Annotated in this window: 50 protein-coding genes and 2 pseudogenes (2 of these 52 cut by a window edge); 38 read left to right on the forward strand and 14 right to left on the reverse strand. The window is 72.4% G+C overall.

The window, feature by feature from the left end; translation table 11 throughout:
• From ligA to gatB, 6 genes are all read left to right on the forward strand, one after another.
• On the forward strand, window positions 1-555 hold the end of the coding sequence (gene ligA / locus K7G60_RS03350; RefSeq protein ID WP_225799253.1) for an NAD-dependent DNA ligase LigA. It extends 1,626 nt beyond the left edge of the window; the window shows 555 of its 2,181 coding nt (coding positions 1,627-2,181); its start codon lies beyond the left edge, outside the window; it ends in the stop codon at window positions 553-555.
• A 317-nt stretch (window positions 556-872) separates the two neighbouring features.
• A complete protein-coding gene (locus tag K7G60_RS03355; RefSeq protein ID WP_225799254.1) occupies window positions 873-2,987 on the forward strand; it encodes a bifunctional diguanylate cyclase/phosphodiesterase in 2,115 nt (704 codons plus the stop codon).
• A gap of 94 nt (window positions 2,988-3,081) precedes the next feature.
• Entirely contained in the window at window positions 3,082-3,378 is a 297-nt protein-coding gene (gene gatC, locus K7G60_RS03360; protein ID WP_015036350.1) for an Asp-tRNA(Asn)/Glu-tRNA(Gln) amidotransferase subunit GatC, read from the forward strand.
• 6 nt (window positions 3,379-3,384) lie between these two features.
• Complete coding sequence (gatA, locus tag K7G60_RS03365; RefSeq protein ID WP_225799255.1) at window positions 3,385-4,884, forward strand: Asp-tRNA(Asn)/Glu-tRNA(Gln) amidotransferase subunit GatA; 1,500 nt, start codon at window positions 3,385-3,387, stop codon at window positions 4,882-4,884.
• A 5-nt stretch (window positions 4,885-4,889) separates the two neighbouring features.
• Window positions 4,890-5,123 carry a hypothetical protein gene (locus K7G60_RS03370; protein ID WP_030492500.1) on the forward strand — a complete coding sequence of 78 codons (234 nt, stop codon included), beginning with the start codon at window positions 4,890-4,892 and terminating at the stop codon, window positions 5,121-5,123.
• A gap of 16 nt (window positions 5,124-5,139) precedes the next feature.
• Window positions 5,140-6,651: an Asp-tRNA(Asn)/Glu-tRNA(Gln) amidotransferase subunit GatB gene (gene gatB, locus K7G60_RS03375; protein ID WP_225799256.1), complete on the forward strand. Its 1,512-nt coding sequence runs from the start codon at window positions 5,140-5,142 to the stop codon at window positions 6,649-6,651.
• A gap of 96 nt (window positions 6,652-6,747) precedes the next feature.
• On the opposite strand, the gene K7G60_RS03380 is transcribed toward gatB, so the two are convergent.
• Window positions 6,748-7,203, reverse strand: a complete 456-nt coding sequence (locus K7G60_RS03380) for a peptidase inhibitor family I36 protein (protein WP_225799257.1) — start codon at window positions 7,201-7,203, stop codon at window positions 6,748-6,750.
• A gap of 77 nt (window positions 7,204-7,280) precedes the next feature.
• The gene (locus K7G60_RS03385; RefSeq protein ID WP_225799258.1) at window positions 7,281-8,222 is read right to left on the reverse strand and encodes a hypothetical protein; all 942 of its coding nucleotides are present in this window, start codon (window positions 8,220-8,222) and stop codon (window positions 7,281-7,283) included.
• Window positions 8,223-8,349: 127 nt separating this feature from the next.
• Here K7G60_RS03385 and K7G60_RS03390 point away from each other — a divergent pair, with 127 nt between their 5' ends.
• Window positions 8,350-9,345 carry a helix-turn-helix transcriptional regulator gene (locus tag K7G60_RS03390; RefSeq protein ID WP_225799259.1) on the forward strand — a complete coding sequence of 332 codons (996 nt, stop codon included), beginning with the start codon at window positions 8,350-8,352 and terminating at the stop codon, window positions 9,343-9,345.
• On the opposite strand, the gene K7G60_RS03395 is transcribed toward K7G60_RS03390, so the two are convergent.
• Window positions 9,342-9,722 carry a hypothetical protein gene (locus K7G60_RS03395; RefSeq protein WP_225799260.1) on the reverse strand — a complete coding sequence of 127 codons (381 nt, stop codon included), beginning with the start codon at window positions 9,720-9,722 and terminating at the stop codon, window positions 9,342-9,344. The two genes, K7G60_RS03390 and K7G60_RS03395, sit on opposite strands and share 4 nt — an antisense overlap.
• A 311-nt stretch (window positions 9,723-10,033) precedes the next feature.
• Here K7G60_RS03395 and K7G60_RS03400 point away from each other — a divergent pair, with 311 nt between their 5' ends.
• The 5 genes from K7G60_RS03400 (at window position 10,034) to K7G60_RS03420 (ending at window position 16,821) form a co-directional block, all read left to right on the forward strand.
• A complete protein-coding gene (locus K7G60_RS03400; RefSeq protein WP_225799261.1) occupies window positions 10,034-12,280 on the forward strand; it encodes an MMPL family transporter in 2,247 nt (748 codons plus the stop codon).
• Entirely contained in the window at window positions 12,258-12,815 is a 558-nt protein-coding gene (locus K7G60_RS03405; RefSeq protein ID WP_225799262.1) for a GNAT family N-acetyltransferase, read from the forward strand. Before K7G60_RS03400 ends, K7G60_RS03405 begins: the two co-directional genes overlap by 23 nt.
• 35 nt (window positions 12,816-12,850) lie before the next feature.
• Window positions 12,851-13,414, forward strand: a complete 564-nt coding sequence (locus K7G60_RS03410) for a hypothetical protein (RefSeq protein ID WP_225799263.1) — start codon at window positions 12,851-12,853, stop codon at window positions 13,412-13,414.
• Window positions 13,415-13,574: 160 nt separating this feature from the next.
• Window positions 13,575-13,763 carry a hypothetical protein gene (locus K7G60_RS03415; RefSeq protein WP_225799264.1) on the forward strand — a complete coding sequence of 63 codons (189 nt, stop codon included), beginning with the start codon at window positions 13,575-13,577 and terminating at the stop codon, window positions 13,761-13,763.
• Between the two features lie 7 nt (window positions 13,764-13,770).
• Window positions 13,771-16,821: a helix-turn-helix transcriptional regulator gene (locus K7G60_RS03420; protein ID WP_225799265.1), complete on the forward strand. Its 3,051-nt coding sequence runs from the start codon at window positions 13,771-13,773 to the stop codon at window positions 16,819-16,821.
• Here the strand turns inward: K7G60_RS03420 and K7G60_RS03425 are convergent.
• The 3 genes from K7G60_RS03425 to K7G60_RS03435 form a co-directional block, all read right to left on the reverse strand.
• The gene (locus K7G60_RS03425; RefSeq protein ID WP_308080082.1) at window positions 16,705-17,034 is read right to left on the reverse strand and encodes a DUF6191 domain-containing protein; all 330 of its coding nucleotides are present in this window, start codon (window positions 17,032-17,034) and stop codon (window positions 16,705-16,707) included. The genes K7G60_RS03420 and K7G60_RS03425 overlap by 117 nt on opposite strands.
• 7 nt (window positions 17,035-17,041) lie before the next feature.
• A complete protein-coding gene (locus K7G60_RS03430; RefSeq protein ID WP_225799267.1) occupies window positions 17,042-18,184 on the reverse strand; it encodes a sorbosone dehydrogenase family protein in 1,143 nt (380 codons plus the stop codon).
• Between the two features lie 72 nt (window positions 18,185-18,256).
• On the reverse strand, window positions 18,257-19,267 hold the full coding sequence (locus K7G60_RS03435; protein ID WP_225799268.1) for an aldo/keto reductase: 1,011 nt from the start codon (window positions 19,265-19,267) through the stop codon (window positions 18,257-18,259).
• A gap of 75 nt (window positions 19,268-19,342) precedes the next feature.
• Between K7G60_RS03435 and K7G60_RS03440 the strand changes: the two genes are divergently transcribed.
• The 7 genes from K7G60_RS03440 to K7G60_RS03470 all read left to right on the forward strand — a co-directional run bounded on the left by K7G60_RS03440 (window position 19,343) and on the right by K7G60_RS03470 (window position 29,877).
• Window positions 19,343-20,308, forward strand: coding sequence for a 2-hydroxyacid dehydrogenase (locus K7G60_RS03440; protein ID WP_225799269.1), 966 nt, complete (start codon window positions 19,343-19,345; stop codon window positions 20,306-20,308).
• Window positions 20,309-20,796: 488 nt separating this feature from the next.
• Window positions 20,797-23,628: a putative bifunctional diguanylate cyclase/phosphodiesterase gene (locus tag K7G60_RS03445; RefSeq protein ID WP_374115579.1), complete on the forward strand. Its 2,832-nt coding sequence runs from the start codon at window positions 20,797-20,799 to the stop codon at window positions 23,626-23,628.
• Between the two features lie 228 nt (window positions 23,629-23,856).
• Entirely contained in the window at window positions 23,857-25,707 is a 1,851-nt protein-coding gene (locus K7G60_RS03450; protein WP_225799270.1) for an acetolactate synthase large subunit, read from the forward strand.
• A 31-nt stretch (window positions 25,708-25,738) separates the two neighbouring features.
• Window positions 25,739-26,266, forward strand: coding sequence for an acetolactate synthase small subunit (ilvN, locus tag K7G60_RS03455; protein WP_030222540.1), 528 nt, complete (start codon window positions 25,739-25,741; stop codon window positions 26,264-26,266).
• A gap of 117 nt (window positions 26,267-26,383) precedes the next feature.
• Window positions 26,384-27,385: a ketol-acid reductoisomerase gene (ilvC, locus tag K7G60_RS03460; protein WP_225799271.1), complete on the forward strand. Its 1,002-nt coding sequence runs from the start codon at window positions 26,384-26,386 to the stop codon at window positions 27,383-27,385.
• Window positions 27,386-27,622: 237 nt separating this feature from the next.
• On the forward strand, window positions 27,623-29,212 hold the full coding sequence (gene serA, locus K7G60_RS03465) for a phosphoglycerate dehydrogenase (RefSeq protein ID WP_225799272.1): 1,590 nt from the start codon (window positions 27,623-27,625) through the stop codon (window positions 29,210-29,212).
• 83 nt (window positions 29,213-29,295) lie between these two features.
• On the forward strand, window positions 29,296-29,877 hold the full coding sequence (locus tag K7G60_RS03470) for a TetR/AcrR family transcriptional regulator (RefSeq protein WP_225799273.1): 582 nt from the start codon (window positions 29,296-29,298) through the stop codon (window positions 29,875-29,877).
• Here K7G60_RS03470 and K7G60_RS03475 read toward each other — a convergent pair.
• Both K7G60_RS03475 and K7G60_RS03480 read right to left on the reverse strand, forming a co-directional pair.
• Entirely contained in the window at window positions 29,849-30,841 is a 993-nt protein-coding gene (locus K7G60_RS03475; protein WP_225799313.1) for an NAD(P)-dependent alcohol dehydrogenase, read from the reverse strand. The two genes, K7G60_RS03470 and K7G60_RS03475, sit on opposite strands and share 29 nt — an antisense overlap.
• A gap of 113 nt (window positions 30,842-30,954) precedes the next feature.
• On the reverse strand, window positions 30,955-32,196 hold the full coding sequence (locus K7G60_RS03480; protein WP_225799274.1) for a CdaR family transcriptional regulator: 1,242 nt from the start codon (window positions 32,194-32,196) through the stop codon (window positions 30,955-30,957).
• A 193-nt stretch (window positions 32,197-32,389) separates the two neighbouring features.
• On the opposite strand from K7G60_RS03480, the gene K7G60_RS03485 reads away from it, so the two are divergent.
• The gene (locus tag K7G60_RS03485; RefSeq protein ID WP_225799275.1) at window positions 32,390-33,316 is read left to right on the forward strand and encodes a proline dehydrogenase family protein; all 927 of its coding nucleotides are present in this window, start codon (window positions 32,390-32,392) and stop codon (window positions 33,314-33,316) included.
• Between the two features lie 30 nt (window positions 33,317-33,346).
• Complete coding sequence (pruA, locus tag K7G60_RS03490) at window positions 33,347-34,978, forward strand: L-glutamate gamma-semialdehyde dehydrogenase (protein ID WP_225799276.1); 1,632 nt, start codon at window positions 33,347-33,349, stop codon at window positions 34,976-34,978.
• Between the two features lie 74 nt (window positions 34,979-35,052).
• Here the strand turns inward: pruA and K7G60_RS03495 are convergent, their stop codons facing one another.
• Window positions 35,053-35,928 (reverse strand): alpha/beta fold hydrolase, encoded by an 876-nt coding sequence (locus tag K7G60_RS03495; protein WP_225799277.1) that lies wholly within the window; start codon window positions 35,926-35,928, stop codon window positions 35,053-35,055.
• Between the two features lie 108 nt (window positions 35,929-36,036).
• Here K7G60_RS03495 and K7G60_RS03500 point away from each other — a divergent pair, with 108 nt between their 5' ends.
• A complete protein-coding gene (locus tag K7G60_RS03500) occupies window positions 36,037-36,573 on the forward strand; it encodes a GNAT family N-acetyltransferase (RefSeq protein ID WP_225799278.1) in 537 nt (178 codons plus the stop codon).
• Between the two features lie 7 nt (window positions 36,574-36,580).
• Here K7G60_RS03500 and K7G60_RS03505 read toward each other — a convergent pair whose 3' ends face one another.
• Together K7G60_RS03505 and K7G60_RS03510 are read right to left on the reverse strand one after the other, a co-directional pair.
• Complete coding sequence (locus K7G60_RS03505) at window positions 36,581-37,306, reverse strand: hypothetical protein (RefSeq protein ID WP_225799279.1); 726 nt, start codon at window positions 37,304-37,306, stop codon at window positions 36,581-36,583.
• Window positions 37,303-37,644 (reverse strand): PadR family transcriptional regulator, encoded by a 342-nt coding sequence (locus tag K7G60_RS03510; RefSeq protein WP_225799280.1) that lies wholly within the window; start codon window positions 37,642-37,644, stop codon window positions 37,303-37,305. Before K7G60_RS03510 ends, K7G60_RS03505 begins: the two co-directional genes overlap by 4 nt.
• Window positions 37,645-37,704: 60 nt before the next feature.
• Between K7G60_RS03510 and K7G60_RS39360 the strand changes: the two are divergent.
• From K7G60_RS39360 to K7G60_RS03530, 5 genes and pseudogenes are all read left to right on the forward strand, one after another.
• Window positions 37,705-38,778, forward strand: a pseudogene (locus K7G60_RS39360) (RNA-guided endonuclease InsQ/TnpB family protein); the annotation flags it as partial.
• A gap of 54 nt (window positions 38,779-38,832) precedes the next feature.
• Window positions 38,833-39,273: pseudogene (locus K7G60_RS03520) on the forward strand (LysR substrate-binding domain-containing protein); the annotation flags it as partial.
• Window positions 39,274-39,503: 230 nt separating this feature from the next.
• Window positions 39,504-39,635, forward strand: coding sequence for a hypothetical protein (locus tag K7G60_RS38770; protein ID WP_256961924.1), 132 nt, complete (start codon window positions 39,504-39,506; stop codon window positions 39,633-39,635).
• A 90-nt stretch (window positions 39,636-39,725) separates the two neighbouring features.
• Window positions 39,726-40,766, forward strand: coding sequence for a 3-isopropylmalate dehydrogenase (locus K7G60_RS03525; protein WP_225799281.1), 1,041 nt, complete (start codon window positions 39,726-39,728; stop codon window positions 40,764-40,766).
• 249 nt (window positions 40,767-41,015) lie between these two features.
• Window positions 41,016-42,125 carry a branched-chain amino acid aminotransferase gene (locus K7G60_RS03530; RefSeq protein ID WP_225799282.1) on the forward strand — a complete coding sequence of 370 codons (1,110 nt, stop codon included), beginning with the start codon at window positions 41,016-41,018 and terminating at the stop codon, window positions 42,123-42,125.
• 16 nt (window positions 42,126-42,141) lie between these two features.
• Here K7G60_RS03530 and K7G60_RS03535 read toward each other — a convergent pair whose 3' ends face one another.
• Window positions 42,142-43,566: a cytosine permease gene (locus tag K7G60_RS03535; protein ID WP_225799283.1), complete on the reverse strand. Its 1,425-nt coding sequence runs from the start codon at window positions 43,564-43,566 to the stop codon at window positions 42,142-42,144.
• Window positions 43,567-43,712: 146 nt separating this feature from the next.
• Between K7G60_RS03535 and ureA the strand changes: the two genes are divergently transcribed.
• The 8 genes from ureA to K7G60_RS03575 all read left to right on the forward strand — a co-directional run bounded on the left by ureA (window position 43,713) and on the right by K7G60_RS03575 (window position 52,943).
• Window positions 43,713-44,399 (forward strand): urease subunit gamma, encoded by a 687-nt coding sequence (gene ureA, locus K7G60_RS03540; protein WP_225799284.1) that lies wholly within the window; start codon window positions 43,713-43,715, stop codon window positions 44,397-44,399.
• Window positions 44,399-46,081: an urease subunit alpha gene (locus K7G60_RS03545; RefSeq protein ID WP_225799285.1), complete on the forward strand. Its 1,683-nt coding sequence runs from the start codon at window positions 44,399-44,401 to the stop codon at window positions 46,079-46,081. The genes ureA and K7G60_RS03545 overlap by 1 nt, the downstream gene beginning before the upstream one ends.
• A gap of 10 nt (window positions 46,082-46,091) precedes the next feature.
• Complete coding sequence (locus K7G60_RS03550; protein WP_225799286.1) at window positions 46,092-47,108, forward strand: agmatine/peptidylarginine deiminase; 1,017 nt, start codon at window positions 46,092-46,094, stop codon at window positions 47,106-47,108.
• Window positions 47,109-47,155: 47 nt separating this feature from the next.
• Window positions 47,156-47,593 carry a hypothetical protein gene (locus K7G60_RS03555; protein WP_225799287.1) on the forward strand — a complete coding sequence of 146 codons (438 nt, stop codon included), beginning with the start codon at window positions 47,156-47,158 and terminating at the stop codon, window positions 47,591-47,593.
• Window positions 47,594-47,695: 102 nt separating this feature from the next.
• Window positions 47,696-48,250: a TetR/AcrR family transcriptional regulator gene (locus tag K7G60_RS03560; RefSeq protein ID WP_225799315.1), complete on the forward strand. Its 555-nt coding sequence runs from the start codon at window positions 47,696-47,698 to the stop codon at window positions 48,248-48,250.
• 66 nt (window positions 48,251-48,316) lie between these two features.
• The gene (locus K7G60_RS03565; RefSeq protein ID WP_225799288.1) at window positions 48,317-49,636 is read left to right on the forward strand and encodes an MFS transporter; all 1,320 of its coding nucleotides are present in this window, start codon (window positions 48,317-48,319) and stop codon (window positions 49,634-49,636) included.
• 282 nt (window positions 49,637-49,918) lie between these two features.
• Window positions 49,919-51,535: a citramalate synthase gene (gene cimA / locus K7G60_RS03570; protein ID WP_225799289.1), complete on the forward strand. Its 1,617-nt coding sequence runs from the start codon at window positions 49,919-49,921 to the stop codon at window positions 51,533-51,535.
• Between the two features lie 58 nt (window positions 51,536-51,593).
• Entirely contained in the window at window positions 51,594-52,943 is a 1,350-nt protein-coding gene (locus tag K7G60_RS03575) for a hypothetical protein (protein WP_374115575.1), read from the forward strand.
• A 17-nt stretch (window positions 52,944-52,960) separates the two neighbouring features.
• Here K7G60_RS03575 and dnaN read toward each other — a convergent pair whose 3' ends face one another.
• Window positions 52,961-54,064 (reverse strand): DNA polymerase III subunit beta, encoded by a 1,104-nt coding sequence (gene dnaN / locus K7G60_RS03580; RefSeq protein WP_225799291.1) that lies wholly within the window; start codon window positions 54,062-54,064, stop codon window positions 52,961-52,963.
• 228 nt (window positions 54,065-54,292) lie between these two features.
• Here dnaN and K7G60_RS03585 point away from each other — a divergent pair, with 228 nt between their 5' ends.
• Window positions 54,293-55,123 (forward strand): hypothetical protein, encoded by an 831-nt coding sequence (locus tag K7G60_RS03585; RefSeq protein WP_225799292.1) that lies wholly within the window; start codon window positions 54,293-54,295, stop codon window positions 55,121-55,123.
• Window positions 55,124-55,232: 109 nt separating this feature from the next.
• Here K7G60_RS03585 and K7G60_RS03590 read toward each other — a convergent pair whose 3' ends face one another.
• A complete protein-coding gene (locus K7G60_RS03590; protein WP_225799293.1) occupies window positions 55,233-55,844 on the reverse strand; it encodes a YceI family protein in 612 nt (203 codons plus the stop codon).
• A 222-nt stretch (window positions 55,845-56,066) separates the two neighbouring features.
• On the opposite strand from K7G60_RS03590, the gene K7G60_RS03595 reads away from it, so the two are divergent.
• Together K7G60_RS03595 and K7G60_RS03600 are read left to right on the forward strand one after the other, a co-directional pair.
• Window positions 56,067-56,576 carry a hypothetical protein gene (locus K7G60_RS03595; RefSeq protein ID WP_225799294.1) on the forward strand — a complete coding sequence of 170 codons (510 nt, stop codon included), beginning with the start codon at window positions 56,067-56,069 and terminating at the stop codon, window positions 56,574-56,576.
• 129 nt (window positions 56,577-56,705) lie between these two features.
• Window positions 56,706-56,953, forward strand: partial view of an endo-alpha-N-acetylgalactosaminidase family protein gene (locus K7G60_RS03600; RefSeq protein WP_225799295.1) — the 5' end (the start) only. It continues 3,598 nt past the right edge of the window; 248 of the gene's 3,846 nt are visible here — the first part of the coding sequence; the start codon lies at window positions 56,706-56,708; its stop codon lies beyond the right edge, outside the window.

Below are 56,953 nucleotides of genomic sequence, written 5' to 3' on the forward strand. Positions count from 1 at the left end.
GCGGCGGCGAAGACGCGGCCGCTCGCCCGCTTCATCAACGGGCTCTCCATCCGGCACGTGGGGCCGGTCGCGGCCGAGGCGCTGGCCCGCGAGTTCCGCTCCCTGGAGCGGATCGAGCAGGCGAGCGAGGAGGAGCTGGCGGCCGTGGACGGGGTCGGCGGGATCATCGCGGCCGCCGTGAAGCAGTGGTTCTCGGAGGAGTGGCACCGCGAGATCGTGCGCAAGTGGCGTGCGGCCGGGGTCACCCTGGAGGACGAAGGGGCCGGAGAGGACGAGGGCCCGCGTCCGCTGGAGGGCCTGACGGTCGTGGTGACCGGCACCCTGGAGAAGTTCACCAGGGATGGCGCAAAAGAGTCGCTCCAGCGGCTCGGAGCAAAGGTGACCGGTTCCGTTTCGAAGAAGACCAGCTTCGTGGTCGTGGGTGAAAACCCTGGTTCGAAGTACGACAAGGCGATGCAGCTGAAGGTTCCGGTTCTGGATGAGGAAGGCTTCTCCGTCCTGCTCGAACAGGGGCCCGAGGCGGCTCGGGAAGCCGCGGTGCCCGTCGCCGGGTGACCCGCCGGAGGACCGCGGAAGCTCACCCGTTCGGCGCATACCAGATCGTTAGGGGTGGCCTGGTCGCATTCGGGCAAGAGAGGGAGAGCGCTGCCCGTCGGAGCCCTCGGCGGCCTACTGTGGTGACCGTGCGTCCAGTCCTGCACGCCCGCGCGAGGGCTCTGCCGGGCATGGCGTCAGGACATCGGCCCCGTGGTACCAGGAGCGGCCGCCCGACAGCGGCCGCACGCCGGACGACGTACGGCCGGACGACGGACGGCCGCGTCACCGCGGCCCATCGCACACCGACGGCACCGCCGCCTGTGAGAGGGACGGGAATGGAACCGACCGAGAGCGCCGCCCCGGTCCCACGGCCGCACGGCCGTGTGGTCCCCCTGGGCTTCCCCTCCCGGCTGCCCGCAGCCGTGGTGGGCATCGCCGCCGTCGTGCTCGCCGCCGGGCTCCAGCGAGCCCTGAGCGGCGGCCGGGGACTCTTCCCCGGCGGCGTCGCCGGCTGGTCCCTGGCCGTCCTCACCGGCCTCATCGTCGGCCACCTGGTCGCCCTCGGCCGGGACCGCTGGTGGGGCGGCACCGGCTCCGGCGCCGCCCTCACCCTCGCCGTCCTCCTGCTCTACGGCTGGGTGCCCGCCGGACTCGTCTCGCTGACCGTCGTCACCCTGGTCGGCGTCGCCCGCCGCCACCGCTGGCGCCAGGGCCTGCTGCACGGCGCCGCCGACGTCCTCGGCGTCGGCGCCGCCGCCCTCGTCCTCGCCCTCTTCGGAGACGTACCGACCGTCGAACAGCCCTGGCAGCCCCTCGACTGGACGATCGGGGACCTCCCGGAAGCCGTCCTCGCCGCCGGCGCCTACCTGGTGGTCACCCGCCTCCTCCTGTGGTACACGCTCGCCCCCCCGGGCCGCGGACTGCCCACCATCGCCCGCTCCGCCCTCCTCCGGCAGGGCCTCGTCGCCGTCGCCCTGCTCGGCATCGCCCCCCTCATCTGCGTCGTCGCCGCCACCCGGCCGGTCCTCCTGCCGCTCTTCGCCGTCCCCCTCATCGCCCTCGACTCCACCCTCTGGATCGCCCGCGCCCGCGCCGAGGAACAGCTCCGCGACCCGCTCACCGGGCTCCCCAACCGCCAGTGGCTCCTGGAGCGGGCCTGGACCGCCCTGGAGGAGGCCGAGGGTCAGGGAGCCCGCGCCGCCCTCGTCCTGATCGACCTGGACCGCTTCCGCTCGGTCAACGACACCCTCGGGCACCTCGCCGGCGACCGGCTGCTCCTCCAGATCGCCGAGCGGCTCCGCCTCGCCCTGCCCCGCGGCGCCGAGGCCGCCCGGCTCGGCGGCGACGAGTTCGCCGTCCTGCTGCCCACCGCCGACTCCACCACCAGCGCCCAGCGCGTCGCCCGCCACCTCGTCGCCGAGCTCTCCTCCCCGCTCGACCTCGACGGCCTCACCCTCGTCCTGGAGGCCAGCGCCGGCGTCGCCGTCTTCCCCGACCACGCCCTCGACGCCGAGGGCCTGCTGCGCCGCGCCGACGTCGCCATGTACCAGGCCAAGCGCGACCGCACCGGCGTCGAGGTCTACGAGTCCAAGCGCGACTCCAACACCCCCGACCGCCTCGGCCTGCTCGGCGACCTCCGCCGCGCCCTCGACGCCGGCGAGGTCGAACTCCACTACCAGCCCAAGGTCCGCTTCGACGGCCAGGTCGCCGGCCTGGAGGCGCTGGTCCGCTGGGTCCACCCCGAGCGCGGAAAGGTCCCGCCGGACGAGTTCATCGCCATCGCCGAGTCCTCCGGCCTGATGCCGCACCTCACCGAGTACGTCCTGGAGACCGCGCTCGCCCAGGTCGCCCGCTGGCGCGCCCAGAACCTCAACGTCCCGGTCGCCGTCAACGTCTCGCCGCGCGACGTCCACACCCCCGGCTTCGCCGGCGCCGTCGCCGCCCGCCTCGCCCGCCACGGCGTCCCGGCCGGCGCCCTCCAGCTGGAGATAACGGAGCACGTGCTCCTGGAGGACCCCCAGCGGGCCGCCGACACGCTGAACGGCCTCACCGGCCACGGCGTCAAGATGTCCCTCGACGACTTCGGCACCGGCTACTCCTCCCTCGTCCACCTCCGCCGGCTGCCCGTCAGCGAACTGAAGATCGACCGCTCCTTCGTGGCCCGGCTCGCCGTCGACACCGAGGACGCCGAGATCGTCCGCTGCACCGTCGACCTCGCCCACTCCCTCGGCCTCCTCGTCGTCGCCGAGGGCGTCGAGGACGACGAGACCTGGGAGCGCCTGCGCGACCTGGGCTGCGACGCCGTCCAGGGCTGGCTGGTCGCCGCCGCGATGCCGCCCGGCGAGGCCACCGCCTGGCTCCTGGCCCGCGGCGAGCACGGCTGGCGCCGCCCCGCCGACATCGCCGCCCAGGTCGACCTGGACCACCCGTCGGGCCAGGTCGTGCAGTGAGCCCGCCCCTCCCGGGGCAAACCGTTTCACGGGCAGCGGCACCGGCCCCATAGGATTGGGCCAACACCATCAAACTCACCCCGTGAGGATCCGCATGCCTGGCATCACGCGCGAGGAGGTCGCCCACCTCGCACGGCTGGCGCGTCTGGAGCTGAAGGGCGAAGAACTCGATCACTTCGCCGGCCAGCTCGACGACATCATCGGCGCGGTCGCCCGCGTCTCCGAGGTCGCCGACCAAGACGTACCGCCGACCTCCCACCCGCTGCCGCTGACCAATGTCATGCGCGCGGACGAGGTCCGTCCGTCGCTCACCCCCGAGCAGGCGCTCTCCGGCGCCCCGGCCCAGGAGCAGCAGCGTTTCAAGGTGCCGCAGATCCTGGGGGAGGACTAAGAAGTCATGACGGACAACACCATCATCAAGCTCACCGCGGCCGAGATCGCCGGGAAGATCGCCGCCGGCGAGCTCACCGCCGTCGAGGTCACCGAGGCCCACCTCGCCCGCATCGAGGCCGTCGACGAGAAGGTCCACGCCTTCCTGCACGTCGACCGCGAGGGCGCCCTCGCCCAGGCCCGTGCCGTCGACGAGAAGCGCGCCCGCGGCGAGAAGCTCGGCCCGCTCGCCGGCGTGCCGCTCGCGCTCAAGGACATCTTCACCACCGTCGGCATGCCGACCACCGTGGGCTCGAAGATCCTGGAGGGCTGGATCCCGCCGTACGACGCGACCCTGGTCAAGAACCTCAAGGCCGCCGACGTCGTCATCCTCGGCAAGACCAACATGGACGAGTTCGCGATGGGCTCCTCCACGGAGAACAGCGCGTACGGCCCGACGGGCAACCCCTGGGACCTGACCCGGATCCCCGGCGGCTCCGGCGGCGGCTCCTCGGCCGCCCTCGCCGCGTACGAGGCCCCGCTCGCCATCGGCACGGACACCGGCGGCTCCATCCGCCAGCCCGCCGCCGTCACCGGCACCGTCGGCGTCAAGCCGACCTACGGCGGCGTCTCCCGCTACGGCATGGTGGCCTTCTCGTCCTCCCTGGACCAGGGCGGCCCCTGTGCCCGCACGGTCCTGGACGCGGCCCTCCTCCACGAGGCGATCGCCGGGCACGACCCGCTCGACTCGACCTCCATCGACGCCCCGGTCCCGCCGGTCGTCGAGGCCGCGCGCAACGGTTCGGTCGCGGGCATGCGCGTCGGCGTCGTCAAGCAGTTCCGCGGCGAGGGCTACCAGGCCGGCGTCGTGCAGCGCTTCGACGAGTCCGTCGAGCTGCTCAAGTCGCTGGGCGCCGAGATCGTCGAGTTGGACTGCCCGACCTTCGACCTCGCCCTTTCGGCGTACTACCTGATCGCGCCGTCCGAGTGCTCCTCCAACCTGGCCCGCTTCGACGCCATGCGCTACGGCCTGCGGGTCGGCGACGACGGCACGCGGTCCGCCGAGGACGTCACCGCCCTCACCCGTGAGGCCGGCTTCGGCGACGAGGTCAAGCGCCGCATCATCCTCGGTACGTACGCGCTGAGCTCCGGCTACTACGACGCGTACTACGGCTCGGCGCAGAAGGTCCGCACCCTCATCACCCGCGAGTTCGAGAAGGCCTTCGAGGAGGTGGACGTCATCGTCTCCCCGACGACCCCCACCACCGCCTTCGCGATCGGCGAGCGCGCCGACGACCCGATGGCGATGTACCTCGCGGACCTGTGCACCATCCCGACCAACCTGGCCGGCAACGCCGCCATGTCGCTCCCCTGCGGCCTCGCCCCCGAGGACGGTCTGCCGGTCGGTCTGCAGATCATCGCCCCCGCCATGAAGGACGACCGGCTCTACAAGGTCGGCGCCGCCGTCGAGGCCGCCTTCGTGGAAAAGTGGGGTCACCCGCTGCTCGAGGAGGCTCCGTCGCTGTGAGTGCCATGGCAAAGAAGGCCAAGAACTTCAAGAAGTCGAAGACGGGCATCTACGTCTCGCTGGCGACGACCGCGTTCGGCGCGGTCAGCGTCGCGAAGCAGGCCAAGCTGGCCCGCAACGACCACGACATGCTGCGGCTGATCGACTCCGCCGTGTCCGCCGCCGCCATCGTTACCGGCCTGGCGATCCTCTACCGGGAGCTGAAGCGCCTGGGCGACGACGACGTCCTGCTGGGCTGAGAGGGAAAGTCTCACCGTGACCGTCACTGAACTGCTGTCGTACGAAGCGGCGCTCGCCGAGTACGACCCCGTCATGGGCCTCGAGGTCCATGTCGAGCTCGGCACCAAGACGAAGATGTTCTGCGGCTGCTCGACCGAGCTGGGCGCGGAGCCCAACTCGCAGACCTGCCCGACCTGCCTCGGCCTGCCCGGCTCCCTGCCGGTGGTCAACGCGATCGGCGTCGAGTCCGCGATCAAGATCGGTCTCGCGCTGAACTGCGAGATCGCCGAGTGGTGCCGCTTCGCCCGGAAGAACTACTTCTATCCGGACATGCCGAAGAACTTCCAGACCTCCCAGTACGACGAGCCGATCGCCTTCAACGGCTACCTGGACGTCCAGCTGGAGGACGGCGAGGTCTTCCGCGTGGAGATCGAGCGCGCCCACATGGAGGAGGACACCGGCAAGTCCACCCACATCGGTGGCGCGACCGGCCGCATCCACGGCGCCTCCCACTCGCTGCTCGACTACAACCGGGCCGGCATCCCGCTCATCGAGATCGTCACCAAGCCGATCGAGGGCGCGGGCGACCGGGCCCCCGAGGTCGCCAAGGCGTACGTCGCCGAGCTGCGCGAGCTGATCCGCGCCCTGGGCGTCTCCGAGGCGCGCATGGACAAGGGCCAGATGCGCTGCGACGTGAACCTCTCGCTGCGCCGGAACGGCACCAAGGCCTTCGGCACCCGCTCGGAGACGAAGAACGTCAACTCGCTCCGTTCGGTGGAGCGGGCGGCGCGCTTCGAGATCCAGCGGCACGCGGCCGTCCTCGCCTCCGGCGGGACGATCGTGCAGGAGACCCGTCACTTCCACGAGGACGACGGCACCACCACCTCCGGCCGCATCAAGGACAACGCCGAGGACTACCGGTACTTCCCGGAGCCCGACCTCGTCCCCGTCGCCCCGTCCCGCGAGTGGGTCGAGGAGCTGCGCGCCGGTCTGCCCGAGCTGCCGCGCGTGCGCCGCAACCGGCTCCGCGAGGAGTGGGGCGTCTCCGAGGTGGAGATGCAGGCCATCCTCAACGCCGGCGCGGTCGACGCGATCGTCGCCACGACCGAGGCGGGCGCGGACGCGGCCTCGGCCCGCAAGTGGTGGATGGGCGAGCTGGCCCGCAACGCCAACGAGAAGGGCGTCTCCCTGGAGGAGCTGCCCATCACGCCGGCGGACGTGGCCCGGGTCTCCGCCCTGGTCGCCTCCGGCGACCTCAACGACAAGCTGGCCCGCCAGGTCATCGAGGGCGTCCTCGCCGGCGAGGGCACCCCGGACGAGGTCGTCGAGAAGCGCGGTCTGAAGGTCGTCTCCGACGACAGCGCGCTCGGCGCGGCGGTCGACGAGGCCATCGCGGGCAACGCGGCCATCGCCGACAAGATCCGCGGCGGCAAGGTCGCCGCGGTCGGCGCCCTGGTCGGCGCGGTCATGAAGGCCACCCGTGGCCAGGCGGACGCGGCGAAGGTCAAGGACCTGATCCTGGAGAAGCTGGGCGTCAGCGAGGGCTGATCCCGGTCTCGTACGGAGTGCTCGTACGGCTCAAGGGGGCGGCCCCGCACCGGAGTTCCGGTGCGGGGCCGCCTTTCGTGCAGGTGTTCGTGCGGATCAGAAGCAGGAGACCGAGGTCGTCGGCCGCAGCAGCAGGGAGCTGGCCTCGTCGCGCTGGCCGACGCCGTTGCCGTCCACGAAGTCGTCCGACAGTCGGTCGTGGGTCACGTAGCTGCCCGGGTTCACGCAGAAGTCGAGGTTCTGGTAGCCGGGGTCGTAGTAGTAGTGGCTCTCGTAGCCGCCGGTGCTGGAGTTGCTGGCCGACCACGAGTTGTCGTTCACGAGGTGTCCGCTGGTGAAGGCGTCGTCCCTGAAGTCGTTGTCGCTGTTGAAGTAGTTGTGCACCGAGGAACCGATGCTGCCCTCGAAGAGGCAGTGGTAGCCCGAGGGGCAGCTGGGGCCGGCCGACGCGGTGGACGCGGTCGCGATGCCGCCGCCCACCAGGAGTGCGGTCGCGCCGGCCACGGCGGCGAACTTCCGGCGGAGTCCGGACTTCATCTGAAGCGTGGACATGTGAATCTCGCTTTCGTGTGGGAACATCCGCTCCTGGGCACAGGAGCGGAAGACTGTGGTGGTGGCCGGAGGCGGGATCAGCCGCCCAGCACCTCGTCGGCCGCCTTCTCCTGGCGGGCGGAGAGCTTCTTCCAGTCCCGGCCGATGTCGGGGTGCTCGTCCAGCCGGCGCTGCTGGGCGGCGGCGAGCCGCTCGTACGCGGTGGTCAGGTATCCCGTCTCCGCCTTGCAGCGCAGGTCCGCCGCGGCGACTGGGCCGTTCCGCCGTTCCGCCTCCGACCGCAGCGACCGCTGCACCCGTACGGGATCCTCGGTCTTGACCTTGGCCCGCTCCATGCACTCCCGCCAGCGCGCGGTCGCCGCACGGAACGAGGCGTCCTTCTCCACGTCCGCGCGGGCGTCCTCCTGCGCCTCGAAGAGCAGGATCCGCACTTGGAGCCAGCGCATCCGGCCGTCGCCCAGCAGGCGCGTCTCCGCCTCGGCGAGGCAGCCCTCGCCCGGCCGGGAGACGCTCAACCGCGCGCCCCTGGCGGTGACCCGCTTGGCCTCGTCACCGAAGAGCGCCCGCGCATACGCGTCGGTGCTCTCCGGGCTGCCGGGCTTGGGCGGCGCCTCGGGGGAGGGCGTGGGGGCGGCCGTGCGGGGCGGAGCCGTGGACTCGAGGCCGAAGGGCTGCGGGCGCTCGTCGGCGCCCGCGGTCTTGGGCGGCGGAACCGGGGCGTATCGGTAGCCTCGTTCGGCCATGCAGGCGATGGCGATCTTCTGCTGCGCCTCGGCGGCACGCGAGTGCGAGGCGAAGAGCAGGCCGGTGACGGGCGGCAGCCGGTGCAGCGCGGTCAGCTCGGCGGGGTCCATGACCGTCGTCGGCTTCGCTGCCGTGGCGGGCGCCGACGTCTCGCCCGTACCGGTACCGGAACACCCGGCGGCTGCGGCGACGACCAATCCGACGGCCAGTGCGCGTACGAGCCCCTGTGGCGCGGCACGCCTGCCGGAACCGCTTTTCGACAGGGTCTCGGGCATTTTACGATCCACCGTCCCGTTGATGAGGTGTGCTGGTCAGCACCGGACGGTCTGAGTCTGCGGGTGCGGGGGAGCGCTGTGAACTTGTGTGCGCTGGAGCGCAATTGTCCTGGTGGGAGGGGTTGAGGTGCTGCGCATTCACTTCACGGGGGAAGATCTCGCACGGGTCCGGATCGCGGCCGATCCGGACCCGCTGTGGGAGATGCTGCACAGCCTGAAGCTGCTGCGCGGAAGGGACGCGGGTGTGCTCTTCGGCCCATGGGTGAGGGAGTCGCTGCCCCGAGTGCCCCAGAGCGCAAGGCTGTTGACGGCGCTCGTGGAGCCCGCCGCGTACTCGGTGGACTTTCTGACGCCCACGGTCGGTGGAGGTCTCGCGGCCCAGGTGGAGGCGTTGCGGTCCACGCCCAGGCAGCGATTCGCGCAGGATCTGAGGAAGTTCGCTCGGCAGAACCCGGCACGGCGGCTTCCGGCCTGGTCCCGGGAGCTGGCGGAGGGGGAGTCCGCGATGGTCGGCCGGCTGGCCGACGCGGCGTACGCGTACGCCGACGCGGTGCTCGGTCCGTTCTGGGAGCGCATGCGCGCCCAGGTGAGCCGTGACCGGGCGCGCCGCTCGGTCACGCTCGTCGAAGGAGGCTGGGACGCGGTCCTCAGCACGCTGCATCCGTCGGTGCGCTGGGAGTACCCGGTACTCCGGGTGGAGTGCCGGGCCGACTTCGACATCCACCTCGGCGGACGTGGTCTGGTGCTTCAACCGTCACACTTCGGTCGCTGCAGACCGACGTCGCTCGCCGACCCGGCGCTGCCCCCGGTGCTCGTCTACCCGATCGAGCACGACGTCCGCTGGGCGACCCCGGGCGTGCGTCCGGCGGACGGACGGGCGCTCGCGGCCCTGATCGGTCCGACCAGGGCCACCCTGCTGTCCGCGCTGGCCGACGGCGTGGCCAACACGGGTGAGCTGGCCCGCCTCGCCGGCACCACCGCCCCCAACGCCAGCCGGCACATCACGGCCCTGCGTGAGGCGGCACTGGTCTCCAGTCAGCGCCACCGCAACGCCACTCTCCACACGGTCACAGAACTGGGCCTCGCCCTTCTGGAGGGCGGAAACCCGCGCGTCCCCGTCTAGGAGGCCGTCGTGCCGACGAAGCCGCCCCGGGCGGCGGGGGAGACGGTGAAGACGGGACCGGCCTCACCGGGCTCGGGGTCCCGGACGTGGACGGCGGCGGGGTGGGCGCCGACCTCGCCGACGAGCGCGCCGACCTCGCCGACGAGCGCGCCGACCCCGGCGGCGAGCGCGGCGACCCCGGCGGCGCCGAGGGCCCGGCGGAAGGCGCCGGCGGCGCGTCGTCGCCCGGGCGATGTCCTGCGGGGGGTGCGCCGAGGTGCCGATCCGGAGCGCCCGCTTGCCGACCTCGACCCGGATGACCCTGCGTCCGGCCGTGCGACGCGAGCGAGGTCGCCAACCACGACCGCGTCGCCGACCACGACCGCGTCGCCGACCACGACCGCTCGGCACCGAAGGACGGCCGCCTCCACCCGCTCTTCGCCGAGGGGCGGTGGAGGGCGGGGAAGAAGTCCGGGGGGCCCGGATCGCCCCGGCCGATCGGCACGACGAGAAGCGGATCCTCCCGAGCGGCCCCGGCCACCGCGTCACCCCGAGCGGGACCTGATGCCCGAGGGCCGCGGCGCACGGCCGGGGGAGAAGATCACCGGTCTGCGACGCATCCTGTGAGGATCGCCACGAAAGGGGCAAACGATCACGTTTGGCTGCGACAGTGGGGGCGCGCGTACAGATCCAGTCAGGAGCACGTCCCTTGGCCGCAATCGCACGATGGTGCCTCCGGCACCGTCTCGTCGTCGTTCTCCTGTGGCTCCTCGCGCTCGGCGGCACCGCCGCCGGCGCGACGCTCGCCGGCAGCGCGTACTCCAACGACTACGAGGTCCCCGGCACCGAGTCCGGCCGGGCCACCGCCCTCCTCGACCGGGGCTTCCACGGCCTCGGCGGCGACAGCGACACCATCGTCTGGCACAGCGACCGGGGCAGCGTCCGCGCCGACGCCGTCGAGCAGCGCGTCGGCGGCATGCTCGACGAGGTCGCCGAACTGCCCGGCATCGCCGCCGTCACCTCCCCGTACGGGGACGGGGGCGCACCCGGCCAGGTCAGCGAGGACGGTCACACCGCCTACGCCACCGTCACCTTCGACGCGCAGGCCGACGACATCCCCGAGGACCGGGCCCGGGCCCTCGTCGACACCGCCAGGGCCGCCGCGACCGACGACCTCCAGATCGAGCTCGGCGGCAGCGCCGTCGCCCTCACCGAGGCCCCCGGCGGACACGTCGCCGAGGTCGTCGGCGTCGCCGTCGCGGCCGTCGTCCTCTTCCTCGCCTTCGGCTCGCTCGCCGCCTCCGCGCTCCCGATAGCGACCGCGCTCGTCAGCGTCGGCATCGCGTACTCCGGGATCGTGCTCCTCGGCCATCTGATGACCGTCGCCGACTTCGCCCCCATGCTCGGCATGCTCGTCGGCCTCGGCGTCGGCATCGACTACGCCCTCTTCATCGTCACCCGGCACCGCAGGGGCCTCAAACGCGGCCTCTCCGTCGCCGAGGCCGCCGAGACCGCCGTCGCCACCACCGGCCGCGCCGTCGTCTTCGCCGGCGCCACCGTCTGCATCGCCCTGCTCGGCATGCTCATCCTGCGGCTCGGCTTCCTCAACGGCGTCGCCATCGCCGCCTCGCTCACCGTGCTCCTCACGGTCGCCGCCTCCGTCACCCTGCTGCCCGCGCTGCTCTCGTTCATCGGCACGCGGGCGCTGTCCCGGCGCGAACGCCGGACGCTCGCCGAGCGCGGCCCGCAGCCCGAGCTGCCCACCGGCTTCGCCGCCCGCTGGTCCGCCTTCGTCGAGCGGCACCCCAAGGTCCTCGGCGCGGTCGCCGTCCTCGTCATGGGCGTCCTGGCGCTGCCGACCCTCTCGCTCCACCTCGGCACCTCCGACCAGGGCAACGGCCCGGCCACCGCCACCACCCGCAAGGCGTACGACCTGCTCGCCGACGGCTTCGGGCCGGGCGTCAACGGGCCCCTCACCCTCGTCGCCGGCCTCGACGGCGCCGACGACCGGGTCGCCCTCGACCGGCTGCCGGCCGCGCTCACCGCCACCAAGGGCGTCGCGTCCGTCTCCCCGGTCACGTACAACAGCACGGGCGACACCGCCGTCCTCACCGTCGTGCCCGACTCCCCGCCGCAGTCCAAGGCGACCAGCGAGCTCGTCGACCGGCTCCGCGACGACGTCCTCCCGACCGCCGGGGCGGGCACCTCCCTCGACGTGCACGTGGGCGGCGTCACCGCCTCGTACGACGACTTCGCCGAGATCATCGTCGGCAAGCTGCCGCTCTTCGTCGGCGTCGTCATCGCGCTCGGCTGCCTGCTGCTCCTGCTCGCCTTCCGGTCGCTCGGCATCCCGCTCAAGGCCGCCGCCATGAACGTCGCCGCCGTCGCCGGCGCCTTCGGCATCGTCGTCGCGATCTTCCAGTGGGGCTGGGGGAGCGAGCCGCTCGGCCTCGGCAGCGCCGGTCCGATCGAACCCTTCCTCCCCGTGATCATGGTCTCCGTCCTCTTCGGGCTCTCCATGGACTACCAGGTCTTCCTGGTCAGCCGCATGTACGAGGAGTGGCTGGAGACCGGCGACAACCGCCGGGCGGTCCGGGTCGGCCTCGCCGAGACCAGCCGCGTGATCAACTCCGCCGCCGTGATCATGATCTCCGTCTTCCTGGCCTTCGTCCTCTCCGGCGACCGGGTCATCGCGATGTTCGGCATCGCGCTCGCCGCGGCCGTCGCCCTCGACGCCTTCGTCCTGCGCACCCTCCTCGTCCCCGCCCTCATGCACCTGCTCGGCGGTGCGAACTGGTGGCTGCCGAAGTGGATGGACCGGCTCCTGCCCCGGATCAGCATCGAACCTCCGGAGTGCCGCGAGGCCGCCGACACGCGTGCGAAGATCCCCGTGCAGCGCGTGACGGCTCCGGCCGCGGAGGAGAGGGACGACGATGTACGCGATATCGCTGGGTGACGACGGCGCCGAGCTCAGGCCCCTGGAGCCCTGGCAGGCCGGGGAGCTCCTCGCCAACATGGACCGCGGCCGGGAGTTCATCGGGGAGCACATCGGCCTCCCCGACGTCGTCACGGACCTCGACTCCGCCCGCGCCTACCTCACCTCGTACGCCGAGAAGGCCGCGAGCGACACCGGACGCCTCTACGGCATCTGGACCGGGGACACCCTCGTCGGCGGCGTCCTCTTCCGGACCTTCGACGCCGAGAACGGCACCGCCGAGGCGGGCTGCTGGCTGGAGCCCTCCGCCGCCGGGAAGGGCCTGATCACCCGGGCCTGCCGGGTGATCATCGACTGGGCGATCGAGGAGCGCGGGATCCACCGCGTCGAATGGCTCGCCTCCACGAAGAACCTGCCGAGCATCGCCGTCGCCCGCCGCCTCGGCATGACGAGGGAGGGCGTGCTGCGGGAGAACTACCTCTACCGCGGTGCCCGCACGGACACGGAGGTCTGGGCCGTCCTCGCCCCCGAGTGGCGAGCGGCGAAGGCGTCTTAAGACCCCTCTCATGTCGGCCCCCTAGCGTGCGCCGCATGGACACCGAGACGACCGAGAAGACCGCGGCGGCCGAGCCCGACGAGGCCGACGAGACCACCACGGCCGCCGGGGACGACGCCCCGGACCTGCTCGACGGGACGGACGAGGGCGAGGACGGGCGGGACGAGGGCGAGGACGGGCGGGACGACGAGGAGGGCGGCCGGGGGGCCGCCACCCCGGAGGTCACCGGCGTCGGCGCCGGCGCCGCGGCCGTGGTCTCCGCCGCCCTCGCCGCCGTCGCCCTCACCGGCACCTGGACCGGCAGGGTCGTCGCCGAGCGCGAGACGCTCATCGGGCAGATCAAGACCTCCGCCGGCGGCACCCCGGCCCAGCAGATCAACGAGATCTACGGCGACGCCTGGCACAGCACCGCGCTGGTGAACGGCGTCTTCGCCCTCCTCGCCCTGATCGTCGCCGTCCTCGTGCTCACCCTGCCCCGGCGCCCCGCGTGGGTCCGCGCCGTCGCCGTCGCCGGAGCCGTCCTGGGCGGCCTCGGGCTGCTCCTGTCGGCCGGTACCTACTTCGACCTGTTCCTGAGCCTCCCGACCACGGGGTCCTGAGCCCCCCGGGGGCGCCGCCTAAGGCCCCCCGGGCCCCTCCTAAGGACCCCCGCACCCCGAACATGCGGCACTCGCCCGATGTGGGGGCGCCCCCTGGGAAACGAAAGTAGAGGCATCGCGAGAGAGCGACACCGAAACCGGAAACCCAGGGGAGCACAAGATGTTCGAGTACGAACTCCACACCATGCACCACGCCGAGCTCATCGCCGAGGCCGCCGCCCACCGCCTCGCCCACGAGGCCGCGGCGACCCACAAGGGCCTGCGCCTCTTCGGCCGCCGCCACGCGGGCCACAAGACCGAGGCGCAGACGGCCGACGGCGGTCGTGGTCGCTTCGTCCGGGCCGCGTGACCCCCGTATGAGCGACGGCATGGACGCCTGTGCGATGCTCGGCGCCGTGGAGACCAGGTCAGTCAGCCCCGTCTTCGTCGGTCGCGCCGGCGAACTCACCGCCCTCACCGAGGCGCTCTCCCGCGCGACCGCGGGAGAGCCCCAGGCCCTGCTCATCGGCGGCGAGGCGGGCGTCGGCAAGACCCGGCTCATCGAGGAGTTCCTCGGCGCGGCCCGCGACCAGGGAGCCGTCACGGCGCTCGGCGGCTGCGTCGAACTCGGCGCCGACGGCCTGCCCTTCGCGCCCTTCGCCGCCGCCCTGCGCGCGCTCCACCGCCGCCTGCCCGGGGAACTCGCCGCCGCCGCCGACGGCCACGAGGGCGAACTCGCCCGCCTGCTGCCCGAACTGGGCGATCCCGGCAGCCACGAGCCCTCCGGAGAGGACTCCACCGCCCGGCTCTTCGAACTGACCGTACGCCTCCTGGAACGGCTCGCCGCCGACCGCACGGTCGTGCTCGTCCTGGAGGACCTGCACTGGGCCGACGCCTCCACCCGGCACCTGCTCACCTACCTCCTGCGCACCCTGCGCCGCGGCCGGATCGTGGTCGTCGCCAGCTACCGCGCCGACGACATCCACCGCCGCCACCCGCTGCGCCCCCTCCTCGCCGAACTCGACCGGCTCCGCACCATCCGCCGCATCGAACTCGCCCGCTTCACCCGCGCCGAGGTGCACCGCCAGCTCACCGGCATCCTCGCCGCCGAACCCGACCCCGGACTCGTCGAAGAGGTCTTCGAACGCTCCGACGGCAACGCCTTCTTCGTCGAGGAACTCGTCGTCTCCCACGAGGCCGGCTGCGCCGCCGGACAGCTCAGCGACTCCCTGCGCGACCTCCTGCTCGTCCGGGTCGAGACGCTCCCCGAAGCCGCCCAGCGCGTCGCCAGGACCGTCGCCGAGGGCGGCTCCACCGTCGAGTACGGGCTGCTCGCCGCCGTCGCCGGGCTCCCCGAGGACGAGCTCATCGAGGCGCTGCGGGCCGCCGTCGGCGCCAACATCCTGCTCGCCGTCCCCGACGGCGACGGCTACCGCTTCCGCCACTCCCTCGTCCGCGAGGCCGTCAGCGACGACCTGCTGCCCGGCGAACGCTCCCGCCTCAACCGGCGCTACGCCGAGGCCCTGGAGGCCGACCCCGGGCTCGTCCGCCCCCACGAGCGGGCCACCCGGCTCGCCACGTACTGGTACCACGCGCACGCCCCGGAGAAGGCCCTCCCCGCCGTCCTCCGGGCCTCCGTCGAGACCCGCAAGCGCCACGCCTACGCCGAGCAGCTCAGCCTCCTCGAACGGGCCATGGAGCTGTGGGACAAGGCGCCCGCCGAGACGCGCGAGTCCCTGCGTCCCATCGACTACGCCGACGCGTACCCCGCCTGTGGCTGCGACCCCGAGACCACCTCGCTGCGCTACCTCGACCTGCTCGCCGAGGCCGCCGTCGCCGCCCGGCTCGGCGGGGAGCGGGAGCGGGCCGCGAAGATCTGCCGGACGGCGCTCCGGCTCCTCGACGGCGACGAGAACGACCCCCTGCGCGCCGCCTGGTTCTGGACGGAGACGGCCCGGCTGCAGTCCAACCTCGGCCGGGGCGACGGCTGGCCGGAGATCGCCCGCGCCCAGGAACTGGTCAAGGGCCTCCCGCCGTCCGCCGTCCACGCCACCGTCCTGGTCGGCGCGGCCGGCTGGGGCATGCTCCGCAACCCCGGCCCCGAGGCGCTCGCCGCCGCCGAACGGGCCGTCGAGTACGCGCGGTTCGTCAAGGACGAGCCGATCGAGCTGAACGCCCGGATCACCCTCGGCACCATCCTGGTGTCCGCCGGCGACACCGAGGGCGGACTCGCCGCGATGCACGAGGCCCGCGAACGGACCATCGCCCTCGGCCAGTTCCACGAGGCCGCCCGCGCCCACGTGAACCTCTCCTCCTCCATGGAGGCGCTCGGCCGCTCCCGCGAGGCCGTGGAGATCGCCACCACCGGCATCGAACTGGCCCGCTCCCGCGGCCTCGTCGACAGCGCGGGCTGGATCCGCGCCAACCTCGCCGAGTCGCTCCTCTCGCTCGGCGAGTGGGACCGGAGCAAGGAGGAGGCCGAGCGGCTGCTCCGCTCGGGGGCGAGCAGCACCAAGCCGGGCGGCACGGCCCTGCTGCAGCTCGCCCACCTCGCCATCGCCCGCGGCGAGACGGCCAGGGCCGCCGAGCACCTCGCCGAGGCCCGCTCGCGCTACGGCGCCCGCGACCCGATCCCCCAGTACACCCTGCCCATGGCGCAGGTCGCGATCGCCGTCGCCGCCGCCGAGGGCCACCTCGCGGAGGTACGGGAACAGCTCGCCGCGATCGCGGAGACCGGCTTCCCGCCCGGCACCCACCGCTACGGCTGGCCGCTCGTCCTCACCGCCGTCACCGCCGAGGCCGACAGCCGGGGACTGCCCGCCGCCGACGGGGGCCGCGCCGAGGCGCTCGCCCTCGTCCGCCGCTGCGTCCGCGGCCTCGCCACCCAGGCCCCGGTCTGGGAGGCCCACTCACGGCAGGTCTCCGAGGAACTCGCCCGTGCCGAGGGCCGCGAGACCGCCGCCCGCTGGACCGAGGTCGTCGCCGCCTGGGAGCCGCTCGAACGTCCGTACCAGCTGGCCCGCGCCCGCCGGCGCCTCGCCGACGTCCTGCTCGTCGAGGGCGGCCGGCGGGAGGAGGCCGCGGCCCTGCTCCGCGAGGCCCACGCCACCGCCGTCCGCCTCGGCGCCCGGCCGCTCCGCGAGGACGTGGAGCTCCTCGCCGCCCGCGCCCGCCTCTCCCTCGCCCCGGAGAAGCAGGCCCCGGCGGAGCCCGGCGACGACGGCTTCGGCCTGACGCCGCGGGAGCAGGACGTGCTGCGACTGGTCGCCGCCGGCCGCACCAACCGCCAGATCGCCGAGGAGCTGTTCATCTCACCGAAGACGGCCAGCGTCCACGTCTCCAACATCCTCGCCAAGCTCGGCGTCGCCGGCCGCGGCGAGGCCGCCGCCCTGGCCCACCGCCTGCACCTCCTCGACACGCCCCTCTGACCCCGCTTCCGAAGCCGTGTCCCCCGCCGCGCCGGAGACCTCCGGCGGGCGGGGGAGGCGTATCGTCACCCGGCCCGAGGCCAGGTCCACCGGGCCGCGCCCGGGATCCGCGTCCCCCGGGTCCTCCCTGGTCAGGGCCTCCCTGCGCCGCTCCTCCTCGACGTGCCTGCGCGACGGCGCGAAGAACTCGTCCAGTCCGCCGAACACGGTCACCGCCTCCTCATCCCACCTCCAGCCGGAGGATCCGGTCGTCCCCGGGCCCGGGCGTCCCCCGGGTGTCGGTCTCGCTTGTCACCAGCCAGAGCCGCCCGTCGCCCGCCGCGAGGACCGTCCGCAGGCGTCCGTACTCACCCCTCAGGAACGCCTCGGGCTCTCCGGATCGTTCCGCTCCGGAGAGCGGGATCCGCCACAGCCGCTCTCCTCTGAGCCCGGCCATCCAGATCGCGCCCCGGGCGTACGCGATCCCGCTCGGCGAGGCCTCCGAGGTCGGCCACTGGGCCACCGGGTCCACGAACCCGGCGCGCCCGGCACGTCCCTCGGCCTCCGGCCAGCCGTAGTTCCGCCCCGGCTCCACCAGGTTCAGCTCGTCCCAGGTGTTCTGTCCGAACTCGGCCGCCCACAGCCGGCCCTCCGCGTCCCAGGCGAGCCCCTGCACATTGCGGTGACCGTACGAGTAGACCACCGAGCCGGGGAAGGGATTACCCGGCGCCGGCCGGCCCTCCGGCGTCATCCGCAGGATCTTCCCGCCCAGCGACGACCGGTCCTGGGCCAGACCGGTCCGGCCCGTCTCTCCCGTCCCCGCGTACAGCATCCCGTCCGGCCCGAACGCGATCCGTCCGCCGTCGTGCACGAAGCCCTTCGGGATGCCGGTGAGCACCGGCTCCGGCGGACCGAGCCGGTCGCCCGCCCCGCCGCCGTACCGCATGCGCACGATGCGGTTGTCCGAGGCGGCCGTCAGATACGCGTACACCCAGCCGTCCCGGACCGCCAGTCCCAGGAGCCCGCCCTCGCCGCCCGGCACCACCCCCGGCACCTCGCCGAGCGGGGTCTTCGCGCCGGTCCGCCCGTCGACCCGGGTGATCGTCCGCTCGTCCCGCGAGGAGACCAGCAGATCCCCGCCGGGCAGCCCCGCGAGCCCCCAGGGCGACTTCAGCCCCTCGGTGAGCGTGCCCGCCACGGACACCCGGCCGGCGGCGGACGAGGACGGGGAGGCGGACGGCGACGAGGAGACCGGGGGCGACGAGGAGACCGGGGGCGGCGAGGCCGCACGCGGATCCTGCCCGGTGTCCCCCGAGGAGCAGCCGGTCACCAGCGCGAGCACGGCGGCGCCCCACAGGGCCTTCTGCACGACAGGACGGCGCATGGGCCGGTCCCCCTTCGACGAGTCGAGCGGTGTCCCACCTCCTTGATACCCCGCCCGTCCCGTGCGGCGCGCTCAGTCCCAGGACCCGCGGGGCGCCGGAAGCGCCGCGATCTCCGCCAGGTCCTCCGCCGTCAGCCGCAGCGCGGCCGCCCGGGCGTTCTCCACCGCCCACCGCTCCCGCTTCGCCCCCGGCACCGGCACGACGTGCCGCCCGAGGCCCAGTACCCACGCCAGCGCCACCTGCGCCGGGGTGACCCCCGCGCCGTGCCGCGCGGCCACCCGGCGCAGCCCCGCCACGATGGGCTGGTTCGCCGCCATCATCTCGGCCGTGAACCGGGGGTGCCGGGCCCGCGGATCGTCCCGCTCGAAGCCGCCGCCCGGGGTCAGCGTGCCGGTCAGGAAGCCGTTCCCCAGCGGCATCGCCGCCAGGAAGCCCACCCCGCGCGCCGCGCACCAGGGCAGGAGCCGCACCAGCGCCTCCTGCGACCACACCGACAGCTCCGCCTCCACCGCCGCGACCGGGAAGACCTGCTGGATCCGCTCCAGTTGCCGGATCGTTCCCTCGTATCCGTCACGTCCGGCGCCGGCCGCACCACGGCGGGCCGACCGGGCACCGACGGCGCAGAGGCCGAGCGCCCGCACCTTGCCCGCCGACACCAGCTCGGCCATGGCGCCCCAGGTCTCCTCGACCGGCACCTCGGGGTCGGCCCGGTGCAGCTGGTAGAGGTCGATCACATCGGTCTGGAGCCGGCGCAGCGAGGCGTCGCAGGCCCGACGCACGTACTCCGGCCTGCCGTTGGCGACCACGTGCTGGTCGCCGACGAGCAGTCCGCACTTCGTCGAGACGAAGGCCTCGGACCGGCGCTCCTTCAACACCCGTCCCACCAGGAGCTCGTTGGTGAACGGGCCGTACATGTCGGCGGTGTCGAGCAGGCTCACCCCGGCGTCGAGCGCCGCGTGCACGGTCCGCAGCGAGCGGTCCCCCCGCTGCTGCGAACGGCTGTACGCCCAGTTCATCGGCATGCACCCCAGGCCGATCGCACCCACGTCGAGCGCCGTCGTCCCGATAGTCCTGCGCTCCACCTGCCGGTACCCCTCCCTGTGCCGTCCCCCAAAGTAACCAATGACGCGCCGGATTCTTCGCATAGCCTCCCGGTCATGAGATTCGAAGACACGACCGCTGACGTGTGGCTTCCCGTTCCGGCGGACGAGATCGAGGGGCTTCCCGCGCCGGGCGGGTCGGGCCTGAACTACCGCTTCTGGGACGGCGGTCCCGAGTTCCCCGCCGATCCGGCGCGCTGTGCGTTCTACGTCGTCCCGTACATGAAGGGATCGGAGATCGCCGTACGGCCGCTGGCCGCGATGACCTCCCTCCGGGTCGTGCAGACCCTGTCCGCCGGCATCGACCACGTCACCCCGGGCATCGGCGCGCTGCGCCCGGGAGTCGCCCTCTGCAACGCGAAGGGCGTCCACGAGGCCAGCACCGCCGAGCTGACGCTCGCCCTGATCCTCGCCTCGCTGCGCGGCATCCCGGGATTCGTGCGCGGCCAGGACGCCGAGGAGTGGCGCGCCGGCTTCTATCCGGCCCTCGCCGACAAGTCCGTCCTGATCGTCGGCTACGGATCGATCGGCGCCGCGATCGAGGACCGGCTCGCGCCCTTCGAGTGCGCGCGGGTGGCACGCGTCGCACGCTCCGCGCGCACCACAGAGCGCGGTCCGGTGCACGCCCTGACGGACCTGTCGGCGCTGCTGCCGGAGGCGGACGTGGTCGTGCTCTCCACTCCGCTCACGCCCGCGACCACGCATCTCGCCGACGCCGGGTTCCTGGCGCGGATGAAGGACGGCGCGCTCCTCGTGAACGTCGCCCGGGGGCCGGTCGTCGACACGAACGCGCTGCTCAAGGAGGTCGAGAGCGGCAGGATCACGGCGGCGCTCGACGTCACCGACCCCGAACCGCTGCCGGCCGGCCACCCTTTGTGGCACGCTCCCGGTGTCCTGATCAGTCCCCATGTGGGAGGTTCCACTTCGGCCTTCATGCCGAGGGCGAAGCGGCTGATCGCGGGACAGCTGCGGCGGTTCGCGGCGGGCGAGGAACTGGCCAACGTCCTCCTCACCACCGGCTGACCGGGGGAGGGCGTTCCGCCGGGCGGGTGACGCGCGCCCCCGACACGCGCCGCGCACAAGCCCCCTGGCCGTCACGGAGAGTACTGCGGCCCTGTCCCTGAGTGACGGTCCTGGTGTATCGTCCGGTGGCGGGGGACTGCGTCGAGAACGGGCTGACGCTGGGGAGCGAAGTGACGGGACATCAGATTCCGAGGGGGGCGACGGGTGAAGCACGGCCGGAGGACCGACGATCCGACGCGGCGACGCCGCCGCCGGCAATCCTTCCGCGCCTCGCCGGAGGCCTCGCGCCCTCGGTGCCGGACCAGGCGGCGCCGCACCGGGTGTCCCGCGCCGCCGCGCCGCGGGACACCGGACGGGACGTCCACGACCGCGAGGTCCACGACCGTCACGTCCACGACCACGAGGGGCACGCCCCCGGGGGCGCCGGCGAACCGGAGGCGCGGCCGCACGACGCGGCCGGATGCGGCGGCGCGGCACCGGAGGATCCCGTGAGCGCGCCCGGGGCGGTCATCACGCGCCGCCCCGTCGGCTCCGGCTCCGGCCATCCGGATCCCGAGCGCCCCCGCCTCGGCGGGGCCGCCGCCCAGATCGCCCTCGGACTCGTCTGCGCGGGCTACACCACCGGCGCCTCCCTCGGCTGGGGCTCTCCCCGACTGGCCCTCTTCATGGGCGACTTCGGGCTCAGCGCCGCCGCGTTCGCCGCCGCCGTCTCATGCTTCCTCTACGGACGCGCACACCACGACAGCGCCCGCCCCGCCTGGCTGCTCTTCGCGTTCTCCTCCTTCATGGCGGCCGCGGGAAACGCCGTGTGGGGCTGGTACGAGGTCGTGCTCCGCACCGACGTGCCCGACTCCTCCGTCGCCGACCTCTTCTTCCTGCTCTTCGCGCCGCCCGCCATCGTGGGTCTCCTCGTCCTCGCCAAGAAGCCCGTCACCCGGGCCGGCTGGGTGTGCCTGGGGCTCGACGCCTGGCTCATCGGAGGCTCCCTGCTCACGCTCTCCTGGAGCCTCGCCCTCGCCCGCACCGCGCACTTCGAGGGCGAGTCCGTCGCCCAGGCCGCGCTGTCGCTCGCGTACCCGCTGCTCGACATCGTGCTCGTCAGCATGGTCCTCGTCCTGCACTTCCGGCGCTCGCAGGCGAACCGCTCCGCGACGAACACCGCGATCGCCGCGCTCGCCCTGACCGTGCTGTGCGACGCCCTGTTCACCTCACCGCTGCTCCGCGAGAACTACGCCTCGGGCCAGCTCCTCGACGCCGGCTGGTTCGCCGGCTCGCTGCTGCTCGCCTACGCGCCCTGGGGCGTGCGCCGCCCGCCGGACGGCGCGGCCGCCGCGCGCGGCCCGTGGCTCCACAGCCGCCCGGTCGCCGGCTCGCTCGCCGCCCTCACCCCGTACCTCGCCGCGGCGGTCTGCACCCTCGGCATCCTCTACAACGTCGTCGAGGGGCGCCGGGTCGACCGCGTCGTCGTCCTCACCGGCTGCACGGTCGTGCTCGCCCTCGTCGTGCGGCAGGGCATCATGCTCCTCGACAACATCGCCCTCACCCACGAACTGGCCCAGAAGGAGAACCACTTCAGGTCGCTCGTGCAGGGCTCCAGCGACGTCATCATGATCGCCGCGCCCACCGGGATACTCCGCTACGTCAGCCCGGCCGCCTCCGGTGTGTACGGACGCGACGCCGACGAGCTCATCGGCTCCGAGCTCGCCTCCCTCATCCACCCCGAGGACCTCGGCGCCGTCGTCCACGAGGTGCGGCGCTTCCTGGCCGCCTCGCCGGCCGAGGAGCCCACCACCCGGATCGAGTGCCGCTTCCGCTCGGGTCGCGGCGACTGGCTCAACGTCGAGTCGACCGTCAACCGGCACCAGGGCGGCCTGATCTTCAACAGCCGGGACGTCACCGAGCGCGTCCGCCTCCAGGCCCAGTTGCAGCACAACGCCGAGCACGACCCGCTCACCGACCTGCCCAACCGGGCCCTCTTCACCCGCCGGGTCCGACAGGCGCTCGGCGGCCGCCGCTCCTCCGACCCCGGCACCGCCGTGCTCTTCATCGACCTCGACGGCTTCAAGGCGGTCAACGACCGCCTCGGCCACCAGGCGGGGGACGACCTCCTCGTCCAGGCCGCCCGCCGCCTCCACGACTCCGTACGGGCCGGGGACACCGCCGCCCGGCTCGGCGGCGACGAGTTCGCCGCCCTCATCCTCGGCGACGGCGGCCGCGACCGGACGGCCCGCCGCAACCAGGTCCAGGAGATCGCCGACCGGCTCCGGCTCACCCTCTCCCAGCCCTACCGCGTCGACGGGGGCACCGAGGTGCGGGTCGCCGCCTCCATCGGCGTGGCCTTCGCCGAGCCCGGCATGGAGGCCGGCGACCTGCTGCGCAACGCCGACCTGGCCATGTACCGCGCCAAGGCCGCCGGCAAGGACCGCGTCGAGCTCTACGCCCCGCAGATGCAGGCCGAGGTGGTCCGGCGGACCGAGCTGGCCGCCCGGCTGCGCACCGCCCTCCACGACGGCGAGTTCGCCCTGCTCCACCAGCCGGTCGTCGACCTCGCCACCGGACGGATCTCCGCCGTCAGCGCCCAGGCGCGCTGGCGCTCCAGCCAGGGCGTCCTCTTCACCCCGGCCGAGTACCTCCGCGTCACCGACGACGGCGAGCGCACCGCCGAGCTCGGCCGCTGGCTCCTGGAGGAGGCCGTGGAGCAGGCCGCCGAGCGGGCGGGAACCGGCCACCGCACGCCCGTCTCCGTCCGGCTCTCCGCCCGGCGCCTCCTGGACCGCTCGCTGCCGCTCGGCTCGATCGAGTCGGTGCTCACCCGGCACGGGCTGCCGTCCGGCTCGCTGATCGTCGAGCTCGCCGACAGCGACCCCCGGACCTCGCTCGACGAGCTGGAACAGCGCCTGATCACGCTGCGCCGCCTCGGGGTGCGGATCGCTCTCGACGGGTTCGGTAGCGGACACGTGGCGATCAACGCTTTGCGGAGGCTTCCCGTGGACATACTGAAGCTGGACCGGGGCCTCGTCGAGGGCGTGGTCGAGTCGGCCCGGCTCCGCAAGATCACGCGCGGGGTGCTGCGCATCGCCGACGAGCTCGGCATGCAGACCGTCGCCGAGGGCGTCGACGTCCCGGAGCAGGTCGTCGCCCTGCGCGCGATGGGCTGCACCCACGCCCAGGGCATGGCCTTCTCCGGCCCGCTCGACGAGTACCGCCTGCGCAGGGCCCTCGTGCGGGACGAGTACCCGCTGCCCGGAGCGGACCCCGTCCCTGTCGGAAACCGTCCCCCGATCCGCCCAAATACTGAGACGCCTGTCCCACCCACTTGACAGTGACGAGGGCGGAGAGGGAGGGTCAGTGCCATGCGCACCCGAATTCTCGTACTTGGAAAGCGCGTCGGCTGAAGCAGGACCCCCGCAGGTCCCGCTGAGAACGCACCCGACGCGCTCCCCTCGCTTGCCTCACGGCACGAGGGGTTTTTTGTTGCACCGGCTCACCCCAAAAACGCAGCAAAACCCCGCAAAACACCTCGCAAAAAACCCTCGCCCCGAGAAGAGATGCTGATGACCGAGCAGGCCACCGGGCACCATCCGCAGCCGCGGCCCCGTAACGGCGCGCAGCCCGCCACCACCGTCGAGCACGTCACGGGTGCGCAGTCCCTCATCCGTTCTCTCGAGGAAGTGGGCGCCGACACCGTCTTCGGCATCCCCGGCGGCGCGATCCTCCCCGCCTACGACCCGATGATGGACTCGCAGCGGGTGCGTCACATCCTCGTCCGCCACGAGCAGGGGGCGGGCCACGCCGCCACCGGCTACGCCCAGGCCACCGGCAAGGTCGGCGTCTGCATGGCGACCTCCGGCCCGGGCGCGACCAACCTGGTCACCCCGATCGCCGACGCGCACATGGACTCGGTCCCGCTCGTCGCGATCACCGGCCAGGTCGCCTCGAAGGCGATCGGCACGGACGCCTTCCAGGAGGCGGACATCTGCGGCATCACGATGCCGATCACCAAGCACAACTTCCTCGTCACCAAGGCCGAGGACATCCCGCGGACGATCGCCGAGGCCTTCCACATCGCCTCCACCGGCCGCCCGGGCCCGGTCCTGGTCGACATCGCCAAGGACGCCCTGCAGGCGAAGACCACCTTCAGCTGGCCGCCGCACACCGACCTGCCCGGCTACCGCCCGGTGACCAAGCCGCACGCCAAGCAGATCCGCGAGGCCGCCAAGCTGATCACCGCCGCCAAGCGGCCCGTCCTGTACGTCGGCGGCGGCGTCATCAAGGCCGGCGCCACCGCCGAGCTGAAGATCCTCGCCGAGCTCACCGGCGCCCCGGTCACCACCACCCTGATGGCGCTCGGCGCCTTCCCCGACAGCCACCCGCTGCACGTCGGCATGCCGGGCATGCACGGCGCGGTCACCGCCGTCACCGCGCTGCAGAAGGCCGACCTGATCGTCGCCCTCGGCGCCCGCTTCGACGACCGCGTCACCGGCAAGCTCGACAGCTTCGCCCCGTACGCCAAGATCGTCCACGCGGACATCGACCCGGCCGAGATCGGCAAGAACCGCGCCGCCGACGTTCCGATCGTCGGTGACGCCCGCGAGGTCATCGCCGACCTGGTCCAGGCCGTCCAGGCCGAGCACAGCGAGGGCAACAAGGGCGACTACACCGCTTGGTGGAGCGACCTGAGCCGCTGGCGCGAGACCTACCCGCTCGGTTACGACCTGCCGGAGGACGGCAGCCTCTCGCCGCAGCAGGTCATCCAGCGCATCGGCCAGCTGGCCCCGGAGGGCACGATCTTCGCGGCGGGCGTCGGCCAGCACCAGATGTGGGCCGCGCACTTCATCGACTACGAGCAGCCGGCCACCTGGCTGAACTCCGGCGGCGCGGGCACGATGGGCTACGCGGTCCCGGCGGCGATGGGCGCGAAGGCCGGCAAGCCCGACACGACGGTGTGGGCGATCGACGGCGACGGCTGCTTCCAGATGACCAACCAGGAGCTCACCACCTGCGCCCTGAACAACATCCCGATCAAGGTCGCCATCATCAACAACGGCGCCCTGGGCATGGTCCGGCAGTGGCAGACGCTCTTCTACAACCAGCGCTACTCCAACACCGTCCTGCACTCCGGCCCGGACGACATCCAGGCGAACAAGGGCACCCGCGTCCCCGACTTCGTCAAGCTCTCCGAGGCCATGGGCTGTGTCGCCCTGCGCTGTGAGGACCCGGCCGACCTGGACAAGGTCATCGCCGAGGCCAACGCCATCAACGACCGCCCGGTCGTGATCGACTTCATCGTCCACGAGGACGCCCAGGTCTGGCCGATGGTCGCCGCCGGCACCTCGAACGACGAGGTCATGGCCGCGCGGGGCGTCCGCCCCGACTTCGGCGACGGCGAAGACGACTGAGCGCGCAGAGCGAAAAGGAAGAGACCCAGACATGTCCACCAAGCACACGCTCTCCGTTCTCGTCGAGAACACGCCCGGCATCCTCGCCCGGATCGCCGCCCTGTTCTCCCGCCGCGGCTTCAACATCGACTCGCTCGCCGTGGGCGTCACCGAGCACCCCGACATCTCCCGCATCACCATCGTGGTCAATGTCGAGGACCTGCCCCTGGAGCAGGTGACCAAGCAGCTCAACAAGCTGGTCAACGTCCTGAAGATCGTCGAACTCGAGCCCAGCGCCGCGATCCAGCGCGAGCTCGTCCTGGTGAAGGTCCGCGCCGACAACGAGACCCGCTCCCAGATCGTCGAGATCGTGCAGCTGTTCCGCGCCAAGACCGTGGACGTCTCGCCCGAGGCGGTCACCATCGAGGCCACCGGTTCGAGTGACAAGCTCGACGCCATGCTCAAGATGCTGGAGCAGTTCGGCGTCAAGGAGCTCGTGCAGTCCGGCACGATCGCCATAGGGCGTGGCGCCCGGTCCATCACGGACCGGTCCCTGCGGGCCCTCGACCGCAGCGCCTGAGCCCTCGGAGGTCAACCGCCGGTCCGGCCGGCGGTCCGACTGACGAGACCCGAAAACTTTCCTCCCGCTCCCCGCCGTACGGTGGGACGCAACACCAGCACCTCAAGGAGAATTCCAGTGGCCGAGCTGTTCTACGACGCCGACGCCGACCTGTCCATCATCCAGGGCCGCAAGGTCGCGGTGATCGGCTACGGCAGCCAGGGACACGCCCACGCGCTGTCGCTCCGTGACTCCGGTGTCGACGTCCGCGTCGGTCTCCAGGAGGGCTCGAAGTCCAAGGCCAAGGCCGAGGAGCAGGGCCTGCGCGTCGTCTCCGTCGCCCAGGCGGCCGAAGAGGCCGACCTCATCATGATCCTGACCCCGGACCCGATCCAGGCCCAGGTCTACGAGGAGTCCATCAAGGACCACCTGAAGGAGGGCGACGCGCTCTTCTTCGGTCACGGCCTGAACGTCCGCTACGGCTTCATCAAGGTGCCCGAGGGCGTCGACGTCGCCCTGGTCGCCCCGAAGGGCCCGGGCCACCTGGTCCGCCGTCAGTACGAGGAGGGCCGCGGCGTTCCGTGCATCGCGGCCGTCGAGCAGGACGCCACCGGCAAGGCCTTCGACCTGGCGCTCTCGTACGCCAAGGGCATCGGCGGCACCCGCGCCGGCGTCATCAAGACGACGTTCAAGGAGGAGACCGAGACCGACCTGTTCGGTGAGCAGGCCGTCCTCTGCGGTGGCACCGCGGCTCTGGTCAAGGCGGGCTTCGAGACCCTGACCGAGGCCGGCTACCAGCCGGAGATCGCCTACTTCGAGTGCCTGCACGAGCTGAAGCTCATCGTCGACCTCATGTACGAGGGCGGCCTGGAGAAGATGCGCTGGTCGGTCTCCGAGACCGCCGAGTGGGGCGACTACGTCACCGGCCCGCGGATCATCACCGACGCCACCAAGGCCGAGATGAAGAAGGTCCTCGCGGAGATCCAGGACGGCACCTTCGCCAAGGAGTGGATGGCCGAGTACCACGGCGGTCTGAAGAAGTACAACGAGTACAAGACCCAGGACGCCAACCACCTCCTGGAGACCACCGGCAAGGAGCTGCGCAAGCTCATGAGCTGGGTGAACGACGAGGAGGCGTAAGCCTTCGCGGCAGGGGCCGGACACCGTGTCCGGCCCCTCGCCACACCGTTGGACACCCCGTCCAACCACGGACGGGTGATCCTTCCAACGAGGAGCATGAACGGCGCTCACGCACCACTACACTGCTCAACAACATACGCGTCAGGCCCACAGCGTCGTGCGCTTTCACGCGGCAAGCCCCCTCCACCGCCTGCGGCCGTCGGGACGGCCGTCCGCACTGGACCTGTGAGGACTCACGTGAGCTCGAAACCTGTCGTACTCATCGCTGAAGAGCTGTCGCCCGCCACCGTCGACGCCCTGGGCCCGGACTTCGAGATCCGGCACTGCAACGGCGCCGACCGGGCCGAGCTGATCCCCGCCATCGCCGATGTGGACGCCATCCTGGTCCGCTCCGCGACCAAGGTCGACGCCGAGGCCATCGCCGCCGCCGAGAAGCTGCGGGTCGTCGCCCGCGCCGGCGTCGGACTGGACAACGTCGACGTCTCCGCCGCCACCAAGGCCGGCGTGATGGTCGTGAACGCCCCCACGTCGAACATCGTGACCGCCGCCGAGCTCGCGTGCGGCCTGCTCGTCGCCACCGCGCGCAACATCCCGCAGGCCAACACCGCGCTCAAGAACGGCGAGTGGAAGCGCTCGAAGTACACGGGCGTCGAGCTGAGCGAGAAGACCCTCGGCGTCGTCGGCCTCGGCCGCATCGGCGTCCTGGTCGCCCAGCGCATGTCCGCCTTCGGCATGAAGATCGTCGCGTACGACCCCTACGTGCAGCCGGCCCGCGCCGCCCAGATGGGGGTGAAGCTGCTGGCCCTGGACGAGCTCCTGGAGGTCGCCGACTTCATCACCGTCCACCTGCCGAAGACCCCGGAGACCATCGGTCTCATCGGCGACGAGGCGCTGCACAAGGTCAAGCCCTCCGTCCGGATCGTCAACGCCGCGCGCGGCGGGATCGTGGACGAGGCCGCGCTGTACTCGGCGATCAAGGAGGGCCGGGTCGCCGGCGCGGGCCTCGACGTGTACGCGAAGGAGCCCTGCACGGACTCCCCGCTCTTCGAGCTCGACCAGGTCGTCTGCACCCCGCACCTCGGCGCCTCCACGGACGAGGCCCAGGAGAAGGCCGGCATCGCGGTCGCCAAGTCGGTGCGCCTGGCGCTCGCGGGCGAGCTGGTCCCGGACGCGGTCAACGTCCAGGGCGGTGTCATCGCGGAGGACGTGAAGCCGGGCCTGCCGCTGGCCGAGAAGCTCGGCCGGATCTTCACCGCGCTCGCGGGCGAGGTCGCGGCCCGCCTCGACGTCGAGGTCTACGGCGAGATCACCCAGCACGACGTGAAGGTGCTCGAACTCTCGGCGCTCAAGGGCGTGTTCGAGGACGTGGTCGACGAGACCGTGTCGTACGTCAACGCCCCGCTGTTCGCGCAGGAGCGCGGTGTCGAGGTGCGCCTGACGACGAGCTCCGAGTCGCCCGACCACCGCAACATGGTCACCGTGCGCGGCACGCTCTCCGACGGCCAGGAGGTCTCGGTCTCCGGTACGCTCGCGGGCCCGAAGCACCTGCAGAAGATCGTCGCGGTCGGCGACTACGACGTGGACCTCGCGCTCGCCGACCACATGGTCGTGCTCCGTTACGAGGACCGCCCGGGTGTCGTCGGCACGGTCGGCCGGATCCTCGGCGAGGCCGGTCTGAACATCGCCGGCATGCAGGTCTCCCGCTCGGAGGAGGGCGGCGAGGCGCTCGTCGTGCTCACCGTCGACGACACGCTGCCGGCGCCGGTGCTCACGGAGATCGCGGAGGAGATCGGCGCGACCTCGGCCCGCTCGGTCAACCTGATCTGACGCACGCCTCTCGCAGGGTTTCCGTACCCGGCCGGTAGACGACTGTCTTAGACGGTCGTCTATCGGCCGGGTACAGTGCTGTCATGGGACACAAGGAAGACCTGCTCGAAGGCGCCAAGCGCTGCCTCCTGGAGAAGGGGTACGGGCGCACCACGGCGCGTGACATCGTCGCCGCCTCGGGCACCAACCTCGCCTCCATCGGCTACCACTACGGCTCAAAGGACGCCCTGCTCCAGCAGGCCTTCCTGACCCTCACCGAGGAGTGGGGGGAGCGGGTCAGCCTCCCGGACGGGGAGGAGGGCGCCGCCCCCCTTCCGGCCGATCCGTACGAGCGCTTCCGCGCGGTGTGGGCACAGCTCATCGGTGCCGCCGAGGCCAGCCGCCCGGTCTGGAAGCTCCAGACGGAGGTCGTCACCCGCCTCGACGACGACGAGAAGCTGCGCGAGGCGATCAAGGAGCCGCAGCGGGAGGGCCGGCTCGGCATCGCCGAGGGCATGCTCGGCATCGACTCCACGGTGGAGCCGGAGAAGGCCCGGGTGGCCGGACTGCTGCTCCAGGCCCTGGCGACCGGGGTCATGATCCAGTGGATGGTCGACCCGGACACCGCCCCCAGCGCGGACGATCTCACCGAGGGGCTCAAGGTCCTGATGGGGGAGGGCAGCTGAGGACCACCTTCGCGCGGGCGTGCTCCTCCTCGACGTACCGCAGGGCCCGCGGCGCCTCGTCGAGCGGGTAGGTCCGCTCGACCACCGGGGTGATGTCACCGTTCTCGGCGAGTTCGCGCAGCGCCGCCAGGTTCTCCCGGCACGGCTCCGCCGTGAGGACGCGGAGCCGGCGGCCGGAGAACCGGGAGAGCAGCTGTCCCTTGATGATCAGCCCCATCGGCCCGAAGGCGCTGCCTCCCTCGAAGACGCCCCCGCCGGACAGGACGAGTACGCCGGTGGGGGAGAGGACCCGCCGGAGCTCGGCCAGCGACCGGTTGCCCACCAGGTCGAACACCAGGTCGTAGCGGTCCTGGCCGGTGGTGAAGTCCTGCCGGGTGTAGTCGATCACCCGGTTCGCGCCGAGCCCGAGGACCAGCGCCGCGTTCCGGGTGCTGCACACCCCCGTGACCTCGGCGCCGAATGCCTTCGCGAGCTGCACGGCGAAGGTCCCGACACCTCCCGAGGCCCCGTTGACCAGCACTTTCCCGCCCGGTCGCACATTGCCCAGGTCCCGCAGTCCCATCAGGGCGGTGTTGCCGGCCAGCGGTATCGCCGCCGCCTGCTCGAAGGTCAGGCCGGCGGGCTTGCGCTCCGTCGCCTCCTCGGGGGCGCACACGTACTCGGCGAAGGCCCCGGGGGCCTCCCCGAACACCTCGTCCCCGGGGCGCAGCCCGGTCACCCCGGCGCCCACGGCCTCGACCCGGCCCGCGAAGTCCCGGCCCCGGATCCGCTCCTTCGGTCTTCGCAGGCCGAGGGCCAGCCGGGCCACGTACGGGTCGCCCCGCATCAGGTGCCAGTCCGCCGCGTTGACCGCGGCGGCGTGGACGTGGACGAGCACCTCCCGCTCGCCCGGCACCGGCCTCTCGACCTCCGCGAACTCCAGCACGTCCGCCGATCCGTACCGGTCCTGCACCCACGCCTTCATGAGGCCCCCCTCGGCCGTTCCCCGTCCCACGCCTACGACGGTAGGGCGCACCACGGCGCCGGGGTATCGGGGACGACCCCGATTCGACCCTGAGGGGGGCGTCGACCCGGGGGTCACAGCTTGGCCGCCTTCAGCGCCATGTGCAGCAGCAGGCGGTCCTCGCCGGCGTCCAGGTCGAGGCCGGTGAGCTGTTCGACCCGGGAGAGCCGGTAGTAGAGCGTCTGCCGGTGGATGCCCAGGGCCGCCGCCGTGCGGCCGGCCTGGCCCGCGTGGTCGAGGAACACCTCGGCCGTGCGGGCCAGTTCCGCGTGCGCCGGGGTGAGCAGGGCGCGCACCACCGGATCCGGCTCGGCCGGGGGCAGGGCGGTGAGCAGCCGGTACGGGCCGATGGCCGCCCACTCGGCGACCGGGCCGAGCAGGGGCTGCACGAGCGCGGCCCTCGCCCCGGAACAGGCCTCCCGCCAGGCGGTGTCGAGCTCCGCGAGCCCCCGTCGGGGGGTGGCCACGCCCGCGACGGCGGCGGGGGCGGCGGAGCCGCGCAGCCGGGTCGCCGCGGTGGTGGCGGGGGAGAGGTTGTCGGCCGACCGCAGGCGTACGAGGACGGCGAGCGCGCGGGCCGCCCCGCCCTCCGCGGTCGCGGGACCCGCGAGGTGCGGACCGGGCCCCGGGTCGGCCCCGGCCCCCGCGCCCCGGCCGAAGGGGGAGCCCGCGACCGGGCCGGCCGCCGGGCGCCACGGCAGGGTGCAGAGGGCCGCCGCGCCCGGGACCGTGCGCGGGGACGGGCTGTCCTCCGTCGGCCAGGGTGCCACGCACACCACCGCGTGGAGGCCCTCCGCATCCGGGCCGAGGGCGGTCCGCAGGGCGGTGAGGGCCATGTCGTACTGCCAGCCGCGCTCCGCCGTCAGGGCGGCCCGCAGCTCCCGGGAGAGGTCCGCGCCCGCCCGTTCCTCGTCGGCGAGCAGCTCGCCGATGCGGGCGGCGACCTCCATCGCGGCGGTGAGCTGCGCGTGCGAGGGCCCGGGCTCGGCGTCGAGCAGCCACACGTACCCGAGGACCACCCCCCGATGGCGTACCGGGAGACAGATGCGGTCGCGGAAGACGCCGGCGTCCGGAGCGGCGGGGATGCGGACCGGGCCGGTCGCGCGGGTGATGCCGAAGCCCTCGAACCAGGCGCGGACCGCGGGGGAGGACTTCCGGGTCAGGATCGACCGGGTCCTGACCGGGTCCATGGCGCTGTCGTCGTCGCTGTCGTGGGCCCCGAAGGCGATCAGGCCGAAGTCGCGGTTCTCCAGTGTCGCCGGTTCGCCGAGCAGCGCCGAGATCTCGTCCACCAGCTCCTGGTAATCGCCCTTCACGGCCACATTCTCGCACCCGCCACCCGGCCTGTCAGACAGATGTATGAGGGGCGGGCCACGGATGCGTGACAGCTGTAGATGGCGGACGATCGGAGCGATCCATAGGTTTCACGGTGGTTCTCCGTGCTGTTCCCGGTTCGTTCCCTTGCTCCGGTTATGGCCCCGTTCTACCTTTGCCCTTTGGAGGTGCCCCGTGCTGGGTCCCGTGATCCTCGCCGCGTCGCGCAGCGACAAGATGCGCCGTCTCGTTTCGGCCGCCCCCGGGACCAAGCAGGTCGTCGCCCGCTTCATCGCCGGCGAGACGGTCGACGACGTCGTCCCGATCGTCTCCGAGCTGAGCGGTCGCGGCCTGGAGGTCACCCTCGACGTCGTCGGCGAGGACATCACCACCGTCGAGCAGTCGTACGCCGCCCGGGACGCCTACCTGGAGCTCATCGGCCGCCTCAAGGAGCTGGGCCTCGGCGCCCGTGCCGAGATGTCCGTGAAGCTGTCGATGTTCGGCCAGTCCCTGGAGGACGGGCACGAGCTGGCCCTCTCCAACGTGCGCCCGGTCGTCGCCGCCGCCGCCGAGATCGGCACCACCGTCACCCTGGACGCCGAGGACCACACCACCCTCGACTCGATGTTCGCCATCCACGAGGAGCTGCGGAAGGACTTCCCGCAGACCGGCTGCGTCATCCAGGCCTACCTCTTCCGCACCGAGGACGACGCCCGCCGCCTCGCCGAGAACGGCTCCCGCGTCCGGATCGTGAAGGGCGCCTACAAGGAGCCCGCCTCCGTCGCCCTCCAGGACAAGGCCGAGATCGACAAGGCGTACGTCCGGATCATGAAGATCCTGATGGACGGCAAGGGCTACCCGATGATCGGCTCGCACGACCCGCGCCTGATCTCCATCGGCCAGGAGCTGGCCCGCCGTGCCGGGCGCAAGCTGGACGAGTACGAGTTCCAGATGCTGTACGGCATCCGCAGCGAGGAGCAGAACCGGCTCGCCGCCGAGGGCCACCGCATGCGCGTCTACACCGCGTACGGCACCGACTGGTACGGCTACTTCATGCGCCGCCTCGCGGAGAAGCCGGCCAACCTCCTCTTCTTCGTCCGCTCCATCCTCACCAAGGGCTGAGCCCACCTCTCACAAGGAGTATCGAGACTCATGGACGCTGTCACCCAGGTCCCCGCTCCCGTCAACGAGCCGGTGCACGGCTACGCCCCCGGTTCCCCCGAGCGCGCCCGTCTGGAGATCAAGCTCAAGGAGCTGGCCGAGAACCCGCGCGAGCTGCCGATGACCATCGGCGGCGTGAAGCGCCTCGGCGGCGGCGAGGAGTTCAAGGTCGTCCAGCCGCACAACCACAAGGCCGTCATCGGCACCTTCCGCGCAGCCACCCAGCAGGACGCCCAGGACGCCATCGACGCCGCCCTGGCCGCCGCTCCGGCCTGGCGCGCGATGTCCTTCGACGACCGCGCCGCGATCATCCTGCGCGCCGCCGAGCTGCTCGCCGGTCCGTGGCGCGAGACGCTGGCCGCGTCCACCATGCTCGGCCAGTCCAAGACCGCCCAGCAGGCCGAGATCGACACCCCGTGCGAGCTCGTCGACTTCTGGCGCTTCAACGTGGCGTACGCCCGCCAGATCCTCGCCGAGCAGCCGCCGGCGAACTCCCCGGGTGTGTGGAACCGTCTGGACCACCGCCCGCTGGAGGGCTTCGTCTACGCGATCACCCCCTTCAACTTCACCGCCATCGCGGGCAACCTGCCCACCGCCCCCGCCCTCATGGGCAACGTGGTGGTCTGGAAGCCGTCCCCGACGCAGACCCACTCCGCCGTGCTCCTCATGGAGCTCCTGGAGGAGGCCGGCCTGCCGAAGGGCGTCATCAACCTGGTGACCGGCGACGGCATCGCCGTCTCCGAGGTGGCCCTGAACCACCGCGACCTGGCCGGCATCCACTTCACCGGCTCGACCAAGACCTTCCAGCACCTGTGGAAGACGGTCGGCAACAACATCGAGAAGTACCGCTCGTACCCGCGGATCGTCGGCGAGACCGGCGGCAAGGACTTCGTCGTCGCCCACCCCAGCGCCGACCGCGCCGTCCTGAAGACCGCGCTGACCCGTGGCTCCTTCGAGTTCCAGGGCCAGAAGTGCTCCGCGTCCTCCCGCGCCTACATCCCGGCGTCCATCTGGAACGACGGCTTCAAGGAGGAGTTCGCGGCCGAGGTCGACGGCATCACCATGGGTGACGTCACCGACCTGTCGAACTTCATCGGCGCCGTCATCGACGAGCGCTCGTTCGCCAAGAACAAGGCGGCGATCGACCGTGCCGCGGCCGACCCGAGCTGCACGATCATCGCCGGCGGCACCTACGACGACTCGGTGGGCTACTTCGTCCGCCCGACCGTCATCGTCTGTGACGACCCGGAGAACGAGGTCTTCAAGGCCGAGTACTTCGGCCCGATCCTCGCGGTCCACGTCTACGAGGACGACAAGTACGACGAGATGCTGACCCAGATGGAGTCGGTCTCGGACTACGCCCTCACCGGCTCGGTCATCTCCGGCGACCGCGCGGCCGCCGCGTACACGATGGAGAAGCTCCGCTTCGCCGCGGGCAACTTCTACATCAACGACAAGTCGACCGGCGCCGTCGTCGGCCAGCAGCCCTTCGGCGGCGGCCGCGCCTCCGGCACCAACGACAAGGCCGGCGCCCCGCAGAACCTGATGCGCTGGACGCTGACCCGCGCCATCAAGGAGACGCTGGTCCCGCCGACCGAGTACGGCTACCCGCACATGGGCTGACGCCCGCCCGCCGCGTGAGCGGCTCCTGATCACCGCCCCCCTCCTCTACCCCCAATTGAGGACGGGGGCGGTTCTCATTCCCCCACGCGCCGCTCCAGGAAGTCGCCGATCAGCCCGGCGATCGCCGGCGCGTGGGTCTCCAGGGCGAAGTGGCCCGTGGGCAGGAGGTGGACCTCGGCGTCCGGGAGGTCGCGGCGGAAGGCCTCGGCGCCGGCGGGGACGAAGACCTGGTCGCCCTCGCCCCAGACGGCGAGGAGGGGGACCCGGGAGGTGCGGAAGTACTCCTGGAAGGCCGGGTAGAGGGCGAAGTTGGAGCCGTAGTCGGCGATCAGGCCCAGCTGGATGTCGTCCTGGCCCTCGCGGGCCATCAGGGCGGCGTCGTGGTGCCAGGCGTCGGGGCTGAGCAGGTCCCGGTACTCGGCGGGGACACCCGTCTCGTACTGCCACCGGATGCCCTCCGGGGAGCGGATGGCGCGGACCGGCTCCTCGGTCTCGGGGGTGCGCTCCTCGATCAGGGCGAGGACGGGGGCCCAGGCCTCGGCGCCGAGGCCCTCCTCGTAGGCGTTGCCGTTCTGGGTGACGATCGCGGTGATCCGCTCGGGGTGGGCGAGGGCGAGGCGCAGGCCGATGGGGGCGCCGTAGTCCTGGATGTAGAGCGCGAACCGGTCGAGGCCGAGGGCCTCGGTGAACTCGGCGGTGAGGGCGGCCAGTCCGGCGAAGGTGTAGTCGAAGTCGCCGGGCGTCGCGCTGCGGCCGAAGCCCAGGTGGTCGGGGGCGATCAGCCGGTACCGGTCGGCGAGCAGGGGGATCAGGTCGCGGAACATGTGCGAGCTGGTGGGGAAGCCGTGCAGCAGGAGCAGTACGGGGGCGTCGGCCGGGCCGGCCTCGCGGTAGGCGATCTCGTGGCCCCGGACGGTGACGGTGCGGTGGCGGGTCGGCAGCACGGACATCTTTCTAACCCCTCAGTCGTCGCTCACTGGTTATGAAGTGACTCAATCAGGGTCGGGCTAACCTGTCAACATCGAATGAGGGGTTAGGTGAGTGTGGGAGGGTGGGGCATGACCGTGAGGATCGCGCCCACCCATGAACTCGGCGCCGCCCGGCTCCGCTCCGTACGGGAGATGCTCGACACCGCCTTCGCGGGCGACTTCTCCGACGACGACTGGGACCACACCCTCGGCGGCCTCCACGCCTGGATCGAGGACGGGCGGGGCATCGCCGCCCACGGCGCCGTCGTGCAGCGCCGGGCGCTGCACCGCGGCCGCTCGCACCGCGTCGGATACGTGGAAGGGGTCGCCGTCCGGCAGGACCTCCGGCGCCGGGGGCTCGGCGGTGCGGTCATGGCCGGACTGGAGCGGGTGATCGACGGGGCGTACGCCTTCGGGGCGCTCGGCGCCACCGACGAAGGGGCCGCGCTCTACCGGGCGCGCGGCTGGCGGGTCTGGGAGGGGCGCCTCGAAGCGCTCGGGCCCGAGGGGATCGTCCACCTCGCCGAGGAGGAGGGCTACGTCCTCCTGCGCCCCTCGGCCGGCCGGGCCCTGCCGGACCCCGCCGCCCCGCTGGTCTTCGACTGGCGGGACGGCGACGTGATGTGAGGGACCCTCAGTCCCGGCCGCGGGCGCGGCCCGCGGCCGTCTCCAGGTGGGAGGTGTACGCGGTGGAGAGCGACGAGACGACGGCGACCGTGATCGCGAGCCCGGAGGCCCCGATCCCTCCGACGAGGAACGAGGTCAGCGCGCCGCCCACCAGGACGCACCACACCGCGAGCGCCGCCTTGCCCCGGCGGCTCAGGAACAGCCACTGGCGCGGGGCGGCCGGCGGCGCCTCCACGGCGCCCGCCGGCCCCGCCGTCGCCGCGCGCGGCCGCTTGAAGTAGCCGTACACCAGCCACTCGCCGCACAGCTCCCAGCCCTCCGGCGTGAGCTCGTCGAGGACACGGGCCCGCCTGCGGCCGGCGATCACCTCGCGGCGGTACTCCCAGGCGAGCGCGACCCCGGGCGCCCGGCGGCAGACGAAGCGGCCGATGCTGTCCAGACCCTCCACCTCCCAGCCCTGGGCGCCGTGGACGGCCAGCATCCGGCGGTCGTTGAAGAGGTCGGCGGTCCACGTCCAGCGCTCCGCCGCCTCGTCCGGCTCCCCGGGGGTCGGGGCGAGCCCGCCCAGCCGGGCCGCGAAGCCCTCGGCAGGCCCGAACTCCTCCTCCGGCGCGGTCCCCGTCTCCGCGAGGTGGCCGCGCAGTTCGTCGGCCGTCCGCGCGATCTCCTCCTCGGGCACCCCCGCGGCGCGCAGCGCGTCGGTCAGCTCGGCGAAGTAGGCGTCGGTGGTCATGGTGCGGTTCCCCCTGCGTGCAGTTGCGTCCGTACGGCCCGGTGGAACTCCGACCAGGCCTCGCTCTCGGCCGCGAGGTGCGCCCGGCCCGGCTCGGTGAGCCGGTAGTAGCGGCGCCCGGGCCCGCGCTCGGCGGCGCGGAACTCGGCCTCCACCAGGCCGGCCTGCTCCAGGCGGTTCAGTACGGGATAGAGCGTCCCGCCCTTGATCTCGCCCAGGCCCGCCCCGTCGAGCGCCTTCCCGATCTCGTACCCGTAACTCTCGCCGTCGGTCAGGCAGGAGAGGACGAGCAGGTCGAGGACTCCCTTGAGCCAGCTGGATCTGCGGTCTGCGGCCATGTGCACATCAGATCACTACCTAGGTAGGAATGCAATCTAGATACTGCGGCCTAACGGGTGACGAGCATCGAGTACGGGCAGCAGTCCGCGCAGCTCAAGGACATCCGAGCCTTCGACCCCGAGCGTCGGGGTCGCTGGTCGTTCAGCTCGCAGCAGGCCGTTTTGCGCCGCCTGGACAGGGCATTCGCAGCGTTCTTCCGGCGGGTCGGGGTCGGAGACGTGCCGGGTTGCCCGCGCTTCCGCGGGATCAGCTGGTTCGACACGGTCGACTTCCCCAAGGACGGCGACGGATGCCGCTGGGACTCCACGCCGCACCCCCCGTCACCCGCGTCCGCTTCCAGGCGTCGGGCACGTCAAGGTCGACCGGCACCGGCCCGTGGTCGGCACGGTCAAGACGGTCTCGGTGAAGCGCGAGGGCAAGCGCTGGTACGTGGTGCTGACCGCCGAGCAGGCCCAGCCGGAGCCGCTGCCCCGACCGGCTCCGTAGCCGGGATCGACATGGGTATAGCCAATTTCCTCGCCGACTCAAACGGTGGGTTCGTGCCCAACCCCCGCCACAGTCGCACGGCCGCTGCGAAACTCGAAGCCGCACAGCAGGCCCTCGCCCGGTTCCCGCGCGTTCGCCGGGACAAGCGGACCGCGAACCACCACCGGGCGGTCGAGAAGGTCGCCGAGCTGCACCGCAGGGTCCGCCGCCGGCGCCTGGACCACGCACACAAGACTGCGCTGGATCTCGTGCGGGCATACGACGTGATTGCGCACGAGGACCTCAAGATCCGCAACATGGTCAGGGCTCCCGCGCCGAAGCCGGACCCCGACCAGCCAGGCGGCTTCCTGCCCAACGGGGCCGCCGCCAAGGCCGGGATGAACCGTTCGATCTCGGATGCCGGATGGGGGGTGTTCCTGGCGATCCTCACCGCCAAGGCTGAAAGCGCCGGACGGGAAATGATCGCCGTGGACCCCCGCAATACTCCCCGGACCTGCCCCGAATGCGGGCATGTCTCGGCGGAGAACCGGCCCACACGGGAGAAGTTCCACTGCGTCTCGTGCGGCCACCGGGCGCACGCGGACACGGTGGGCGCCCTTAACGTCCTGCGGGCCGGGCTGGTCCGTCGCAACGCCCCACCGGCGTAGCGAGAAGCCCCCTCGCTCATGAGGGGGAGGAGTCACGGGGGAGTTCAGGGTCCACAAGTCCTCGGCGAGCGGGCGACCATCGTCCTCGGGGCCACCTCGCCGGCGCCGCCCGGACTCGTCAGGGGCGTGCTGCTCCAGGCGGGGTACGCGCTGGTCCGTCCGGCCGGGCATCCGGCGCCGCGCACGCTGCCGCTGGTCGACTGGGCGGAGAACTGCACCTCTTGCACCCGGGAGTGGTGGGCGGCCCAGGAGTGGCTGCCGGCGGCGACGGTGGAGGCCGAGGACGACGGAGCGGTGCTCTCGATGGTGAGCAGTGGTTTCGGAATGGCCGTGATGCCGGAACTGTCGCTGATCGGAGCGCCGCCCTCGGTGGAGATCGCCGATCTCGGAGCGGCCCGTCCGACCCGGTCCGTGGGCTATGTCACCACCCCTGAGCTGGCGAGATCCCTCGCCGTTCGGTCGCTGATCCGCGAGCTGCGCGGCACGGAGGGTTGACCGCCGTCTCAGATAGTAGGAAGTCCGAGTAATTGTGGAGACAGATGAGGAGGCCTGCCCTAGCTTTGTAGAAGCCGAACGTCTCGCTTCATCAAGCGAATGGCGGTCGAGAGCGCGACGCCCTGCGCAGGCAACCCCTGCGGCGGCGCTCCCCGCCCCTTCCGGCGCCTTCGATCACCACTGATCTCCGCACGTCCGGATCACCACTGATCTCAAGGAGTCGATCCCTCATGGCCGCTCAGACCGCCCGCCGCGTCCGCCACTCCGTCAACCGTCCCAGCGACGAGGCCCGCCAGAACGCCGCCGCCGCCCTCCAGCGCGCCCTCGACCGCCGTGACAACGGCGGCTCCACCGGTCACTGACGCGCTCCGGCGCACCCCCGTCCGACTGTCCGTTCGTCCACATGGCGGACGGAACGTGTCAGACGATGGGACGAAGAGTAGGGTGCCGACATGTCTCACAGCATCAATCTCGCAGTCATCCCCGGCGACGGCATCGGCCAGGAGGTCGTGGCCCAGGGCCTCAAGATCCTCGCGGCCGTCCTTCCCCAGGACGTGAAGCTGGAGACCGAGGAGTACGACTTCGGCGCCAAGCGCTACCACGCCACCGGTGAGACCCTCACCGACGCCGATCTCGCCTCCCTGAAGAAGCACGACGCCATCCTGCTCGGCGCCATCGGCGACCCGTCGGTGCCGTCCGGCGTCCTGGAGCGCGGCTTCCTGCTGAAGCTCCGCTTCGCCTTCGACCACCACGTGAACCTGCGTCCCTCGAAGCTGCTCCCCGGCGTGGCCACCCCGCTCGCCGGGCAGCCCGCGATCGACTTCGTCGTGGTCCGCGAGGGCACCGAGGGTCCGTACACGGGCAACGGCGGCACCATCCGCAAGGGCACCCCGCACGAGGTCGCCACCGAGGTCTCGGTCAACACCGCCTTCGGCGTCGAGCGCGTGGTCCGGGACGCCTTCGCCCGCGCCCAGGCCCGCCCGCGCAAGAAGCTGACGCTGGTCCACAAGAACAACGTGCTGACCTTCGCCGGCCACCTGTGGACGGACATCTTCAACAAGGTCGCGGCCGAGTTCCCCGAGGTCACCACGGACTACCTGCACGTCGACGCGGCGACGATCTTCCTCGTCACCGACCCGGCCCGCTTCGACGTGATCGTCACCGACAACCTCTTCGGCGACATCATCACCGACCTCGCCGCGGCCGTCTCCGGCGGCATCGGCGTCGCCGCCTCGGGCAACATCAACCCGAGCGGCGAGTTCCCGTCCATGTTCGAGCCGGTCCACGGCTCCGCGCCGGACATCGCGGGCCAGGGCAAGGCCGACCCCACGGCCACCGTCCTCTCCGTCGCCCTCCTGCTCCGCCACCTCGGCTACGAGGCCGAGGCCGCCCGGGTCGAGGAGGCCGTCGCGGCCGACCTCACCGAGCGCGGAGACTCCGTCCGCACGACGGACGAGATCGGCGACGCGCTCGCCGCGCGAGTAGCGAGCTGACCCGCGCCGACTGACATCGCAGCAGCCGCCGGGTCGCACCAGCGCCCGGCGGCTGCGGCATGCGCGGCCACCGGGCGTCCCAGAACCCCGGACCGCGCCACCCCGTTTCCCGCACAGGTCCCCACGAGCGATAATCGAACGTGGGGCCGCGGCATACGGCGCGCCCGTACGCCCGCTCGTCAGGGACGACTGTCCCCGCCGACGGCGTGCGCGCGGTCCTCCCCATCACAACCGGTGAAGGACACGCACATGACGACGCCCACCATCGAGCTCAAGCCCTCCTCCAGCCCGCTGTCCGCCGCGGAGCGCGAGGCGATCCTGGCCAAGCCGGGATTCGGCCGCCACTTCACCGACCACATGGTCACCATCCGGTGGACCGAGGGCCGCGGCTGGCACGACGCCCAGCTGGTGCCGTACGGTCCGCTCTCCCTGGACCCGGCCACGAACGTCCTGCACTACGCGCAGGAGATCTTCGAGGGCCTGAAGGCCTACCGCCGCCCCGATGGTTCCGTCGCCACCTTCCGTCCCGACGCCAACGCCCGCCGCTTCCAGGCCTCCGCCCGCCGGCTCGGCATGCCCGAGCTGCCGATCGAGACCTTCGTCGAGGCGTGCGACGTCCTCGTCCGGCAGGACGAGGCCTGGGTTCCGGCGCACGGCGGGGAGGACTCGCTCTACCTGCGTCCGTTCATGATCGCCACCGAGGTCGGCCTCGGCGTCCGCCCGGCCAACGAGTACCTCTTCGTCGTCATCGCCTCGCCGGCCGGCCCGTACTTCCCGGGCGGCGTGAAGCCCGTCTCCATCTGGGCCTCGGAGGACCGCGTCCGCGCCGTCCCCGGCGGCGTCGGCGACGCCAAGACCGGCGGCAACTACGCGGCCTCCCTGCTCGCGCAGGCCGAGGCGGCGGCCAAGGGCTGCGACCAGGTCTGCTACCTCGACGCGGTCGAGCACAAGTGGGTCGAGGAACTCGGCGGCATGAACCTGTACTTCGTGTACGGCGGTGCGTCCGGTGAGAAGCCGAAGATCGTCACGCCGACCCTCACCGGTTCGCTGCTCGCGGGCATCACCCGCGACTCGCTGCTCCAGGTCGCCCGCGACCTCGGCTACGAGTCCGAGGAGGCCCGCGTCTCCATCGACCAGTGGCAGGCCGACACCGAGAACGGCACCCTCACCGAGGTCTTCGCCTGCGGCACCGCCGCCGTCATCACCCCGGTCGGCCTGGTCAAGTCCGCCCGGGGCGAGTGGCAGCAGTCGGGTGGCGAGCCCGGCGAGGTCACGATGAAGCTGCGCGAGGCGCTGCTCGCCATCCAGACCGGCAAGGCCGAGGACACGCACGGCTGGATGCACGAGCTCGGCAAGTAAGCCGGTGGGGTAGGCGCTACTCCGTCGCCGCCAGGGCTTCCGGGGCCGTCGTCACGGTCCCGGAAGCCCTGTTCGGCGTCAGGACGGCGTACAGCGCGCCGCCCACGATCCCCGAGAAGACGAAGCTGCAGTCGATCCCGCCCGTGAGGGCGAGCAGCGGCCCCTCGTAGAGCGGCGTCGACACCGCGGCCAGGCCGACCGCCGCGCCGACCGCCCAGGAGACGGTGGCGCGCGGGTGCCAGCCCGCCGAGAACCAGTAGATCCCGCCGCGCGAGCGCTGGTTGAAGACCTGGAGCGCCTCCGGGTCGTACGTCCCGCCGCAGCGCGCGTGCCCGATCAGGGTGATGACCGCCCAGGGGGTCCCGATCGCGGTGAGCAGCAGCACGAACGAGGTCATCGCCGTCTGGGCGTCCGAGGCGAAGTGGCCGAGGAAGACGAAGGCCGTCGCCACCGCCGCGACGACGAGGGTGGCACGCGCGCGGGTGGCCTTCGGCAGGATCGCGTCGAGGTCGAGGCCCATCGAGTACAGCATCAGTCCGGCGTTGCCGACGGAGCCGGCGGTGGCGGCGATCAGCAGCGGTACGAGGTACCAGACGGGCGACGCCTCGACGAGCGGTCCCGCGTAGTCCAGGCCGCCGCGCGCCGCCAGGGCGGTGAAGGTGCCGAAGAGCTGGGGGACGAGCAGGCCGACGGTCAGGCCCAGGCAGGTGGCCCGGAACACGGTCTTCGAGCTGTACCGCTCGGGGGAGACGTACCGGGTGTAGTCGCCGAGCAGGGTGATGAAGGCCACCGGGCCGCTGAGGCCGGCCGCGACGGCCGAGAGCAGCCAGGTCGGCCAGAAGGAGCCGAGCAGGTACGGGGTGTCCGGGACCGCGGCCGTGGTGAAGTCGCCGGCGTAGGCGGCCAGGCCGACGGCGAGGAGCACCGTCATGCCGATCGCGAGCGCCTTGCTCAGCCGGAGCAGCAGCCGGTAGCCGTAGACCGCCCCGACCACCGTGCAGGCGGCGAGGAGCGCGTAGACGACGGCGTGGACGGCGCCGCCGGTCGGCAGGCCGACGAGGCGGGCGAGCGTGCCCACCATCACGTCGCCGCCGATCCAGAGGGTCAGCGCGGTGTAGCCCAGTGAGAGCAGCAGCCCGACCACGGAGCCGACGAGCCGGCCGCGGACGCCGAAGAAGGCGCCGGAGGAGGTGGAGAGGTTGGTCGCGGTGCGGAGGGACACGAGCGCGAGCGGGGCGGTGACCGCGACGCCGACGAGCGTGCCGGTGACGACGGAGGTCACCGAGGCCCAGAAGCCGAGCCCGAAGGAGACCGGCAGCCAGCCGAAGACGATCACCCCCAGACAGAGGTTGGACCCGAGCAGGATCGAGACGAGGTCACGGGGGCCGCTGGTGCGTTCGGCCTCGGGGATGGTGTCGACTCCGCGCTGTTCTATCGGCATGGGGACTCCCTGCGGGGGACGGGGACGTTTTTAGAGCGGCGCTCAATGTGACCTACGCCTGTCGGCGACGTCAATGCTTGGAAGCTCGCTTCTCAACATTTAGAGTGTCGCTCAAACGTGTCGCAATTGCAGGAGGTGTTTGGGGCGTGAGACTGACCCCCACGGAACGCGACCGGCTGCTTCTCTTCGGTGCCGCCGAACTCGCCCGGGCCCGCCGGGCCCGGGGCCTGCGGCTCAACGTGCCCGAGGCGACCGCCCTCATCGCGGACACCGTCTGCGAGGCGGCCCGCGACGGCAAGCGACTCGCCGAGGCGATCGAGGCGGCCCGCTCCGTCCTCGGCCCCGACGACGTCCTGCCCGGCGTCGCCGACGTGGTCACGGAGGTCCACGTCGAGGCCGTCTTCGACGACGGCTCACGGCTCGCGGTCGTCTCCGACCCGATCGGAGGGGGAGCCCTGGGCGCCGAGGCGCCGGGCGCGCTGCTGCCCGGTCCCGGGTACGAGGAGGCAGAACCGGCGCTCACCCTCCTCGTGCGGAACACGGCGACGGTCCCCGTGAGCGTCACCTCCCACTTCCACTTCTTCGAGGTCAACCCGCGCCTCGACTTCGACCGGGCCGCCGCCTACGGCATGCGCCTCGCCATCCCGGCCGGAGCCTCCTTCCGCTTCGACCCGGGCGGCGAGGCCGAGGTCGGGCTCGTGCCGATCGGCGGCGCCCGCGTCGCCATCGGCTTCGCGGGCCTGGTCGACGGCCCGCTCGACGCGCCCGGCGCGCGCGAAGAGGCCCTGCGCCGGGCGCGGGCCTGCGGCTACCTGGGAATCGAGGACGACTGATGGACCCCTACGAGTACGCATCCGTGCACGGCCCGCGCGCCGGCGACCGTGTCGTCCTGGGCGACTCCGGGCTCGTCGTCCGCGTCGAGTCCGACTCCCAGAAGCCCGGGGACGAGTTCCTCGCCGGCTTCGGCAAGACCGCCCGCGACGGCCTCCACCTGAAGGCCGCGGCCGTCCGCGAGACCTGCGACGTCGTCATCAGCAACGTCCTGGTCATCGACGCCGTGCAGGGCATCCGCAAGGTGTCGATCGGCATCCGCGGGGGCCGCATCCACGCCATCGGGCGGGCCGGCAACCCCGACACCCTCGACGGGGTCGACGTCGTCGTCGGCACCGGCACCTCGATCGTCTCCGGCGAGGGCCTCATCGCCACCGCCGGGGCCGTCGACACCCACGTCCACCTGCTGTCGCCCCGGATCATGGAGGCCTCGCTCGCCAGCGGCGTCACCACGATCATCGGCCAGGAGTTCGGGCCCGTCTGGGGCGTCGGCGTCAACTCGCCCTGGGCGCTCAAGCACGCCTTCAACGCCTTCGACGCCTGGCCGGTCAACATCGGCTTCCTGGCCCGCGGCTCGTCCTCCGACCCGGCCCCGCTGGTCGAGGCCCTCGCCGAGGGCGGGGCGTCGGGCTTCAAGGTCCACGAGGACATGGGCGCCCACACCCGGGCCCTGGACACCGCGCTGCGGGTCGCCGAGGAGCACGACGTCCAGGTCGCGCTGCACTCCGACGGCCTGAACGAGTGCCTGTCGGTCGAGGACACCCTCAAGGTCCTGGAGGGCCGTACGATCCACGCCTTCCACATCGAGGGCTGCGGCGGCGGACACGTCCCCAACGTGCTCAAGATGGCGGGCGTGCCGAACGTCATCGGCTCCTCCACCAACCCCACGCTCCCCTTCGGCCGCGACGCGGTCGCCGAGCACTACGGGATGATCGTCTCCGTCCACGACCTGAAGACCGACCTGCCCGGCGACGCGGCGATGGCCCGCGACCGGATCAGGGCCGGGACGATGGGCGCGGAGGACGTCCTGCACGACCTCGGCGCGATCGGGATCACCTCGTCCGACGCGCAGGGGATGGGAAGGGCCGGCGAGACCGTACGCCGGACCTTCGCCATGGCCGGGAAGATGAAGGCCGAGCTCGGCCCCATGGAGGGCGACGGCGCGCACGACGACAACGCGCGCGTGCTGCGCTACATGGCCAAGCTCACCATCAACCCGGCGATCGCCCACGGCCTCGCCCACGAGATCGGCTCGATCGAGGTCGGGAAGATGGCCGACATCGTGCTGTGGCGGCCGGAGTTCTTCGGCGCCAAGCCGCAGATGGTCATCAAGAACGGCTTCCCCGCGTGGGGGGTCGTGGGCGATCCGAACGCCGCCACCGACACCTGCGAACCGCTCGTCCTCGGACCGCTGTTCGGCGCGCACGGCGCCACGCCCGCCGACATCTCCGTCGCGTTCGTCGCACAGGCCGCCGTCGACCTCGGCTCCGACGCGATGCCGACCCGGCGCCGCCGGGTCGCCGTGCGCGGCACCCGCGGCATCGGCCCCGCCGACCTGCGGCTCAACTCCCGCGTCGGCGACGTCCAGGTCGACGGCCGCACGGGCCTCGTCTCGCTCGACGGCTCCCCGATCCGCTCCGAGGCGGCCGAGTCCGTCTCCCTCAACCGCCTCTACTTCCTCTAGGACCTGACTCATGACCTTCCGCATGCCCGCCGAGTGGATGCCGCACGAGCGCACCTGGATGGCCTGGCCCAGCCCCAACCCCACCTTCACCAACGACGAGGAGCTCGCCGAGGCCCGTACCGCCTGGGCGTCGGTGGCCCGCGCCGTCCGCCGCTTCGAGCCGGTGACGATGGTCGTCGCGCCCGGCGACGCGGAGTCGGCCGCCGCGCTCCTCGGCCCGGAGGTCGAGCTCGTCGAGCGCGAGCTCGACGACGCCTGGATGCGGGACATCGGCCCGACCTTCGTCACCAACGGCACCGAACTCGCCGCGGTGGACTGGGTGTTCAACGGCTGGGGTGCCCAGGACTGGGCCCGCTGGGAGCACGACTCCAAGATCGCCCGCCATGTCGCGGACGTGGCGGGAGTCCCCGTGCTCTCCTCCCCCCTCGTCAACGAGGGCGGCGCGATCCACGTCGACGGCGAGGGCACCGTCCTCCTCACCGACACCGTGCAGCTCGGCTCCGGCCGCAACCCCGAGTGGACCCGAGAGCAGGTCGAGCAGGAGATCCACGCCAAGCTCGGCACGACCAAGGCGATCTGGCTCCCGCACGGCCTCGCCGGCGACTACGGCCTGTACGGCACCCAGGGCCACGTCGACATCGTCGCCGCCTTCGCCCGCCCCGGCACGGTCCTCGTCCACAGCCAGCAGGACCCGGCCCACCCGGACTACGTGCGCTCGAAGATGTACGTGGAGATCCTGCGCGGCCAGACCGACGCGAAGGGCCGCCCGCTGGAGGTCATCGAGGTCCCGGCGCCCACCGTCCTGAAGGACGAGGAGGGCGACTGGGTCGACTACTCGTACATCAACCACTACCTGTGCAACGGCGGCGTGGTGCTGTGCGGCTTCGACGACCCGAACGACGAGGTCGCGGCCGAGATCTTCCGCCGCCTCTTCCCCGAGCGCCACGTCGTCCTGGTCGACGCCCGCACGATCTTCGCGGGCGGCGGCGGCATCCACTGCATCACGCAGCAGCAGCCGGCGGTGTAGGAGAAACCGGCTGGCGACGGCCGCGCGCTCCGTGGGAGCGTGCGGCCATGCCGATCCCGCACCCCGACGGCCGGTACGCCATCACCACGACGTACTCCGTGCCGGACGACGCCTGGTACCTGGAGCTGGACGAGGTGGCCGGGCAGCGCACGCTCGTGCTGGCGATCGTCCCCGACGAGGACCCCGGGCGCGAGCCGACGGTGTGCTTCACCTCCGGGGACGGCCACCGCGACGTCCCGTACGCCGTCATGCGCTGGTTCATGGACCAGGTGGCCGAGGACATCCGCACCTCCCGGTCGTGGATGGAGCTGCGGCCGGAGACCGTCGGCGTGATCCACGGGCTCCGGCAGGAGCACCTGGGCGTGCTCGCCGACGAGGACGTGCCGCCGGTGCTCGCCGGGCTGCGCGCCCGCGTGCCCGCGGCCGACCTCGCCGACGTCATGCTGCACGCCTTCGGGCGAGGGCCCGACGGCCGCATCCTGTAGAACGTACGAGTGAGTCAGAGCAGCAACCCCACCCCTTCCCCCTCCCACCCCCGCCGCCGCAACCAGGCCGCCCCGCCCCGGGAGGACGTGCTCGCCGCGGCCATGGGCACCATCGCCGAGCGCGGACTCGACGGGCTCACCATGGCCGGGCTCGGGCGGCAGGTGGGGATGAGCAGCGGGCACCTGCTGTACTACTTCCGCACCAAGGACGAGCTGCTGCTGCAGACCCTGGAGTGGAGCGAGGGGCGGCTCGGGGCCGAGCGCAGCGCGCTGCTGTCCCGGCCGGGGACGGCCCGCGACCGGCTCGACGGATACGTCGACGTGTACGTGCCCGACGGGCCCCGCGACCCGCACTGGACCCTCTGGCTGGAGGTCTGGAACCGGTCGCAGAACGCCGACGACGACGCCCGCGCCCGGCAGGCCGCCATCGAGGGGGCCTGGCACCGGGACCTGGTCGCGATCCTCGCCGAGGGGGTCTCGCGGGGGGAGTTCCGCGCGGTCGACCCGGACCGCTTCGCCACCCGGATGCGGGCCCTGCTCGACGGCTTCAGCGTGCACGTCGCCGTCGGCATCCCGGGCACGGGACGGGATCAGGTCCTCGCGCACGTGCGGGAGTTCATCGAGCAGGACCTGCTCGCGCGACCACAACGCACGTAAGTACACCCGATCGTTGTGTGCTACAGCCTTGTTGACCGGGCGTCACCTCCGGCACGGTTCCTGCCCATGGGACGAGAGCACTGGAAGAAGATCTGGGTCGGCTCCGCCGGCAACATGGTCGAGTGGTTCGACTGGTTCGTGTACGCGAGCTTCGCCACCTACTTCGCGGGGGCCTTCTTCCCCGAGGGCGACGACACCGCCAAGCTCATGAACACCGCCGGCATCTTCGCGGTCGGCTTCTTCATGCGCCCCGTCGGCGGCTGGCTCCTCGGCCGGGTCGGCGACCGCAAGGGCCGCAAGGCGGCGCTCACCCTCACCGTGACCCTGATGTCCGCCTCCGCCGTGCTGATCGCGATCGCGCCGACGTACTCCGTCGCCGGATACGGCGGCGCCGCCGTCCTCCTCGTCGCCCGCCTCCTCCAGGGCCTCTCCGTCGGCGGCGAGTACGCGGCCAGCGCCACCTACCTCACCGAGGCCTCCGCGCCGGGGCACCGCGGCTTCGCCTCCAGCTTCCAGTACGTGTCGATGACCGCCGGCCAGATCCTCGGTCTCGGCCTGCTGCTCGTCCTCCAGCACGCCCTCTCCGCCGACGCACTGCACGCCTGGGGCTGGCGCATCCCGTTCGTCGTCGGCGCCCTCGGCGCGGCCGTCGTCTTCTACCTGCGCCGGACCATGCTGGAGACGGAGGTGTACGAGGAGACCGCCGACTCCGGTGTCGCGCGGGGACAGCAGGGCACCCTCAGGGCCCTGTGGGCGCACAGGCGCGAGGCCTTCCTCGTCGTCGCGCTCACCATGGGCGGGACCGTGGCCTACTACACGTACACCACGTACCTCACCAAGTACCTGTCCAACTCCGCCGGACTGCCCAAGCAGACCGCCACCCTGGTCTCCTTCTGCGCCCTGATCGTCTTCGCCGCCCTGCAGCCGCTCGCCGGCCGGCTCTCCGACCGGATCGGGCGCCGCCCGCTCCTCATCACCTTCGCGCTCGGCTCCACCCTCCTCACCGTCCCGATCCTGACGATGCTCAAGCACGCCGGCTCCTTCTGGCCGGCCCTCGGCCTCTCCCTCCTCGCGCTCGTCGTCGTCACCGGCTACACCTCCATCAACGCCTGCGTGAAGGCCGAGCTCTTCCCGACCGGGGTCCGCGCCCTCGGCGTCGCCCTGCCGTACGCCGTCGCCAACGCCCTCTTCGGCGGCACCGCCGAGTACGTGGCGCTCTGGTTCAAGGACGCCGGCGTCGAGTCGGGCTTCTACTGGTACGTCGCGGGCTGCGCGGCCGTCTCCCTGGTCGTCTACCTCACGATGAGGGAGACCCGGGACATCGACCTGGGCCGGGTGGGCGCCGCCCCGTCCGGGCGGTCGCGAGATCAACTGCCCGTATCGTGAGACCGTCGTCCCGTCGGCACCGGACCTGTGTCAGACTTCCGGCGTGCTTGCTACCACGATGATTATCGGCAGCAGCGCGCCGGTCCGCAGTGGCCACTGAGCCGCGGTACGAACCCCGCGGCAGTGGACACCGTGCCCCAGACCCGCGCGCAGACCTCTCGCACCCGCGAGGGGTTTTTTCGTTTTCCGGCCCCACCCACGCCGGAAGCGGACGGCGCGTGAGAATGGGGGCAAGTGGATCCATACCTTCCGGAGCCACATCCGACAGGAGCCATCACAGCCATGACCACGGAGAACGCCGAGGGATCGCGCCTCGACGACAGTTTCCATGTCTTCGACACGACCCTGCGCGACGGGGCGCAGCGCGAAGGCATCAACCTCACCGTCGCGGACAAGCTGACCATCGCCCGGCACCTCGACGAGTTCGGCGTGGGCTTCATCGAGGGCGGCTGGCCCGGCGCCAACCCGCGCGACACGGAGTTCTTCGCCCGCGCCCGGCAGGAGATCGCGTTCAAGAACGCGCAGCTCGTCGCCTTCGGCGCCACCCGCAGGGCGGGCGGCAACGCGGCCGAGGACCCGCAGGTCAAGGCGCTCCTCGACTCAGGCGCCCCGGTGATCACCCTGGTCGCCAAGTCGCACGACCGGCACGTCGAGCTCGCCCTGCGCACCACCCTCGACGAGAACCTGGAGATGGTCCGCGACACCGTCTCCCACCTGACCTCCCAGGGCCGCAGGGTCTTCGTCGACTGCGAGCACTTCTTCGACGGCTACAAGGCGAACCCGGACTACGCCAAGGCCGTCGTCCGCGCCGCGCACGAGGCCGGCGCCGACGTCGTCGTCCTCTGCGACACCAACGGCGGCATGCTCCCCGCCCAGGTCCAGGCCGTCGTCGCCACCGTCATCGCCGACACCGGCGCCCGCCTCGGCATCCACGCCCAGGACGACACCGGCTGCGCCGTCGCCAACACCCTCGCCGCCGTCGACGCGGGCGCCACCCACGTCCAGTGCACCGCCAACGGCTACGGCGAGCGGGTCGGCAACGCCAACCTCTTCCCCGTCGTCGCGGCCCTGGAGCTCAAGTACGGCAAGAAGGTCCTCCCCGGGGGCGCCCTCGCCGAGATGACGCGGATCTCGCACGCCATCGCCGAGGTCGTCAACCTCACGCCCTCCACCCACCAGCCGTACGTCGGCGTCTCCGCCTTCGCGCACAAGGCCGGACTGCACGCCTCCGCGATCAAGGTGGACCCCGACCTCTACCAGCACATCGACCCCGAACTGGTCGGCAACACCATGCGGATGCTCGTCTCCGACATGGCCGGCCGCGCCTCCATCGAGCTCAAGGGCAAGGAGCTCGGCGTCGACCTGGGCGGCGACCGCGAGCTCGTCGCCCGGGTCGTCGAGCGGGTCAAGGAGCGCGAGCTCAAGGGCTACACGTACGAGGCCGCCGACGCCTCCTTCGAGCTGCTGCTCCGCGAGGAGGCCGAGGGCCGGGCCCGCCGCTACTTCCGTACGGAGTCCTGGCGCGCCATCGTCGAGGACCGCCCCGACGGCACCCACGCCAACGAGGCGACCGTGAAGCTCTGGGCCAAGGGCGAGCGGATCGTCGCCACGGCCGAGGGCAACGGCCCGGTCAACGCCCTCGACCGGGCGATGCGGGTGGCCCTGGACCGGATCTACCCGCCGCTCGCCAAGTTCGAGCTGGTCGACTACAAGGTCCGCATCCTGGAGGGCCGCCACGGCACCGAGTCCACGACCCGGGTCCTGGTCACCACCAGTGACGGCAACGGCGAGTGGTCCACGGTCGGCGTCGGCGAGAACGTCATCGCCGCGTCCTGGCAGGCCCTGGAGGACGCCTTCACGTACGGGCTGCTGCGCGCCGGGATCGACCCCGCCGAATAGTCCCCCTATGTCTTGTTCGTTCTGGTTCGGGTAGCGTCGAACCATGAGGACCAGGGCGATGTCCACAGGGTCGGCCCTCGGCGGGCTGCTCCTGCTCCTGCTTCTGGTCCTGGCGCCCACCGCGGGCGCCAGGGCCACGGGCGTGCCCGACGCGGCCGCCGCCCTGAAACAGGGCCCGGTCTACGTCGACCCGGGCGCCGCCGGCCAGCTGTCCACGGCCGACGCGAAGGCCCTCGCGCAGAAGATCAAGGACGCGGACAAGCCGCTCTTCGTGGCGGTCCTCCCCGCGAACGCGCAGTTCCCGCCGGAGGACCTGCTGCGGAACCTGCGGACGCAGACCGGAATCACCGGCCTCTACGCCGTCCGCCTCGGCAACGGCTTCGACGCGGGCGCCGACCGCTCGGTGATGTCCGAACGGGCCGTGCGCAACCTCGTCACCTCCGTGCGGCAGCCCGGAGTCGACGCGGCCACCGAGCTGAACAACTTCGTCGACCAGGCCCTGCCCGCCCTGCGCGGCTCGGCCCCGGCCTCCTGGGGCTCCGTCGGCACGGACTCCGGCGTCCCCGTCGCCGGACTCGTCACCCTCGGCGCCGTCGTCGTCGCCGGCGGTGCGGGCGCCTACGCGGTCGTCCGCCGCAAGCGGCTCCGCCAGGAGGCGGAGGAGCGCGCCGCCCTCGACCGGCTCCGGGTCGTCGTGGACGAGGACATCACCGCCTTCGGCGAGGAGCTGGAGCGCCTCGACTTCCACCCCGCCGAGCGCGGCGCCGACGACGCCATGCGCGGCGACTACGAACGCGCCCTCGACTCGTACGACCGGGCCAAGTCCCTCATGGGCGCGGTCACCCGGCCGCACGAGGTCCGCGGTGTCACACAGGCCCTGGAGGACGGCCGCTTCTCCCTCGCCGTCCTGGCCGCCCGCCGCGAGTCCCGCCCCCTGCCCGAGCGCAGGCCCCCGTGCTTCTTCGACCCCCGGCACGGCCCCGCCGCCGCGGACCGGACCTGGACCCCGCTCGGTGGCGCCCCGCGCCAGGTCCCGGTCTGCGCCGCCGACGCGGCCCGCCTCGACGACGGCCTCGACCCCGCGGCCCGCACCGTCGACACCGACACGGGCCGCCGCCCCTACTGGGAGGCGGGCCCCGCCTACGGCCCCTGGGCCGGCGGATACTTCGGCGGCGGCATGCTCCCCGGCCTCCTCGTGGGCACCATGCTCGGCTCCATGCTCGCCACCCCCGCCTACGCCGCCGAGTACGGCGGCACCGACTTCCAGGACTTCCAGGGCGGCGACTTCTCCGGGGCCGACTTCGACTCCTCCGGTTTCGGCGGCGACTTCGGCGGTGGCGACGGGGGCGGTTTCGGCGGCGGCGACTTCGGCGGTGGCGGCGGCTTCGACGGCGGGGGCGGTTTCTAGCCGCCCGACCGCGCGCCTCAGACCAGCGGCTTCACCGACATCAGCAGATGGCGGTGGGTCGCCTCCGGGCCGTCGGTGAGCAGGGCGCGCTGGCCCGGGCCCAGGAGGTGGAAGTGGACCTCGGGGGCGTCCAGGGAGTTCAGCGCGTCCAGGAGGTAGCCCGGGTTGAAGGCGACCGTCAGGGACTCGGAGCCGGTGAGGGCGGCGGGGAGGCGCTGGGAGGCCACGTCGTCCTCGTAGCCCGCCTGGAGGTGGAGGCCGGTGGGGGAGAAGGTCAGCTGGACCGGGCTGTCGCCCTCCGCGACGACCGCGACCCGCTTGACGGCCTCGGTCAGCGGGGCCCGCCCGGTGACCGCGAGGACGGGCTCGCCGAGGGCGAAGAGCTTGTCGTGGCGGGGGAGCCGGCCGTCGAGCAGACGGGTGGTGGTGCGGGTGCCGGCGCTCTCGAAGCCGAGGGAACCGGAGTCGAGGGCGAGGCGGACAGGGCCCGCGCCGGGGAGGGAGCGGGCGATCTCGGTGAGGCGGCGGGCCGGGACGACCACGTCCGCGCCCTCCGCGACGGCGCCGGCCTCCGGCTTCCACTCCAGGGTCCGGACCGCGTACCGGTAGCGGTCGGTGGCGGCCAGCGTCATCGTGGCGCCGTCCAGGGCCAGCCGTATTCCGGTGAGGACGGGCAGCGAGTCGTCCCGGCCCGCGGCCACGGCGACCTGGCCGACCGCCGCGGCGAACGCGTCCCCGTCCACGAGGCCGCGCACCTCGGGCAGCGCGGGCGCGGCGGGGTAGTCGTCGAGCGGCAGCAGGGAGAGGCCGAAGCGGGCGTCGCCCGAGGTCACCGAGAGGCGGGCACCCTCCACGGCGAGCTCGGTGCCGCCCCGGGGGAGCACCTTGCAGATGTCGAGCAGGCGCCGGCCGAGGACCAGGGCACGGCCCTCGACGACCGTGTCGGCCTCGACCTCGACGCGGGCCGAGGCCTCGTGGTCCAGGCCCGAGACGCGCAGTCGGCCGTCCGCCGCCTCCAGGAGCAGGCCCCCGAGGACGGGCAGGGGGGAGCGGGCCGGCAGGACGCGCGCTGCCCAGGCCACGGCGTCGGTCAACACGGCGCTGTCGATGCGGAGTTCCATGCCGACGACGCTAGCGGCCGCCACTGACAACGGCCTCGGCCGTTCGACGTCGTCGGGTACGCCGACTCCCGGGCCGTTTGCGCACAGGCGCCGTTCTCCGGCGTACGAGCGTCTGGTCCCGGCCGTCGTCGAAGCGGCGGCGAAGGCCGTCTGACCTGCGCGATCGTGCTGCCGGGTGATGCGGGATCGTAACCGGCGCGGGCCCGCCGCGCCCTTACGATCCTCGTCATGATCACCCTTGCCGTGGACCCCTCCTCAGAGGCCTTCGCCCAAGGCCGGGCCATCGGGACGCTCCTGGTCGCCGTCGCGGCCGCAGCCCTGGTCTGGCGCTTCACCCGCTCCTGGCGGCATGAGGTCCCGGGCCGTGGCCCCGCGGCCGCCTCGCCCGCCCCGCTCGCCGAAGCCGCGGAGGCCGACGCGCGCGTCACGGACGGCGGGGCCGACGGATCCTGGGCGCGTGCCCGGCGCCGGCAGAGGATCGTCCTCGGCGTGGTCGCGGCGATCGTCGCCCTCGGCGTCTCGCGGGCGCTCTCGTTCGAGGGGGAGCCCCCGGCGGCGCGGTCGGGGACCGGCTCCGCCGCGGCGGCCGGGGCCGAGCCGGGGGAGGGCGTCCCGGCCCGGGTCGTCGAAGGACCCGAACGGGTCGGGGAGTACCGCGTCCTGGCCGGGGAGGACCCGTTGAAGGGGAAGGAGAAGCCGAGGGGCAGACAGTGGTACTACGACCGTGACGGCGACGGCGCCCCGGACCTGATGCTCGGCATCGACGCCGTCGAATGGGACCCCTCACTCGGCGCGCAGAAGCAGAAGGACACGCTCGACCAGGAGCTGCGGAACTTCTTCGCCGGCGCGAAGGCGCAGGACGTCACCCCGTTCGACGCCGGACCCCGGGGCGGGAAGCTGAGCTGCGGGACCCTCGCGGCGTCCGGGCCGCAGCCGGTGCTCTGCGCGTGGACCGATTCCGAGACCTTCGGCAGCGTGCTGCTCGCGGGAGACGGCGACCTCGCCGGGGCCGCGAAGACCGCCCTCGCCTTCCGTACCGCCGCCGAGAGGCGCGGCTGACCCCGGGCCGGGAACTCCCGGAACGCCGAGCGCCCGCCTTCCGCTGTCGCGGAGGGCGGGCGCGCTCGTGCGTCCGGTGGGCCGGACGGGTCCGGAAGTGGATCCGGGGTCAGGCGGCGTTCTTGATCGCGGAGATGTCGAAGTTCAGCTTGACCTTGTCGCTGACCATGACGCCGCCGGTCTCCAGGGCCGCGTTCCAGGTCAGGCCCCAAGCGGAGCGCAGGATCTCGGCGGAGCCCTCGAAGCCGACGCGCTCGTTGCCGTACACGTCCGTCGCGGTGCCGTTGAACTCCAGGTCGATGGCGAGCGGCTTGGTGACGTCCTTGATGGTCAGGTCGCCCGTGATCCGGTACTTGTCGCCGCCCAGCTGCTCGGCGCTCGTGGAGCGGAAGCTCATCAGCGGGAACTGCTCGGCGTCGAAGAAGTCGCCGCTGCGCAGGTGGCCGTCACGGTCCGCGATGCCGGTGTCGATCGAGGCGATCCTGACGTCGATCGAGGCGGTGGAGGCGCCCGGGTCCGAACCGTCGAGCTTCAGCGTGCCCTCGTGCTCGGCGAAGGTGCCGCGGACGTTGGTGACCATCGCGTGACGGACGGTGAAGCCGATGCTGCTGTGCGCCGGGTCGATGGTGTAGTCGCCGGTCAGGGCGGCGAGGGCGGGGTCCACGGGGAGGGTGGCGGTGGCGACGGCGGACTCGGTGTTCTTGCGGCCGAAGAGACCCATGACGTGCTCCTTGTCGGTGTTTGTTGAACCTTCAACGAGAACGACTCTAGCCCTATTCCGTTCAACATTCAACATCTGGGGAAGCCGTTCATCCGAATGGCGTCACGACGACACCGACGCCCTCTGGCGGACGCGCGTAGAACTGCGGCACCATCTCCCTGCGCGACGAGCACCACCTGCACAGCCGTCCCCAACCGTCACGGTCACCCGCAGGAGGACCCCGTGAAGCTCCGCTCCGTCCTCACCGCCCTCGCCCTCGTCCTGGGCGCCCTCTTCGCCCCCGGCTTCGGCGCCCTCACCACCGCCACCGACGCCCACGCCGTCACCAAGATCAGCCACTCCACCGCGACCTCGATGTTCCGGTCCTCCGGGATCACCTGGTCCTCGTCCGGCAACTGCTCGGACCGCTACAACTCCACCTGCACCTCCTTCGAGCAGCTCAACCTCGCCACCGCCCAGGGCGCCCAGACCCTCAAGAGCGCCAGCGGCTGCGCCCTGAACATCACCGGCGGCACCGAGGTCGGCCACGCGAGCGGCACGTACTCGCACTGGAACGGCTACAAGCTGGACTTCAGCAAGTACACCTGCCTCGGGAGCTACATCAAGAACACGTTCACCTACATCGGGTTGCGCGGCGACGGAGCCCCGCAGTGGAGGTCCGGCGCGGGCAACATCTACGCCGACGAGGGCAACCACTGGGACGTGACCTACTACAACTGCGGCGGCTGCTGACCCGTACCGCGGCCGAAGAGCCCCTCTCCGGCGGTCACTTGGACTAACCGGAGGGGGTTCTTGGACTGGAGGGGCCCGCGCGGCGCGATCTCGTTGACGGTGCTGCCGGGGCGGGGCCAACTAGTGCGCATGTCCCTCCCTCGCTCGCGAAGCCCGCGAAGAATCCGTGCGGCCGGCGCGCTCGCCGCCGCGTCGGCCACCGTGTTCGCCCTGTCCGGACCCGCCCTCGCCGAAGACGGAACCACCACCACCGACGCCGTCATCGGCTCCGACCTGCTCTCCGTCGCCGTCGCCGAGGACTTCCCCCGCGTCCTGTCGTACACCGACCGGGCGAGCGGCGCCCGCCTCCTCGGGAGCACGGCCCCGGTGACGCAGAT

The sequence above is a fragment of the Streptomyces sp. NK15101 genome, from assembly GCF_020400725.1.
In the GTDB taxonomy this organism is placed as follows: domain Bacteria; phylum Actinomycetota; class Actinomycetes; order Streptomycetales; family Streptomycetaceae; genus Streptomyces.

Bases quoted from the DNA above. Each gene is read 5' to 3' on its own strand.
- K7G60_RS03355 (WP_225799254.1), top strand. From the start codon at position 873: ATGGAACCGACCGAGAGCGCCGCCCCGGTCCCACGGCCGCACGGCCGT.
- gatC (WP_015036350.1), top strand. From the start codon at position 3,082: ATGCCTGGCATCACGCGCGAGGAGGTCGCCCACCTCGCACGGCTGGCG.
- gatA (WP_225799255.1), top strand. From the start codon at position 3,385: ATGACGGACAACACCATCATCAAGCTCACCGCGGCCGAGATCGCCGGG.
- K7G60_RS03370 (WP_030492500.1), top strand. From the start codon at position 4,890: ATGGCAAAGAAGGCCAAGAACTTCAAGAAGTCGAAGACGGGCATCTAC.
- K7G60_RS03380 (WP_225799257.1), bottom strand. From the start codon at position 7,203: ATGTCCACGCTTCAGATGAAGTCCGGACTCCGCCGGAAGTTCGCCGCC.
- K7G60_RS03385 (WP_225799258.1), bottom strand. From the start codon at position 8,222: ATGCCCGAGACCCTGTCGAAAAGCGGTTCCGGCAGGCGTGCCGCGCCA.
- K7G60_RS03405 (WP_225799262.1), top strand. From the start codon at position 12,258: ATGTACGCGATATCGCTGGGTGACGACGGCGCCGAGCTCAGGCCCCTG.
- K7G60_RS03410 (WP_225799263.1), top strand. From the start codon at position 12,851: ATGGACACCGAGACGACCGAGAAGACCGCGGCGGCCGAGCCCGACGAG.
- K7G60_RS03415 (WP_225799264.1), top strand. From the start codon at position 13,575: ATGTTCGAGTACGAACTCCACACCATGCACCACGCCGAGCTCATCGCC.
- K7G60_RS03420 (WP_225799265.1), top strand. From the start codon at position 13,771: ATGAGCGACGGCATGGACGCCTGTGCGATGCTCGGCGCCGTGGAGACC.
- K7G60_RS03430 (WP_225799267.1), bottom strand. From the start codon at position 18,184: ATGCGCCGTCCTGTCGTGCAGAAGGCCCTGTGGGGCGCCGCCGTGCTC.
- K7G60_RS03440 (WP_225799269.1), top strand. From the start codon at position 19,343: ATGAGATTCGAAGACACGACCGCTGACGTGTGGCTTCCCGTTCCGGCG.
- K7G60_RS03450 (WP_225799270.1), top strand. From the start codon at position 23,857: ATGCTGATGACCGAGCAGGCCACCGGGCACCATCCGCAGCCGCGGCCC.
- ilvN (WP_030222540.1), top strand. From the start codon at position 25,739: ATGTCCACCAAGCACACGCTCTCCGTTCTCGTCGAGAACACGCCCGGC.
- K7G60_RS03470 (WP_225799273.1), top strand. From the start codon at position 29,296: ATGGGACACAAGGAAGACCTGCTCGAAGGCGCCAAGCGCTGCCTCCTG.
- K7G60_RS03475 (WP_225799313.1), bottom strand. From the start codon at position 30,841: ATGAAGGCGTGGGTGCAGGACCGGTACGGATCGGCGGACGTGCTGGAG.
- pruA (WP_225799276.1), top strand. From the start codon at position 33,347: ATGGACGCTGTCACCCAGGTCCCCGCTCCCGTCAACGAGCCGGTGCAC.
- K7G60_RS03495 (WP_225799277.1), bottom strand. From the start codon at position 35,928: ATGTCCGTGCTGCCGACCCGCCACCGCACCGTCACCGTCCGGGGCCAC.
- K7G60_RS03500 (WP_225799278.1), top strand. From the start codon at position 36,037: ATGACCGTGAGGATCGCGCCCACCCATGAACTCGGCGCCGCCCGGCTC.
- K7G60_RS03505 (WP_225799279.1), bottom strand. From the start codon at position 37,306: ATGACCACCGACGCCTACTTCGCCGAGCTGACCGACGCGCTGCGCGCC.
- K7G60_RS03510 (WP_225799280.1), bottom strand. From the start codon at position 37,644: ATGGCCGCAGACCGCAGATCCAGCTGGCTCAAGGGAGTCCTCGACCTG.
- K7G60_RS38770 (WP_256961924.1), top strand. From the start codon at position 39,504: ATGGCCGCTCAGACCGCCCGCCGCGTCCGCCACTCCGTCAACCGTCCC.
- K7G60_RS03525 (WP_225799281.1), top strand. From the start codon at position 39,726: ATGTCTCACAGCATCAATCTCGCAGTCATCCCCGGCGACGGCATCGGC.
- K7G60_RS03530 (WP_225799282.1), top strand. From the start codon at position 41,016: ATGACGACGCCCACCATCGAGCTCAAGCCCTCCTCCAGCCCGCTGTCC.
- K7G60_RS03535 (WP_225799283.1), bottom strand. From the start codon at position 43,566: ATGCCGATAGAACAGCGCGGAGTCGACACCATCCCCGAGGCCGAACGC.
- K7G60_RS03545 (WP_225799285.1), top strand. From the start codon at position 44,399: ATGGACCCCTACGAGTACGCATCCGTGCACGGCCCGCGCGCCGGCGAC.
- K7G60_RS03550 (WP_225799286.1), top strand. From the start codon at position 46,092: ATGACCTTCCGCATGCCCGCCGAGTGGATGCCGCACGAGCGCACCTGG.
- K7G60_RS03555 (WP_225799287.1), top strand. From the start codon at position 47,156: ATGCCGATCCCGCACCCCGACGGCCGGTACGCCATCACCACGACGTAC.
- K7G60_RS03560 (WP_225799315.1), top strand. From the start codon at position 47,696: ATGGGCACCATCGCCGAGCGCGGACTCGACGGGCTCACCATGGCCGGG.
- K7G60_RS03565 (WP_225799288.1), top strand. From the start codon at position 48,317: ATGGGACGAGAGCACTGGAAGAAGATCTGGGTCGGCTCCGCCGGCAAC.
- cimA (WP_225799289.1), top strand. From the start codon at position 49,919: ATGACCACGGAGAACGCCGAGGGATCGCGCCTCGACGACAGTTTCCAT.
- K7G60_RS03575 (WP_374115575.1), top strand. From the start codon at position 51,594: ATGTCCACAGGGTCGGCCCTCGGCGGGCTGCTCCTGCTCCTGCTTCTG.
- dnaN (WP_225799291.1), bottom strand. From the start codon at position 54,064: ATGGAACTCCGCATCGACAGCGCCGTGTTGACCGACGCCGTGGCCTGG.
- K7G60_RS03585 (WP_225799292.1), top strand. From the start codon at position 54,293: ATGATCACCCTTGCCGTGGACCCCTCCTCAGAGGCCTTCGCCCAAGGC.
- K7G60_RS03590 (WP_225799293.1), bottom strand. From the start codon at position 55,844: ATGGGTCTCTTCGGCCGCAAGAACACCGAGTCCGCCGTCGCCACCGCC.